Source organism: Pantoea sp. M_9, assembly GCF_008631385.1.
Classification (GTDB): Bacteria; Pseudomonadota; Gammaproteobacteria; order Enterobacterales; family Enterobacteriaceae; genus Pantoea; species Pantoea eucrina.
Genome location: NZ_VWUF01000005.1, coordinates 1 through 57,671 on the forward strand (window position 1 = coordinate 1; position 57,671 = coordinate 57,671).

The 57,671-nt window shown below is 56.5% G+C and carries 53 protein-coding genes (1 of these 53 running past the window's edge); 35 read left to right on the plus strand and 18 right to left on the minus strand.

Features of this window, described 5'->3' with window-relative positions; all coding sequences use genetic code 11:
• Window positions 1-274: 274 nt before the first annotated feature.
• Window positions 275-1,678, plus strand: coding sequence for a multidrug transporter subunit MdtD (mdtD, locus tag F3I15_RS09855; protein ID WP_150017761.1), 1,404 nt, complete (start codon window positions 275-277; stop codon window positions 1,676-1,678).
• On the opposite strand, the gene rbsR is transcribed toward mdtD, so the two are convergent.
• The 7 genes from rbsR to F3I15_RS09890 form a co-directional block, all read right to left on the minus strand.
• Window positions 1,675-2,658, minus strand: a complete 984-nt coding sequence (rbsR, locus tag F3I15_RS09860) for a ribose operon transcriptional repressor RbsR (RefSeq protein ID WP_039381369.1) — start codon at window positions 2,656-2,658, stop codon at window positions 1,675-1,677. The genes mdtD and rbsR overlap by 4 nt on opposite strands.
• A 13-nt stretch (window positions 2,659-2,671) precedes the next feature.
• Window positions 2,672-3,601: a ribokinase gene (gene rbsK, locus F3I15_RS09865; RefSeq protein ID WP_150017763.1), complete on the minus strand. Its 930-nt coding sequence runs from the start codon at window positions 3,599-3,601 to the stop codon at window positions 2,672-2,674.
• Window positions 3,602-3,664: 63 nt separating this feature from the next.
• On the minus strand, window positions 3,665-4,540 hold the full coding sequence (gene rbsB, locus F3I15_RS09870) for a ribose ABC transporter substrate-binding protein RbsB (RefSeq protein WP_039381376.1): 876 nt from the start codon (window positions 4,538-4,540) through the stop codon (window positions 3,665-3,667).
• Between the two features lie 27 nt (window positions 4,541-4,567).
• A complete protein-coding gene (gene rbsC / locus F3I15_RS09875) occupies window positions 4,568-5,539 on the minus strand; it encodes a ribose ABC transporter permease (protein ID WP_065647909.1) in 972 nt (323 codons plus the stop codon).
• Window positions 5,536-7,044, minus strand: a complete 1,509-nt coding sequence (rbsA, locus tag F3I15_RS09880; RefSeq protein WP_150017765.1) for a ribose ABC transporter ATP-binding protein RbsA — start codon at window positions 7,042-7,044, stop codon at window positions 5,536-5,538. The genes rbsC and rbsA overlap by 4 nt, the downstream gene beginning before the upstream one ends.
• Before the next feature lie 7 nt (window positions 7,045-7,051).
• Window positions 7,052-7,471, minus strand: a complete 420-nt coding sequence (gene rbsD, locus F3I15_RS09885; RefSeq protein ID WP_150017767.1) for a D-ribose pyranase — start codon at window positions 7,469-7,471, stop codon at window positions 7,052-7,054.
• A 215-nt stretch (window positions 7,472-7,686) separates the two neighbouring features.
• A complete protein-coding gene (locus tag F3I15_RS09890; protein WP_150017769.1) occupies window positions 7,687-8,085 on the minus strand; it encodes a YgiW/YdeI family stress tolerance OB fold protein in 399 nt (132 codons plus the stop codon).
• Window positions 8,086-8,263: 178 nt separating this feature from the next.
• Here F3I15_RS09890 and qseB point away from each other — a divergent pair, with 178 nt between their 5' ends.
• Both qseB and qseC read left to right on the plus strand, forming a co-directional pair.
• Window positions 8,264-8,926, plus strand: coding sequence for a quorum sensing response regulator transcription factor QseB (gene qseB / locus F3I15_RS09895; protein ID WP_150017771.1), 663 nt, complete (start codon window positions 8,264-8,266; stop codon window positions 8,924-8,926).
• Window positions 8,923-10,296: a quorum sensing histidine kinase QseC gene (gene qseC, locus F3I15_RS09900; protein WP_150017773.1), complete on the plus strand. Its 1,374-nt coding sequence runs from the start codon at window positions 8,923-8,925 to the stop codon at window positions 10,294-10,296. The genes qseB and qseC overlap by 4 nt, the downstream gene beginning before the upstream one ends.
• Here qseC and kup read toward each other — a convergent pair.
• Window positions 10,265-12,133: a low affinity potassium transporter Kup gene (gene kup, locus F3I15_RS09905; RefSeq protein ID WP_150017774.1), complete on the minus strand. Its 1,869-nt coding sequence runs from the start codon at window positions 12,131-12,133 to the stop codon at window positions 10,265-10,267. The genes qseC and kup overlap by 32 nt on opposite strands.
• 285 nt (window positions 12,134-12,418) lie before the next feature.
• Here kup and ravA point away from each other — a divergent pair, with 285 nt between their 5' ends.
• The 24 genes from ravA (at window position 12,419) to F3I15_RS10025 (ending at window position 39,274) form a co-directional block, all read left to right on the plus strand.
• Entirely contained in the window at window positions 12,419-13,915 is a 1,497-nt protein-coding gene (gene ravA, locus F3I15_RS09910; protein WP_150017776.1) for an ATPase RavA, read from the plus strand.
• Complete coding sequence (gene viaA / locus F3I15_RS09915; RefSeq protein WP_150017778.1) at window positions 13,912-15,372, plus strand: ATPase RavA stimulator ViaA; 1,461 nt, start codon at window positions 13,912-13,914, stop codon at window positions 15,370-15,372. The genes ravA and viaA overlap by 4 nt, the downstream gene beginning before the upstream one ends.
• A gap of 72 nt (window positions 15,373-15,444) precedes the next feature.
• The gene (gene ovoA, locus F3I15_RS09920) at window positions 15,445-17,583 is read left to right on the plus strand and encodes a 5-histidylcysteine sulfoxide synthase (protein WP_223810704.1); all 2,139 of its coding nucleotides are present in this window, start codon (window positions 15,445-15,447) and stop codon (window positions 17,581-17,583) included.
• A 104-nt stretch (window positions 17,584-17,687) separates the two neighbouring features.
• The gene (gene asnC / locus F3I15_RS09925; RefSeq protein ID WP_039381403.1) at window positions 17,688-18,149 is read left to right on the plus strand and encodes a transcriptional regulator AsnC; all 462 of its coding nucleotides are present in this window, start codon (window positions 17,688-17,690) and stop codon (window positions 18,147-18,149) included.
• Window positions 18,150-18,302: 153 nt separating this feature from the next.
• Window positions 18,303-18,743 (plus strand): FMN-binding protein MioC, encoded by a 441-nt coding sequence (mioC, locus tag F3I15_RS09930; protein WP_039381406.1) that lies wholly within the window; start codon window positions 18,303-18,305, stop codon window positions 18,741-18,743.
• Between the two features lie 439 nt (window positions 18,744-19,182).
• Complete coding sequence (mnmG, locus tag F3I15_RS09935; protein WP_150017782.1) at window positions 19,183-21,072, plus strand: tRNA uridine-5-carboxymethylaminomethyl(34) synthesis enzyme MnmG; 1,890 nt, start codon at window positions 19,183-19,185, stop codon at window positions 21,070-21,072.
• A 48-nt stretch (window positions 21,073-21,120) separates the two neighbouring features.
• Window positions 21,121-21,738 carry a 16S rRNA (guanine(527)-N(7))-methyltransferase RsmG gene (rsmG, locus tag F3I15_RS09940; RefSeq protein ID WP_065647899.1) on the plus strand — a complete coding sequence of 206 codons (618 nt, stop codon included), beginning with the start codon at window positions 21,121-21,123 and terminating at the stop codon, window positions 21,736-21,738.
• A 712-nt stretch (window positions 21,739-22,450) separates the two neighbouring features.
• Window positions 22,451-22,831: a F0F1 ATP synthase subunit I gene (gene atpI / locus F3I15_RS09945; protein WP_039381414.1), complete on the plus strand. Its 381-nt coding sequence runs from the start codon at window positions 22,451-22,453 to the stop codon at window positions 22,829-22,831.
• 8 nt (window positions 22,832-22,839) lie between these two features.
• Window positions 22,840-23,658 carry a F0F1 ATP synthase subunit A gene (gene atpB, locus F3I15_RS09950; RefSeq protein ID WP_039381416.1) on the plus strand — a complete coding sequence of 273 codons (819 nt, stop codon included), beginning with the start codon at window positions 22,840-22,842 and terminating at the stop codon, window positions 23,656-23,658.
• A gap of 48 nt (window positions 23,659-23,706) precedes the next feature.
• Complete coding sequence (gene atpE / locus F3I15_RS09955) at window positions 23,707-23,946, plus strand: F0F1 ATP synthase subunit C (RefSeq protein WP_003849523.1); 240 nt, start codon at window positions 23,707-23,709, stop codon at window positions 23,944-23,946.
• A gap of 108 nt (window positions 23,947-24,054) precedes the next feature.
• Window positions 24,055-24,525: a F0F1 ATP synthase subunit B gene (gene atpF, locus F3I15_RS09960; RefSeq protein WP_039381418.1), complete on the plus strand. Its 471-nt coding sequence runs from the start codon at window positions 24,055-24,057 to the stop codon at window positions 24,523-24,525.
• A 14-nt stretch (window positions 24,526-24,539) separates the two neighbouring features.
• A complete protein-coding gene (gene atpH / locus F3I15_RS09965) occupies window positions 24,540-25,073 on the plus strand; it encodes a F0F1 ATP synthase subunit delta (RefSeq protein ID WP_039381423.1) in 534 nt (177 codons plus the stop codon).
• Window positions 25,074-25,087: 14 nt separating this feature from the next.
• Window positions 25,088-26,629 carry a F0F1 ATP synthase subunit alpha gene (gene atpA / locus F3I15_RS09970; protein WP_039381427.1) on the plus strand — a complete coding sequence of 514 codons (1,542 nt, stop codon included), beginning with the start codon at window positions 25,088-25,090 and terminating at the stop codon, window positions 26,627-26,629.
• Window positions 26,630-26,681: 52 nt separating this feature from the next.
• Window positions 26,682-27,548: a F0F1 ATP synthase subunit gamma gene (gene atpG, locus F3I15_RS09975; protein ID WP_039381430.1), complete on the plus strand. Its 867-nt coding sequence runs from the start codon at window positions 26,682-26,684 to the stop codon at window positions 27,546-27,548.
• A 63-nt stretch (window positions 27,549-27,611) separates the two neighbouring features.
• Window positions 27,612-29,009 (plus strand): F0F1 ATP synthase subunit beta, encoded by a 1,398-nt coding sequence (gene atpD, locus F3I15_RS09980; RefSeq protein ID WP_039381434.1) that lies wholly within the window; start codon window positions 27,612-27,614, stop codon window positions 29,007-29,009.
• Between the two features lie 24 nt (window positions 29,010-29,033).
• Entirely contained in the window at window positions 29,034-29,453 is a 420-nt protein-coding gene (locus F3I15_RS09985; protein ID WP_039381436.1) for a F0F1 ATP synthase subunit epsilon, read from the plus strand.
• A gap of 417 nt (window positions 29,454-29,870) precedes the next feature.
• A complete protein-coding gene (gene glmU, locus F3I15_RS09990) occupies window positions 29,871-31,241 on the plus strand; it encodes a bifunctional UDP-N-acetylglucosamine diphosphorylase/glucosamine-1-phosphate N-acetyltransferase GlmU (RefSeq protein ID WP_150017784.1) in 1,371 nt (456 codons plus the stop codon).
• Window positions 31,242-31,385: 144 nt separating this feature from the next.
• On the plus strand, window positions 31,386-33,215 hold the full coding sequence (gene glmS / locus F3I15_RS09995; RefSeq protein ID WP_150017786.1) for a glutamine--fructose-6-phosphate transaminase (isomerizing): 1,830 nt from the start codon (window positions 31,386-31,388) through the stop codon (window positions 33,213-33,215).
• A 172-nt stretch (window positions 33,216-33,387) separates the two neighbouring features.
• A complete protein-coding gene (gene pstS / locus F3I15_RS10000) occupies window positions 33,388-34,431 on the plus strand; it encodes a phosphate ABC transporter substrate-binding protein PstS (protein WP_039381445.1) in 1,044 nt (347 codons plus the stop codon).
• An 85-nt stretch (window positions 34,432-34,516) separates the two neighbouring features.
• Window positions 34,517-35,479 (plus strand): phosphate ABC transporter permease PstC, encoded by a 963-nt coding sequence (pstC, locus tag F3I15_RS10005; protein ID WP_039381448.1) that lies wholly within the window; start codon window positions 34,517-34,519, stop codon window positions 35,477-35,479.
• Complete coding sequence (gene pstA / locus F3I15_RS10010) at window positions 35,476-36,363, plus strand: phosphate ABC transporter permease PstA (RefSeq protein ID WP_150017788.1); 888 nt, start codon at window positions 35,476-35,478, stop codon at window positions 36,361-36,363. The genes pstC and pstA overlap by 4 nt, the downstream gene beginning before the upstream one ends.
• 44 nt (window positions 36,364-36,407) lie before the next feature.
• Entirely contained in the window at window positions 36,408-37,181 is a 774-nt protein-coding gene (gene pstB, locus F3I15_RS10015) for a phosphate ABC transporter ATP-binding protein PstB (protein WP_039381453.1), read from the plus strand.
• Window positions 37,182-37,195: 14 nt separating this feature from the next.
• Complete coding sequence (gene phoU / locus F3I15_RS10020; RefSeq protein WP_071668257.1) at window positions 37,196-37,930, plus strand: phosphate signaling complex protein PhoU; 735 nt, start codon at window positions 37,196-37,198, stop codon at window positions 37,928-37,930.
• Between the two features lie 105 nt (window positions 37,931-38,035).
• The gene (locus tag F3I15_RS10025) at window positions 38,036-39,274 is read left to right on the plus strand and encodes an MFS transporter (RefSeq protein ID WP_150017790.1); all 1,239 of its coding nucleotides are present in this window, start codon (window positions 38,036-38,038) and stop codon (window positions 39,272-39,274) included.
• A gap of 818 nt (window positions 39,275-40,092) precedes the next feature.
• Here F3I15_RS10025 and yieH read toward each other — a convergent pair.
• On the minus strand, window positions 40,093-40,770 hold the full coding sequence (yieH, locus tag F3I15_RS10030) for a 6-phosphogluconate phosphatase (protein WP_150017792.1): 678 nt from the start codon (window positions 40,768-40,770) through the stop codon (window positions 40,093-40,095).
• A gap of 149 nt (window positions 40,771-40,919) precedes the next feature.
• On the opposite strand from yieH, the gene F3I15_RS10035 reads away from it, so the two are divergent.
• A complete protein-coding gene (locus tag F3I15_RS10035; RefSeq protein ID WP_145339779.1) occupies window positions 40,920-42,233 on the plus strand; it encodes an NCS2 family permease in 1,314 nt (437 codons plus the stop codon).
• Between the two features lie 30 nt (window positions 42,234-42,263).
• Here F3I15_RS10035 and F3I15_RS10040 read toward each other — a convergent pair whose 3' ends face one another.
• From F3I15_RS10040 to rpmH, 7 genes are all read right to left on the minus strand, one after another.
• Window positions 42,264-43,025 carry a 4'-phosphopantetheinyl transferase superfamily protein gene (locus F3I15_RS10040; protein ID WP_150017794.1) on the minus strand — a complete coding sequence of 254 codons (762 nt, stop codon included), beginning with the start codon at window positions 43,023-43,025 and terminating at the stop codon, window positions 42,264-42,266.
• Window positions 43,026-43,206: 181 nt separating this feature from the next.
• Window positions 43,207-43,797: a malonic semialdehyde reductase gene (locus F3I15_RS10045; protein ID WP_145339781.1), complete on the minus strand. Its 591-nt coding sequence runs from the start codon at window positions 43,795-43,797 to the stop codon at window positions 43,207-43,209.
• A gap of 151 nt (window positions 43,798-43,948) precedes the next feature.
• Window positions 43,949-45,313, minus strand: a complete 1,365-nt coding sequence (gene mnmE / locus F3I15_RS10050; protein WP_145339782.1) for a tRNA uridine-5-carboxymethylaminomethyl(34) synthesis GTPase MnmE — start codon at window positions 45,311-45,313, stop codon at window positions 43,949-43,951.
• Between the two features lie 103 nt (window positions 45,314-45,416).
• A complete protein-coding gene (gene yidC, locus F3I15_RS10055; protein WP_150017796.1) occupies window positions 45,417-47,063 on the minus strand; it encodes a membrane protein insertase YidC in 1,647 nt (548 codons plus the stop codon).
• A gap of 2 nt (window positions 47,064-47,065) precedes the next feature.
• Window positions 47,066-47,323 (minus strand): membrane protein insertion efficiency factor YidD, encoded by a 258-nt coding sequence (gene yidD / locus F3I15_RS10060; protein WP_071668252.1) that lies wholly within the window; start codon window positions 47,321-47,323, stop codon window positions 47,066-47,068.
• The gene (gene rnpA / locus F3I15_RS10065; protein WP_071668251.1) at window positions 47,287-47,646 is read right to left on the minus strand and encodes a ribonuclease P protein component; all 360 of its coding nucleotides are present in this window, start codon (window positions 47,644-47,646) and stop codon (window positions 47,287-47,289) included. The genes yidD and rnpA overlap by 37 nt, the downstream gene beginning before the upstream one ends.
• A 15-nt stretch (window positions 47,647-47,661) precedes the next feature.
• Window positions 47,662-47,802 (minus strand): 50S ribosomal protein L34, encoded by a 141-nt coding sequence (rpmH, locus tag F3I15_RS10070; RefSeq protein WP_003849659.1) that lies wholly within the window; start codon window positions 47,800-47,802, stop codon window positions 47,662-47,664.
• A 598-nt stretch (window positions 47,803-48,400) separates the two neighbouring features.
• On the opposite strand from rpmH, the gene dnaA reads away from it, so the two are divergent.
• The 4 genes from dnaA (at window position 48,401) to gyrB (ending at window position 54,511) form a co-directional block, all read left to right on the plus strand.
• The gene (gene dnaA / locus F3I15_RS10075) at window positions 48,401-49,804 is read left to right on the plus strand and encodes a chromosomal replication initiator protein DnaA (protein WP_150017798.1); all 1,404 of its coding nucleotides are present in this window, start codon (window positions 48,401-48,403) and stop codon (window positions 49,802-49,804) included.
• 5 nt (window positions 49,805-49,809) lie between these two features.
• Window positions 49,810-50,910 carry a DNA polymerase III subunit beta gene (gene dnaN / locus F3I15_RS10080; protein WP_039381494.1) on the plus strand — a complete coding sequence of 367 codons (1,101 nt, stop codon included), beginning with the start codon at window positions 49,810-49,812 and terminating at the stop codon, window positions 50,908-50,910.
• A gap of 86 nt (window positions 50,911-50,996) precedes the next feature.
• Complete coding sequence (gene recF / locus F3I15_RS10085) at window positions 50,997-52,085, plus strand: DNA replication/repair protein RecF (protein WP_065647880.1); 1,089 nt, start codon at window positions 50,997-50,999, stop codon at window positions 52,083-52,085.
• A gap of 17 nt (window positions 52,086-52,102) precedes the next feature.
• Window positions 52,103-54,511, plus strand: a complete 2,409-nt coding sequence (gene gyrB, locus F3I15_RS10090) for a DNA topoisomerase (ATP-hydrolyzing) subunit B (RefSeq protein WP_150017800.1) — start codon at window positions 52,103-52,105, stop codon at window positions 54,509-54,511.
• A 34-nt stretch (window positions 54,512-54,545) separates the two neighbouring features.
• Here gyrB and F3I15_RS10095 read toward each other — a convergent pair whose 3' ends face one another.
• Both F3I15_RS10095 and F3I15_RS10100 read right to left on the minus strand, forming a co-directional pair.
• Window positions 54,546-54,851: a helix-turn-helix domain-containing protein gene (locus tag F3I15_RS10095; protein ID WP_150017802.1), complete on the minus strand. Its 306-nt coding sequence runs from the start codon at window positions 54,849-54,851 to the stop codon at window positions 54,546-54,548.
• Window positions 54,848-55,201, minus strand: a complete 354-nt coding sequence (locus F3I15_RS10100) for a type II toxin-antitoxin system RelE/ParE family toxin (protein ID WP_150017804.1) — start codon at window positions 55,199-55,201, stop codon at window positions 54,848-54,850. Before F3I15_RS10100 ends, F3I15_RS10095 begins: the two co-directional genes overlap by 4 nt.
• A 206-nt stretch (window positions 55,202-55,407) precedes the next feature.
• On the opposite strand from F3I15_RS10100, the gene yidA reads away from it, so the two are divergent.
• The 3 genes from yidA to F3I15_RS10115 form a co-directional block, all read left to right on the plus strand.
• Complete coding sequence (gene yidA, locus F3I15_RS10105) at window positions 55,408-56,217, plus strand: sugar-phosphatase (RefSeq protein WP_150017806.1); 810 nt, start codon at window positions 55,408-55,410, stop codon at window positions 56,215-56,217.
• Between the two features lie 373 nt (window positions 56,218-56,590).
• Window positions 56,591-57,289, plus strand: a complete 699-nt coding sequence (locus F3I15_RS10110; protein ID WP_150017808.1) for a FadR/GntR family transcriptional regulator — start codon at window positions 56,591-56,593, stop codon at window positions 57,287-57,289.
• Window positions 57,286-57,671, plus strand: the 5' end (the start) of a protein-coding gene (locus F3I15_RS10115) for a 2-dehydro-3-deoxygalactonokinase (RefSeq protein ID WP_150017810.1). The gene runs 493 nt beyond the window's last position; only the first 386 of its 879 coding nucleotides appear in the window; its start codon is at window positions 57,286-57,288; the stop codon falls past the right edge of the window. The genes F3I15_RS10110 and F3I15_RS10115 overlap by 4 nt, the downstream gene beginning before the upstream one ends.

Consider the following 57,671-nt stretch of genomic DNA (forward strand, 5'->3'; position numbering starts at 1 on the left):
CGCTTCACGCCCTGCTGAGTTCGTCTGCGTTGCCGCTTTGCCGTCTCAGTGGTGGCGCATTATAGGGAGTTCTCGCCGGGTGACAAGTGTTTATTGCAAAAAAATAGCTGAGCGTCTCTTTTTTGAGCGAAAGCGTTAAAAACAGGCATTATATGACCAATTAATGGCCAAAATGGCCTCGTAAGAGGCACAAATCAACGTCATCGCCTGTAACTGCAATGCTATTCTTTTCTGATAATGCTGTTTGCCAGCATCACTAATAGAAGGATTTTCGATGATTCGTTCTGCGCGCAGTATGGCTGGCTTGCCGTGGATAGCCGCAATGGCGTTTTTTATGCAGGCACTCGACGCAACCATTCTAAATACAGCGCTGCCGGCCATTGCCACCAGCCTTGAACGCTCCCCCCTTGCTATGCAATCCGCCGTTATCAGCTATACCCTGACTGTCGCAATGCTGATACCCGTCAGCGGCTGGCTGGCCGATCGATTTGGCACGCGCCGTATTTTTATCATTGCCGTTTCACTGTTTACGCTGGGATCGCTGGCCTGTGCTCTGTCGGGTTCGCTGTCTATTCTGGTGGTGTCACGCATTGTGCAGGGTGTGGGCGGTGCTATGATGATGCCGGTGGCGCGTCTGGCTTTGCTGCGTGCCTATCCGCGCAGTGAACTGCTGCCGGTGCTTAACTTTGTGACAATGCCGGGTCTGGTCGGGCCTATCCTCGGACCGATGCTGGGAGGCCTGCTGGTTACCTACGCCAGCTGGCACTGGATTTTCCTGATCAATATTCCCATTGGTATTGCCGGTATTTTTTACGCGCGTAAATATATGCCGGATTTCACCACGCCCAAGCGCCGCTTCGATTTTTTTGGCTTTCTTCTCTTCGGCCTGGGGCTGGTGCTGATCTCAGTGGGCATTGAGCTTTTCGGCGAGCGCATTGTTGCGTCATGGCAGGCGTTACTGGTGCTGTCTGGCGGCTTTGCACTGCTGCTTCTTTATATAATGCATGCGCGGCGCCATCCCGCACCGCTGATTGGTCTGCCGATGTTCCGCACCCGTACCTTTTCTGTCGGTATCCTCGGCAATATTGCAGCGCGTCTCGGAACCGGCTGTATCCCCTTTCTGATGCCGCTGATGCTGCAGGTGGGCTTTGGCTATCCGGCCATTATTGCAGGCTGCATGATGGGGCCTACAGCGGTAGGCTCGCTGCTGGCTAAATCGACGGTGACGCAGGTGCTGCGCCGCTTTGGCTATCGCCGCACCCTGGTGGGCATTACCATCATTATCGGTATCCTGATCGCCAGCTTCTCGCTGCAGTCGCCGGGTGAGGGCGCGGTTATGCTGCTTATAGCACTGTTTATGCTGGGCATGGCGATGTCAACGCAGTTCACCGCGATGAACACGATTACACTGGCCGATCTGAATGATGACAACGCCAGCGGCGGCAATAGCGTACTGGCGGTAACGCAGCAGGTCTCTATCAGCTTTGGTGTCGCGGTCAGCGCGGCGGTGCTGCGCTTTTACCAGGATTTTGAAAGTACGACCGTGCAGCAGTTCCACGCTACGTTTCTGACGATGGGCGCAATCACTGTGCTTTCTGCCGCCGCGTTTTTGTTACTGCGGTCGGGCGACGGGCGTAACCTGATTGCCAATCGGGAAAAGAAAAAGAAAACCGCTTAAACAGAACCGCGTTCCACCAGCTCCGGCGTCAGCACCAGCGTTTGCTGGCTGGCGTCGGGGGCGCCCATGCGGTGAATCAATGTATCGATCGCCAGCTCGCCCAGCTCATCTTTTGGCTGATGTACCGTGGTCAGCGGCGGTGTCAGATAGCGGGCCAGTTCGATGTTGTCATATCCCATAACCGCAATATCCTGCGGTACCTGCAGGCCCGCCTGATACAACGCGTGATAGACGCCAACGGCCATCGCATCGTTGCTGGTAAACACAGCCTCCGGTACCGGCTCCAGCGCCAGCAGCTGCGTCATAGCATTGAATCCGCCCTGGAACTCAAAGTCGCCGTCAACCACATAACCATCAGGTACCGTTAAACCGTGCGCCGCCATCGCTTTATGAAAGCCTTCAAGGCGAAGCCGCGCCGGCGTTTTGTCCTGCGGTCCCGCAATACAGGCAATACGCCGGTAGCCTCGTTCAATCAGATGGCGGGTCGCCATTTCGCCGCCCAGTAAGGCATTATCCTGAATGATATCGCCTCGTCCTTCGAACGGTGCCCAGTCCATCATCACCATCGGCACCGAGGGATAACGGTTCAGGATCTCAGCCGAAGGCAGATGCGTCTCCGTGCACATCAACAGCAGGCCATCCACGCGCTTTTGCATCAGCGTTTCCAGGCTGCGATTCATGCGCTCTTCATCCCCTTCGGTATTGCACAGGATCAGGCTATAGCCGCGTTCGTAACAGCTGTTTTCCACGCCGCGCACGACCTCAGCATAGAAAGGGTTGCTGCTGGCCGTCAGCAACATACCGATAGTACGCGTCTGCCTGATCTTCAGGCTGCGCGCCAGCGCCGAAGGGGCATAGTTCAGCTCACGGATCGCCTGTTCAACCTTTTCGCGCACCTGCTCGCTGACAAAGCGATTGTTATTGATTACATGCGAAACGGTAGAGGTTGAGACGCCCGCCTGACGGGCAACATCTTTCATGGTAGCCAAGCGCTTATCCCTGTTGCTGCAGGAAAGCGTCGATCTCTCGGCGCCACGGTACAGCTGGCTGGGCACCGGGCCGCGTAACGGCAATCGCCGCTGCCGCATGCGCAAACCGTACCGCATCATGCATTGCCATGCCTTCCAGCCGCGCGGTAATAAAAGCACCGTTGAAAGTGTCACCTGCGGCAATGGTGTCAACGGCCTGTACGTTAAAACCGGGAATGCGCTCGCCGTTACCCTGTTCGCTCAGCCATACGCCGCGCCGCCCCAGCGTAATCAGCACGGTGCGGATCCCTTTGGCATGCAGCACCTGCGCTGCCTGTGCGGCCTCAGCGTCACTGGTAACGGCAATCCCGGTCAGGATCTCCGCTTCGGTTTCGTTAGGCGTAATAATGTCAATCTGTGCCAGCAGTTCATCCGTCAGCCTGGTCGCAGGCGCCGGATTGAGGATCACCTGCGTGCCGTGCTGTCGCGCAAGCTGCGCTGCCGTCAGCACGCTTTCCAGCGGGGATTCCAGCTGCATCAGCAGCGCCTCAGCGTCAGCGATCACCTGCTGATGACGCTGCACATAGTCTGGCGTCAGCGCGGCGTTCGCGCCGGCATAAATGCCGATGTTGTTTTCACCTTCACCGTTGACGAAGATCATCGCCACGCCGGTTGCCTCTGACGGGATGGCTTCAACCGGCGCGATATCAATATTGTCGCGCTGCAGCTGCTCACAGATGCGTTCGCCCGTGTCATCGCCGCCTACACAGGCGATAAAGGCGATGTCAGCACCCGCGCGTCCGGCTGCCACCGCCTGATTAGCGCCTTTACCGCCAAACGCAATCTGATACGCCTTACCGATAACGGTTTCACCGGGGCGCGGGAAGTGACTCAGGTTCAGGATATGATCGGCGTTGATGCTGCCCATTACCGCCAGTTTTGCGCATTTACTCATAGGGAGAGATCCAGGAAGTTGCGTCACCCTGAGGGTGACGCGAGGCCACGCTTTTCTTTGGTTTTATTTAGTGACGAGTTTCAGGTCAACCGGGTTGATCGCCTGCACTTTTTCACCTTTCAGCACTTTGTCTGCGGTATCCACGCCAATCATACCAATCTTGTCCGGCATCTGCGCCACGGTTGCGGTCAGTTTACCGGACTCTACCGCTTTCACACCGTCAGCCGTACCATCAAATCCGACCACCAGCACATCGGTTTTACCAGCCGTCTGCAGCGCACGCAGCGCACCCAGCGCCATCTCATCGTTTTGTGCAAAGACCGCCTGCACATCCGGATGCGCCTGCAGCAGGTTCTGCATCACGTTCAGCCCTTTAGTACGATCGAAGTCAGCCGGCTGGCTGGCAAGAATAGCAAATTTGTGTGCGTCAGCGGCCTGTTTAAAGCCTTCACCGCGCTCGCGCGCGGCTGATGTGCCGGCGATGCCCTGCAGCTCAATGATTTTTGCGCCGTCACCCACTTTTTTCGCAATAAAATCACCCGCCATTTTACCGCCAAAGCGGTTGTCAGAGGCGACGTGGCTCACTACCTTGCCCTGTGCTGCCATACGGTCCAGCGTGATCACCGGGATATTTGCCTGGTTAGCCATTTTTACGGCGTTGCCAACAGCGTCGGAATCTGTCGGGTTGATCAGCAGCAGCTTAGTGCCGCGAACGGTCAGATCCTGCACGTTAGCCAGCTCTTTTGCCGGGTTGTTCTGGGAGTCCAGCACCACCAAGTTGTAGCCAAGCTTGTCCGCTTCTTTCTGAGCGCCATCTTTAAGCGAGACAAAGAAGGGGTTATTGAGGGTAGAAACCACCAGCGCAATCGTATCCTTAGCCATTGCGCCGGCACTCAGGGTGGCGCCAAGAATGACGGCCAGTGCCGTTAATTTTTTCATTTACAGGATCCTGTGTGAGGGTCAGAGTTATTTACTGCTTTTGTTATCTACCAGCACCGCCAGTAAAATCACGACGGCTTTAACAATCATCTGGTAGTAGGAAGATACGCCCATCAGGTTCAGGCCATTATTCAGGAAGCCCAGAATCAGCGCGCCAATCAGCGTACCCATAATACGGCCTTTACCACCTGCCAGGCTGGTGCCGCCCAGTACCACCGCAGCAATCGCATCCAGCTCATAACCGGTGCCAGCCGTAGGCTGTGCTGATGAGAGGCGGGCGACTTCAATCGTGCCCGCCAGCGCCGCCAGCAGGCCGCTCAGTGCATAAACGGTAATTTTGACGCGGTTAACGCTGATGCCTGACAGCCGGGTAGCGGCCTCATTACCGCCCAGCGCATAGATATAGCGGCCCAGACGGGTGTGGTGCAGCATGTACCACGCCAGCGCAAACACCAGCGCCATCAACCATACCGGCGTCGGGATCCCCAGCGGACGACCGATACCGAACCAGCCAAACAGATCGGCATTTTCACTGAAGCCGGTATTCACCGGACTCCCGTCGGTGTAAACCATCGTGACGCCGCGCAGCAGCAGCATCATTACCAGCGTGGCGATAAACGCCTGCACCTTGCCGCGCGCAACTATCACGCCGGTGATCCCGCCAATAAACGCGCCCAGCGCCAGGGAAGCGGCAACGGCAACCAGCGCATTGACCTCCATGCCGACAATAGACGCGGCAACCGCACCGGTAAGCGCCAGCAGCGATCCCACCGACAGGTCGATGCCTGACGTCAGGATCACCAGCGTCATCCCCACCGCCATAATGGCGTTGACCGAGGTCTGCTGCAGAATGTTGAACATGTTGGCCAGCGTAAAGAAGTTCGGGCTCTGGCTGGCGACCACGGCGATCAGCACAATCAGCGCAATCAGTGACTTCTGCTCCAGCAGCCAGCTTTTGCTGAACCAGCGGCGGCTGGCAGGTAGGGTGTGGGTACTCATACGACTAAATCCTCGCTGTGTTGCTTACCGACCGCCGCCGCCATCAGGGATTCCTGGGTAGCCTGCTCGCGGGAAAATTCGCCACTGATATGGCCTTCATGCATCACCAGAATGCGATCGCTCATGCCCAGTACTTCCGGCATTTCCGATGACACCAGGATGATGCTCAGCCCTTCCGCTTTGAACTGATTAATTAACTGATAAATCTCTTTTTTGGCACCCACATCGACACCGCGCGTAGGTTCGTCCAGGATCAGCACGTCCGGACGGGTCATCAGGCCGCGGGCAATCGCCACCTTTTGCTGATTACCGCCAGAGAGCAGGCCGATCGGCTGCATCATTGAGGGCGTTTTTACATTGAACAGGCGGATAAAATCGCCTACCGCCAGCTGCTCTTCCGCATGCTTCAGATTACCGCCGGCGTGGCTGAAATAGCGCAGCGCCGTCAGCGACATGTTCTCTTTTACCGACATTCCGAGCACCAGTCCGTCGCGCTTACGATCTTCAGAGATATACACGATACCGCTGGCGAGCCCCTCCTGCGGCGAACGTACGGTCACAGTACGGCCATTGAGCGTGACGCTGCCGCTGCGACGCGGCAGGGCGCCATACAGCACTTTCATCAGTTCAGTTCGCCCGGCCCCCATCAGCCCTGAAATTCCCAGAATTTCGCCTTTGCGCAGGGTAAAGCTGACATCCTCCACGCCTGAGCCACAGAGCTTTTCAACCTGCAGGCGGATTTCACCGGGCGATTGATCGAGACGGGGATACTGATCTTCCAGCTTGCGTCCCACCATCATCTCAATCAGCTGCTCTTCGCTCAGATCGCTGACGGCGCGTTCGGCAATAAACTGCCCGTCACGGAAGACGGTTACGTCATCGCAGATCTCAAAAATTTCTTTCATACGGTGCGAGATATAGACGATGCCGCACCCCTGCGCTTTCAGTTCATTGATAACGTGAAACAGCGACAGCGTTTCGGTATCCGTTAGCGCATCCGTCGGCTCATCCATGATGATGACGCGCGATTCAAAACTGAGTACTTTGGCAATCTCTACCATCTGCTGGTCGCCAATTGAGAGATCGCCCACCAGTTTGTGGCTGCTGAAACGCAGGTTGAGGCGCTTAAGCAGCGCCTCTGCCTCGCGATGCATCTTTTTCCAGTCAATACGACCAAACCGGTTTACAAACTCCCGGCCGAGGAAAATATTCTCCGCCACGCTCAGCTGCGGGATCAGATTAAGTTCCTGATGAATAATGCCGATGCCTGCCTCCTGCGACGCTTTAGGGCCGGAGAAGGCAACAGGTTCGCCCAGCCACTGCAGCGACCCGGCGTCCATGGTGTAGATGCCGGTCAGCACCTTCATCATGGTGGATTTACCAGCCCCGTTTTCGCCCACCAGCGCCATAACACGCCCCGGATAGACCGCCAGCGAGGCACCATTCAGCGCCTTTACGCCAGGAAACGACTTTTCGATTCCTTTAAGTTGCAGTAATGGTTGCATAGCGGCCTCAGAAGGTGACGCCAGCGCTCAGGATGACATTCGCATACGGAGAACACTCTCCGCTGCGAATGACCGCCTGGCTGCGCTGCGTCTGTTGTTTGAACTGTTCATGACTGATGTAACGGACGGTGATGCTATTCCCCTGGTGCTGTTGCAACGCTTCGAGCACGGCGAGCAGCTGGCTGTGAAGCTGCGGATTGTGTTCTTTTATCTCCTCCGCAATCAGGGCGCTTTCTACCTGCATCTCCTGTGTAACTACCTCCACAACCTGTAAAAATCGGGGCGTACCGGGCGTTAACGCCAGGTCAATACGCAGAGGGCCGTGCGGAACAGGCAGACCCGCGTCCGCAATAGTCAGCGTATCGGTATGCCCGAGGCGGGCAATCACATGAGAGAGTTCAGCGTGTAACAGGCGACCTTTTTTCATTTCATCCACTCCACAGCGAAACGTTTCGCTATGGAGCAGTGTATAAAAGCAGCATAGTAACGCAATGACACCATCACGGAAGTGTGATCGTCATCGAAACGTTTCGCTGTCAGCCGGGAAAATTTGGGTAAGGGAGTGCTGAGTGGCGGAGAGCATAATGATATGGCCCCCACCAGAATGAATGAAGCCACTCAGGCAGTGGCTTCACAGCAGAGTTATGGCAGCTTGCGAACCTGTTTTACGTCAAGCTCAGTGGCGTTAAAATCTTTATCCAGCTCGCCCGTCAGTTCGACGCGATCTTTTGGCGTAATGGTCACGCCGTTCCAGCGCTTGTGGTCAATTTCCACTTTCATCGTGCCGCTGCTGTCGCGGAACAGATAATCTTCATCGCCAGTCTGCTTTTCCAGCGTCCCGCGCACGGTGATCCAGCTGTCATCTTTCATCTCTTCAGCCTGTTTTACCGTCACGACGCTGGCTTCACCCGCTTTAAAACCGCCCGCTTTGTTACTTTGTGCGGCTGGCGCAGCGGGATCCATAAAGCCGCCCTGCGGCGCAGCAAGTACCGGTGCGGTGGCCAGGGCAATCAGGGTCAGTAACGCGATACGTGTTTTCATTAGTTACCTCATTTCTGTGAACAGGTGGAATATCAGCAGTAGACCAGAGAGTTCTTAACAGGATCTTAAGAAGCGCTGTTTTTTGCCGTTGCATGAAAAATAGCTGAAAATTGCGCTGCTGCGCTGTACAAGGCCCGGCTGGCTTCGTATAACTCGCCTGTAGCCGGGGGAGAGCACAATGCGCATTTTGTTGATCGAAGATGACACGCTGATTGGTGACGGGCTAAAGGCTGGCCTGACGAAACTGGGATTCAGCGTCGACTGGTTTATATCCGGCGAAGCGGGCTATCAGGCGCTGGGCGCGGCGCCCTGGGATGCGGTGGTGCTGGATCTGTCGCTGCCGGAACGCGACGGGCTGGAGATCCTGCGCCAGTGGCGCGCTGCAGGCGCGGATATTCCGGTGCTGATCCTGACCGCGCGCGACGCGCTCGACCAGCGCGTACAGGGTTTACAGCTGGGCGCCGATGACTATCTCTGCAAACCGTTCGCCCTTACCGAAGTGGCTGCGCGCCTGCAGGCGCTGATCCGCCGCCGGCATGGTCAGCTGCAGCCGGAGCTGCGGCACGGCAATGTTGTGATGCAGCCAGCCAGCCACAGCGTCCTGCTGAATGGCGAACCGCTTGAATTAAAAAGCCGGGAACTGGCGCTGCTGGAGCTGTTTCTGCGTCATCCGGCGCAGGTGCTGACGCGCAGCCAGCTTGAAGAGAAGCTCTACAGCTGGGACGACGATGTCTCCAGCAACGCGGTTGAGGTACATATTCATCATCTGCGCAAAAAGCTGGGCAGTCAGTTTATCCGCACCGTGCACGGTATTGGCTATACGCTGGGAGCGGCAGAATGAGCCTGTTTGTACGCCTGGCAACAGGTTTTGTGCTCCTGATCCTGCTGTGCGGAGCCAGCGCCGGCTGGAGCGCGTGGCAGCAGACGCGCGACACGGTTAATGAACTGTTTGATACCCAGCAGATGCTGTTTGCCAAACGGCTGCTGGCGCTCGATCCCACCAGCCTGCATCAGGCTGTATTACCCCGAACCAAAGCCCTTTTACGCCATCACCGCGGCGATCAGGATGATGACGCCCTGGCATTTGCGGTGTTCCGCACCGACGGTACGCCGCTGCTCAGCGACGGCGAGAACGGGCGCGGGTTATCGTTTGATACGCGACGCGACGGCTTTCGCGACGGGCAGCTGCGTGACGACGATGAGCGCTGGCGTCTGCTCTGGCTGACGTCACCTGATAAACAGTATCGCGTGGTAGTGGGGCAGGAGCAGGAGTACCGGGATGATATGACGCGCGATCTGGCGTCCGCCACCCTGCTGCCGTGGCTTGTCGCGATGCCGTTTATGCTGCTGCTGCTGCTCTTGCTGGTGTGGTATGAACTGCGGCCGCTGAAGCAGCTGGCGCACCGGCTGCAGCAGCGTGCGCCGGATGACGCGACCACGCTGCCGGTTACGCATCTGCCGCGTGAGGTACAGCCGCTGGTAGCGGCGCTCAACGATCTCTTCGGACGCACGGCGCAGCTGGTACAGCGCGAGCGTCGCTTCACCTCCGATGCCGCCCATGAACTGCGCAGCCCGCTGGCTGCCCTGCGCGTGCAAAGTGAGGTGATCCAGCTGGCCGAAGATGATGAGCAGGTGCGACGGCGGGCGCTGCAGCAGCTCGATAGCGGTATCATCCGTGCGACCCGGCTGGTGGATCAGTTGCTGACGCTGTCGCGCGTTGAAGCGGACGATCTGCGCAGTGAGTTTCAGCCGGTCGCGCTGCTCCCGCTGCTGCAGGCGCTGGTCGCTGAACATCTGCCGCAGGCCGCAGCGCAGCAGACAGAAATCACACTGACCAGCGATGCCGCGCCGGTGATGAACGGTCATCCGCTGCTGCTGAGCCTGATGATACGTAATCTGCTGGATAATGCGCTGCGCTATGCGCCGGCACAGAGCCGGATAGCGCTGCGGCTGGAGACGGACAGCATAGTGGTTGAAGATAATGGTGCGGGCGTATCGGACGAGCAGCTGGCGCGGCTCGGCGAACGCTTCTGGCGCCCGCCCGGCCAGGTCCAGAGCGGCAGCGGCCTGGGGCTGTCGATTGTGAAAAATATTGCGCAGCTGCACGACCTGCAGCTGCACTTCAGTCACGCCGTGCCGCAGGGGCTGCGCATCACGCTAATCCGGCAACGCAGCGGCGCTAAATCTCGACCTGCGTACCCAGCTCGATAACACGGTTAGGCGGGATTTCAAACTGATCCGGCGCGCGCAGCGCATTACGCTGCAGCGTCAGGAACAGTTTGCCGCGCAGGCGCAGATACCAGGGCCGCTTACCGATGATCAGCGATTCATGCGACATAAAGAATGAGGTCTCCATCATCCGGCAGTTAAGCCCCTCCAGACCGCAGCGGTGAAAAATCTCCTCCACATTTGGCGTCTCGCGCCAGCCGTAGCTCGCCACCACACGCCAGAACGTAGGCGACAGCTGTTCAATGGTGACCCGGCGTACGTTATGCACATAAGGTGAATCTTCCGTACGCAGCGTCAGCAGCACCACGCGCTCATGCAGCACCTTGTTGTGCTTGAGGTTATGCAGCATCGCGAAGGGGATCACGTTCAGCGCACGCGACATATATACCGCCGTACCCGGTACACGTACCGGCGGTGATTTCTCCAGTGAAGCGATCATCGCATCGAGCGAATTGCCGTGCTCATGCATGCGGCGCAGCAGACGAAAGCGCTCACTTTTCCAGGTCGTCATGATGATGAACATCATCAGCGCCAGCGTCAGCGGCAGCCAGCCGCCGGAGAAGACTTTAATCAGATTAGCGGAGAACAGCGACACATCAATGCAGAGCATCGCGGCCAGCATCAGCATGACCAGATAGCGGTTCCAGTGCCAGTTCTGAATCGCCACCGTGGCACAGAGGATCGCCGTCAGCACCATGGTGCCGGTCACAGCAATGCCGTAGGCCGCCGCCAGATTACTGGAGTGCTCAAAACCAACAATCACAATCACCACCGCGGCGTAGAGCAGCCAGTTAATGACCGGAATGTAGATCTGTCCTGACTCCTCTTCAGAGGTGTGAACAATGCGCATCGGCGGCAGATAACCGAGCCGCACCGCCTGACGCGTCAGGGAAAAGACGCCGGAGATCACCGCCTGTGAGGCGATAACCGTTGCCAGCGTGGCGAGCAGCAGCATCGGGATCAGCATCCAGTCCGGTGCCAGCAGGAAAAACGGGTTCTTTATCGCTTCCGGATGCGCCAGCAGCAGCGCACCCTGGCCAAAATAGTTCAGCACCAGCGAAGGCAGCACCACCACAAACCACGCCAGACGGATCGGAAATTTGCCGAAGTGTCCCATGTCCGCATAGAGCGCTTCGACGCCGGTGATCGCCAGTACCACCGCACCCAGCGCAAAAAAGGAGACCGACTTGTACTGAACGAAGAAGTGCAGCGCCCAGTAAGGATTCATCGCGTGCAGTACATCAGGGTTATTCAGGATGCTGCGCGCGCCCAGCACGGCCAGCACCAGAAACCATACCAGCATAACCGGCGCAAACAGCTTGCCTACGATACCGGTGCCCTGTTTCTGGATCATAAACAGCAGCGTCAGCACGGCAATCGCCAGCGGGACGATCCAGGTGTCGAGACCGGGCGCGGCGATCTCCAGTCCCTCAATCGCTGAGAGCACCGATACGGCCGGGGTGATCACCACCTCACCATAAAAGAAGCTGCCGCCAATCAGCCCCATGATCACCAGAACGGCTGTGGCACGCGCGCCGGTGTGGCGACCCGCGAGCGACATCAGCGTCAGAATTCCGCCTTCACCCGCATTGTCCGCGCGCATGACGTAGCTGATATATTTCAGCGAAACCACCAGAATCAGCAGCCAGAAGATCAGCGATAAAAAGCCGAATACCGCTTCGCGTTCAACGCCAAAGCCGAACTGGCCGGAAAGGCATTCACGTAAGGTATACAGCGGGCTGGTGCCAATGTCGCCATAGACCACGCCGATTGCAGCCAGCGTGACGGCGCTAAGAGACTGTTTCTTATCCGAGCTCATAGGGTGTCTTGTGTTGGAGCCGTTGCGACTCAGGCCATCAAAAAGCGCACAGTATGCACATAATTGGCAGAAACCAACAGACAGCGCTGATGATAATACGCAGCGTAATCTGCTTTTTCGCCGAAAATCCTGCAGAAAACGGGCTGAAAACCGCACGTTGTGCTGACACAACCTTCTGAAAAAAAAAAGCTGACGGCTATCAACGCATTCAAGCATGATAAACAGTAGAGTATTGCGCTCGCCAGACCGTAACGGCACCAGGTTCAGAAGGACAATGATGTGATTATGGCTCAACCCCATCTGTTGGCAGAAAGAATTTCCCGACTGAGTAATGCGCTGGAAAAAGGGCTGTATGAACGGCACCATGCCATTCGCCTCTGCCTGCTGGCAGCGTTAAGCGGCGAAAGCGTTTTTCTGCTCGGCCCACCCGGCATTGCCAAAAGCCTGATCGCCCGTCGCCTTAAATATGCTTTCCAGCACGCCCGCGCGTTTGAATATCTGATGACCCGTTTCTCCACGCCGGAAGAGGTATTTGGCCCGCTGTCGATTCAGGCACTGAAAGATGAGGGCCGCTATCAGCGTCTGACCAGAGGCTATCTGCCGGATGCGGAGATTGTCTTTCTGGATGAGATCTGGAAAGCGGGTCCGGCCATTCTGAACACGCTGCTGACCGCCATTAACGAACGCCGCTTCCGGAACGGCGACTGCGAAGAGGCGATCCCGATGCGTCTGCTGGTGACCGCTTCAAACGAGCTGCCGGAAGCTGACAGCGGCCTTGAAGCGCTCTATGACCGCATGCTGATCCGCCTGTGGCTCGATAACGTACATGAGAAGCAAAATTTTCGCAGCATGCTGACCCACCAGCAGGATGAGAACGTCAATCCGGTTGCGGAGTCGCTCTGCATCAGCGATGAAGAGTATCTGCAATGGCAAAAGGGCATCAGTCAGGTAAAGCTGCCTGACGATGTGTTTGAGCTTATCTATCAGCTGCGTCAGCAGCTGGAAAACCTGCCGGATGCGCCCTACATCTCTGATCGCCGCTGGAAAAAAGCGATTCATCTGCTGCAGGCCAGCGCCTTTTATAGCGGGCGCACGGCGATTGCGCCTATCGATCTGGTTCTGCTGAAAGATTGCCTCTGGCACGACATCGCTTCGATGACGCTGCTGGACCGGGAAATGGATGCGCTGATGACGCAGCACGCCTGGCAGCAGCAGGCGATGCTGCACCGGCTGCAGCAGATCAATGCGCAGCGTCTGCAGCTGCAGCAGCAGCAGAGCGTGGCGCAGGCGCTGACGCTGGAGAAACACAGCGGCATGTTCAGCCGTAAGCCACATTATGAGCTGCCGGAGTCGGTTGCCGGCGAACAGCTGACCCTGATGCTGCAGCAGCCGCTGACGCTGCACGATATGCAGGTCAGCCATATAGTGGTAAGCCGTGAGGCCCTGGTACAGTGGCTGCTGAAAGGCGGAGATATACGCGGCAAGCTGAACGGCATCGGCTTTGCACAGTCACTCGATCTGGTGGTCGATACCCATCACTGCCTGACGTTACGCGATGTCAGCCTGCAGTCTGCGCGCCTGACGCTGCCCGGAGCGGCGAGCCTGCAGGCGCTACCGCCGGAAATCGTTGATGAATATGATGCGCTTGAGGCCCGCCTGCGGGCGCAGCGGGCGCTGTTCAGCCAGCATCAGCGCTGTCTGTTTATCAGCGATGACTGGCTGGCACGCATTGAGACCAGCCTGCAGGATGTGGCAGAGCAGCTGAAACAGGCGCGGAAATGATCTCGCTGGAGACACTCAGCACGCTGCTCTCAATTGGTGAAACGGAGCTGATTGATGAGCTGCTTCTGGCGCTGCTGGCCACACCGCAGCTGACGCTGTTTTTCGAAAAATTTCCCCGCATGAAGCAGGCGATGCTGCGCGATCTGCCGCGCTGGCGCGCTGAAATCGCCGGGCAGATGAGAGCGACGCCGGTGCCCGCCGTGCTGGCGCAAGAGTTTCAGCTGTTTGAGCAGTTACAGCTGCTCAGCAGCCGTGATTTCAGCGCTCAGCTGCCGCACCTCCTTGAGCAGCTGCAGAAGCTGCCCTCTCCTTTTCTCACCGAAGCCGGGACGCTGCTGCAGCGTAATGAAGGCCCGGAACTGAGCAACGCGCAGCACCGGCTGTTCCTGCAGCGCTGGCGACTGAGCCTGACGCTGCAGACGCTGACGCTGAATGAAACGTTACTGGAGGCGCAGCGTGAACGGCTGCTGGCGGAACTGCAGCAGCGTATGGCACTGAGCGGCCAGCTGGCGCCGGTGCTGAGCGATGAAGATGAGGCTGCCGCCGGCCGGCTGTGGGATCTCAGTAAAGCCTCGCTGCAGCCAGGCGACTACACACTGATTGTGCAATATGGTGAGTTTCTGGCGCAGCAGCCGGAGCTGATGCAGCTGGCCCAGCAGTTAGGCCGCAGCCGCGAAGCCAAATCGGTGCCGTCACGCGATGCGCCGCTGGAAGCGTTTCATCAGCTGGTGCATGAGCCAGATAACGTGCCGGAAGAGGTCAGCGGCATTCATCAGAGCGATGATGTGCTGCGCCTGCTGCCACCGGAACTGGCCGCGCTCAGTATCAGCGAACTGGAGCTGGAGTTTTACCGGCGCCTGGTAGAAAAACGCCTGCTGACCTATCGCCTGCAGGGTGATGCCTGGCATGAAAAAACCGCGCTGCGGCCGGTGAGCCATCAGCAGCATGAAACAGAACCGCGCGGTCCGTTTATTGTCTGTGTGGATACGTCCGGCTCCATGGGCGGTTTTAATGAACGCTGCGCCAAGGCCTTTTGCCTCGCGCTGCTGAAAATTGCCCTGGCAGATCGGCGTCGCTGCTACATTATGCTGTTTGCCCATGAAGTGGTCGGCTATGAGCTGACCGCCGATAACGGCATTGAACAGGCGATTCGTTTCCTCAGCCAGCGTTTTCGCGGCGGTACCGATCTGACGGCCTGCCTGAGTGCCGTGGTGCAGCGCATGGAAGGCAGCCAGTGGCAGGAGGCGGATGCGGTGATCGTATCGGACTTTATCGCCCAGCGCCTGCCGGAAGAGCTGATTAAAACCATAAAGCAGCGACAGCGGATGCAGCAGCAGCGGTTTCACGCTGTGGCGATGTCCGCGCACGGCAAACCCGGCATTCTGCGTATCTTCGATCATATCTGGCGCTTCGATACCGGGCTGAAAAGCCGCCTGCTGCGCCGCTGGACGCGCTGATTCATCTGACAGACACGCCTGTTTGCTATAGTGAATGACCCGCTGTGTTTATTCAGCTTTATGGAGTTCACTGTGACAATTGCCGATCTGCCCTGCCAGCTGCCTGCTCCGACCCGCACCCTGCGCCTTTCCGGTGGCACCGCTGAAGAGAAACGTGCCGAACTGCTCGCCTATTTCACCCAGACCTGGACGCTGTATGAAAGCCTGTTCGACTGCCTGAGCGATGAGCGTGCCTGGTTTAATAAAGCGATTTCGCTGCGCCATCCGCTGATTTTCTATTTTGGCCATACCGCATCTTTCTATATCAACAAGCTGATGGCGGGACGCTATCTCGATCGGCGTGTTGACGCGCGCATTGAGGCGATGATGGCGATTGGTGTGGATGAGATGAGCTGGGACGATCTTAATGACGCCCACTACGACTGGCCCGGTGTGGCAGAAGTGCGCGACTACCGCGGCAAAGTGAAAGCGCTGGTGACTGATTTTATCCGTACGATGCCGCTTGAGCTGCCGATCGGCTGGGAGAGTCCGGCCTGGGTGATCCTGATGGGCATTGAGCATGAGCGCATCCATCTGGAAACCTCCAGCGTGCTGATCCGCCAGCTGCCGCTGGAGTGGGTGCAGCCGCAGCCCGCCTGGCCTGCCTGCCCGCTGGCGCGTCACGATCGCGCCGCGGTGCCGGAAAACAGTCTGATTGCGCTGGCGGGTGGATCGGTGCTGCAGGGAAAAACGGATGAGACTTATGGCTGGGACAATGAGTATGGCCATCAGAAAACCGAGCTCGGACCCTTTCAGGCCAGCAAAATGCTGGTCAGCAACGCGGAGTTTTATCAGTTTGTCGCGGCCGGTGGCTATCAGACGGCGCGCTGGTGGGATGAAGAGGGAGAGGGCTGGCGCACGTTTGCCGGAGCGCAGATGCCTACCTTCTGGGTCGGTGATATCGCCCAACCTGACGCGCTGCGCCTGCGCCTGATGACGCAGGAAGTCCCGATGCCGTGGGACTGGCCGGCTGAAGTTAATCAGCTGGAAGCGGCCGCCTTCTGCCGCTGGCTGGCAGACAAAAGCGGTAAGACAATTCAGCTGCCGTGTGAGGCGGAATATATGCTGCTGCGCGAACAGGTCAGCGGCGATCAGCCAGACTGGGAGCAGGCGCCCGGTAATATCAACCTCGCGTACTGGGCCTCCTCCTGTCCGGTGGATCATTTTTCCCAGGGCGCGTTCTTTGATCTGGTGGGGAACGTCTGGCAGTGGACCACCACGCCCATCAATGGCTTTGAAGGATTTCGCGTCCATCCGCTGTATGACGATTTTTCCACGCCGACCTTTGACGGCAAGCATGCCATCATCAAAGGCGGCAGCTGGATCTCAACCGGTAATGAGGCGTTAAAATCGTCGCGCTACGCGTTTCGCCGCCACTTTTTCCAGCATGCCGGCTTCCGTTACGTGGTGTCGGCGCATCAGGAGAGTATGCAGCTTAACCCGTATGAAACCGACGGCATGGTGTCGCAGTATCTCGATTTCCAGTACGGGCCTGGCTACTACGGCGTGGAAAATTATGCCGAAAAACTGATTGAGCTGGTGCTGCCGCACTGCCATCAGCGCGGGCATGCGCTGGATATCGGCTGTGCCACCGGTCGCGCCAGCTTTGCTCTGGCGCGTCACTTTGCTGCCGTTACCGGCATGGACTACTCCGCACGCTTTATCGACGTGGCGCTGCAGCTCACCTCCGGTGAGGATTTCCGCTATGTAGTACCGGAGGAGGGCGAGCTGGTGGCGTATCGCCAGGTGCGCCTGAAGGAGATCGGCACTGACCGGCAGCAGGCGGAGCGGATCCAATTCGTTCAGGGTGACGCCTGTAACCTGAAGCCGCAGCCGGATCGGTACGATCTGGTGCTGGCCGCCAATCTGATCGATCGTCTGCGTCAGCCAAAGCGTTTCCTGCAGGATATCGCACCGATGATCCGTCAGGGCGGCGTGCTGGCGATCTCTTCACCTTACACCTGGCTTGAGGAGTTCACGCCGAAAGAGAACTGGCTGGGCGGTATCCGCGAAAACGGCGAAGCGCTGACCACCTGCCAGGCACTGCAGCGGCTTCTGCGCGACGAGTTTGATGAAATCGCGCCGCCGCAGGATGTTCCCTTCGTGATCCGCGAAACCGCACGCAAGTTTCAGCACACCCAGGCGCAGCTTACGCTCTGGCGTAAGCGCTAAAAGCGTGCAGACTGCGGCATGCCCGCAGTCTGCATCTTGCCTGCCCCGCTAAATTCCTGCACATTCACCTCTGTTCAGCGAAGACGAATTTAAGAGGAAGGATGATGGCAGAACATCTGCAACTGGATAATCTCGACCGCGGCATACTCAATGCGCTGCTGGAGAACGCCCGCACGGCTTACGCAGAGCTGGCAAAGCAGTTCAATGTCAGCCCCGGCACGATTCATGTTCGCGTTGAGAAAATGCGTCAGGCCGGCATTATTCTCGGTACGCGCGTGGAAATCGATCCACGCCAGCTGGGATTCGATGTTTGCTGCTTTATTGGCATCATTCTGAAGAGCGCACGCGACTATCCGGCAGCGCTCAGCAAGCTTGAGGCGCTGGATGAGGTGGTTGAAGCCTGGTATACCACCGGTCACTACAGCATCTTTATTAAGGTCATGTGCCGATCTATCGATGCGCTGCAGCAGGTGCTGATCAACAAGATCCAGACTATTGATGAGATCCAGTCCACTGAGACGCTGATCTCGCTGCAAAACCCGATCATGCGTACCATCAAGCCCTGAACCGCACCAGCCTGTGCATAACGTTATGCAGCAGGGATCCGGTGCGGTATCCGGTTTGTCGGCGGATGCTTTCTGTTATTAACCCTGTTTTCCACAGGTGGATCACGGCTTGATCACAGCGTACAATGCCTGCCTTTAGTGCGGGAGACGATCATGGCTGATATTACCTTAATCACCGGCAGTACCCTTGGCAGTGCCGAATATGTCGCAGAACATTTAGAAGAGAAGCTGCAGGATGCGGGCTTCAAAACCAGCGTACTGCACGGCCCGGCGCTTGATGAGGTGCCTGATTCGGGTATCTGGCTGGTGGTAACGTCCACACACGGCGCCGGTGAATTGCCGGACAATCTGCTGCCCTTTTATGAGGCGCTGCAGACTGAAAAGCCCGATCTTTCCGCCGTGCGCTTTGGCGCAGCAGGCATCGGCAACCGCGAATACGATCTTTTCTGTGGCGCAATCAAAACCCTGGAGGCTCAGCTGATCGCGCTGGGCGCAACGCGCATCGGGGAACGGCTGGAAATCGACATGCTTGAGCATGAAATACCGGAAGATGCCGCTGAAGCCTGGGTCGCTGGCTGGATTGAGCAGATCTGACGGATCGTAACCGGCAGGGGATCGGGAAATAGTCACGATCCCCAGACGATTACACTGTATTTCTTCCGGATCCTTCCAATCTCCTGTGGATAAACCAGCCTGAATCATGCGTATAACCGGTAGTTATCCCAGGAATAACCGCTGATGATTTTTTCATCTGTGGATAACCAGCAAAGTTGATCCCAGCTTATCTGGATCAGGATCACCGATCTTTCACAACAAACGATCCTTCCCAGGCTAATGTAAAATAACGGGTTTGCCACGTTATCCACAGAAACTGGCGATCCTAATAAGAGATCTAACAAGAAGATCATATAAAAGAGTAAAGATCCTTTCTATAAACACGCAGGATCCGCCGCTTTCGCCTGAACCATAATTTCAGTAGAATCCACCGCCCAGGGCAACGATCCCTGTCTGAACTTTAACGAGGACCCACTTCATGTTTTATCCAGATCCTTTTGACGTCATCGTAATCGGTGGTGGTCATGCGGGTACCGAAGCCGCTATGGCGGCCGCCCGAATGGGTCAGCAGACGCTGTTACTCACGCATAACATCGACACGCTGGGACAGATGTCCTGCAATCCGGCAATCGGTGGTATCGGGAAAGGACACCTGGTAAAGGAAGTGGACGCCCTCGGCGGCCTGATGGCCACGGCAATCGATCAGGCAGGTATCCAGTTTAGGATACTAAACGCCAGCAAAGGTCCGGCAGTGCGCGCTACGCGTGCTCAGGCAGACCGTGTACTGTACCGCCAGGCGGTACGCACCGCGCTGGAGAACCAGCCCAACCTGATGATCTTCCAGCAGGCGGTTGACGATCTGATCGTCGAAAACGATCGGGTGGTAGGTGCCGTCACGCAGATGGGGCTGAAATTCCGGGCTAAAAGCGTGGTGCTGACCGTTGGCACCTTCCTCGATGGCAAAATTCATATCGGTCTTGATAATTACAGCGGTGGACGCGCCGGCGATCCGCCTTCTGTCCCGCTGGCAAAACGGCTGCGGGCGCTGCCGCTGCGCGTCAACCGTCTCAAGACCGGTACGCCACCGCGTATTGATGCGCGTTCGATCGATTTCTCTGTACTGACGCCACAGCACGGTGATACGCCGATGCCGGTGTTCTCGTTTATGGGCAGCGTGGCACAGCATCCGCAGCAGGTTCCCTGCTGGATCACCTATACCAACGAACAGACGCATGATGTGATCCGTAATAATCTCGATCGCAGCCCGATGTATGCGGGCGTCATTGAGGGGATTGGTCCGCGTTACTGCCCGTCTATCGAAGATAAAGTGATGCGCTTTGCCGATCGCAACGCCCACCAGATCTTTCTGGAGCCGGAAGGGCTGACCAGCAATGAAATCTACCCGAACGGAATTTCAACCAGTCTGCCTTTTGATGTACAGATGCAGATTGTCCGTTCAATGAAAGGGCTGGAGAACGCCACCATTGTGCGCCCGGGCTATGCTATCGAGTACGATTTCTTCGATCCGCGCGATCTGAAACCCACGCTGGAGAGCAAGTTTATCCACGGTCTCTTCTTTGCCGGCCAGATCAACGGCACCACCGGTTATGAAGAAGCTGCAGCCCAGGGTCTGCTGGCTGGCCTTAACGCTGCACGGCAGTCTGCGGACAAAGAGGGCTGGGCACCGCGCCGCGATCAGGCTTATCTCGGCGTGCTAGTCGACGACCTTTGCACGCTGGGTACCAAAGAGCCATACCGCATGTTTACCTCCCGCGCCGAGTATCGTCTGATGCTGCGCGAAGATAATGCCGATCTGCGTCTGACTGAAACGGGCCGCGAGCTGGGACTGGTGGATGATGCGCGCTGGGCGCGCTATAACCAGAAGCTGGAAGCGATTGAGCAGGAGCGCCAGCGTCTGCGCAGCCTGTGGGTGCATCCGAAGTCAGAAAATGTGACTGACGTAAACAGCATCATCAGCGCACCGCTGACGAAAGAAGCCAGCGCAGAGGATCTGCTGCGTCGTCCGGAGATGACCTATGCCCGACTGATGACGCTGGCGGACTATGGTCCGGCACTGCCTGACGAACAGGCAGCCGAGCAGGTTGAAATTCAGGTTAAATATGAGGGTTACATTGCGCGTCAGCAGGAGGAGATAGACCGCCAGCTGCGCAATGAGAACACGCTGCTGCCTGTGGATCTCGATTACCGTCAGGTCAATGGCCTGTCAAATGAAGTGATCGCCAAGCTCAACGACCATAAGCCGACCTCTATTGGTCAGGCATCGCGTATTTCCGGCATCACGCCAGCTGCGATCTCAATTCTGCTGATCTATCTCAAAAAACAGGGTCTGCTGCGTAAAAGCGCCTGACTGACCACCGGGGCAGCTTCGGCTGCCCCTGTTAACGGAAACCTCGCTGTGATTAACAAACTCTCCCGGCTGCTTGACGCAGCAAATATTTCGCTCTCCGATCAACAAAAACAGCAGCTGGTTGGCTATGTGGAGCTGCTGCATAAGTGGAATAAAGCGTATAACCTGACCTCAGTGCGCGATCCGCAGCAAATGCTGGTACGCCATATCCTCGACAGCGTGGTGGTAGAGCCGCATCTGCAGGGGGAACGCTTTATTGATGTGGGAACCGGGCCAGGACTGCCGGGTATTCCTCTGGCCATTGTCCGTCCGCAGGCGCATTTTACGCTGCTGGACAGCCTGGGTAAGCGGGTTCGCTTTCTGCGCCAGGTACAGCATGAGTTAGGACTCACTAACATTACTCCGGTACAGAGCCGGGTTGAAGAGTTCCCGGCAGATCCACCGTTTGATGGCGTCATCAGCCGGGCATTTGCCTCACTGGAAGATATGCTCACCTGGTGCCGCGCATTGCCCGGAACGCATGGACGCTTTTATGCCCTGAAAGGCGTGCGTCCGGATGAGGAGATCGCTTCGCTGCCAGCAGGCTTTAGTGTAGAAAAAATTGAAGCCTTACGCGTTCCGGAACTGGAAGGCGAGCGTCATCTTGTGGTGATTTCGCAGCAATAAGCCTGCAAAAAGCAGGGTTTTATTCAGCTTCTGGCAGCCGCACCACCGTCAGGGCTGAATAAAAAAACAGCGGTTGAACGCATGGTGACACACGCGTTTATTCGGCAGGGGAGGGGAAAGGCGTTAACATCCTTCGCCGTAATTATCCGAAAAGCGTTGTTACATTTAACGATTAATTCACATTTTATTGCCACTAATGTCACATGATAACGGCTGTTTTCTGCTTTCGATTATCACGCAGGGAAATATGACACGGCAATAAATCGGCGGGCGTAATATTATTATTTCAATTTTAATTCTGTCCGCAGTGTCAACCGGATGTTTTTATCGGAAAAGAGTGAGCTGAAGCAGATTTAAATTTATAAGGCTATGATTTTAAAAGTTTAAAACACCCTGATTATTAATGCGGATTATGCATTCTGATAAATTTTTCAGCGTCTGGTTGTTTATTATGTGATCTGCAGCACGCTTTATATCTCGCTTGAGCCAGAAAACGGCAACGTCGCTGACGGCTCTCCGGGTTATGAATCTTTGGAAAAATAGCCCTTCAGAAAGAAATTTAAATAATTGTTCACCTTTTCGCTACTTAGCGATTGAAATCGCAGGTGCGGCCCGTATAATTTGCACGGCTTTTGCTGCTTGACTCAAAACGGCAAAGGCAGTCTTATACGACACGCGACATACCCCGTTCGGGGCAGGAGAGTTAAGCGTCATGTCAGTGTCTCTTTACAGTGTGAAATTAGCCCGAGCCGTTCTGGTTGTCCAGCTGGTGACGTTTGTCGTAATCGGTGCGCTGTTTGCTCTGAAAGACGTCACCTGGGGCGCCTCTGCTATCGCGGGTGGTGTGGCAGCCTGGCTGCCAAACATACTGTTCACGTTTTTAGCCTGGCGTCTGCAGGATCAAACACCGGCTAAAGGGCGTGTCGCCTGGAGTTTCGCCCTGGGTGAAGTTCTTAAGGTGTTCGCCACCGTTATTTTTCTCGCTGTGGCGTTGGGTGGGTTCGGAGCGGTCTTCTGGCCACTCGCAATCACCTGGTTATCGGTGCTGGTGGTGCAAATCGTCGCACCGGCTGTAATTAACAACAAAGGGTAAGAGGCATCATGGCCGCAGGAGAAATCTCAACGCCGCAGGAATACATAGGACATCATCTGACGCATCTTCAGATGGACCTGCGTACTTTCGAGCTGGTGAATGCACACGACGCGCCAGCAACATTCTGGACGTTAAACCTGGACTCCATGTTTTTCTCTGTTGCACTGGGAGTATTGTTCCTTGTGCTGTTCCGCAGCGTGGCGAAAAGCGTCACCAGCGGCGTGCCAGGGAAAATGCAGGCGGCTATCGAGCTGGTTGTCGGCTTTGTTGATAGCAACGTTCGCGACATGTACCACGGTAAAAGTAAAGTTATCGCCCCGCTGGCTCTGACAATTTTTGTCTGGGTCTTCCTGATGAACTTCATGGATCTGCTGCCTATTGATTTGCTGCCGTTTATCGGTGAGCACTATCTGGGCCTGCCGGCGCTGCGCGTCGTGCCGTCAGCAGACGTGAACATCACGCTATCTATGGCGCTGGGCGTATTTATTTTGATTCTGTTCTACAGCATCAAAATGAAAGGGGTAGGCGGCTTTGCTAAAGAGCTGACTCTGCAGCCTTTTAATCACCCGATCTTCATCCCCATCAACCTGATTCTTGAAGGTGTCAGCCTGCTGTCAAAACCGGTTTCACTCGGTCTGCGACTGTTCGGCAACATGTATGCGGGTGAGCTGATCTTTATCCTGATTGCCGGTCTGCTGCCGTGGTGGTCGCAGTGGGTGCTGAATGTGCCATGGGCCATTTTCCACATCCTGATTATTTCGCTGCAGGCTTTCATTTTCATGGTCCTCACGATTGTCTATCTGTCGATGGCATCTGAAGAACATTGATTTTTTTCTCAACAACTTAAGCATAACTGAAACAAACTGGAGACTGTCATGGAAAACCTGAATATGGATCTGCTGTACATGGCTGCCGCTGTGATGATGGGTCTGGCGGCAATCGGTGCTGCGATCGGTATCGGCATCCTCGGAGGTAAATTCCTGGAAGGCGCAGCGCGTCAGCCGGATCTGATCCCTCTGCTGCGTACGCAGTTCTTTGTTGTAATGGGTCTGGTGGATGCAATCCCGATGATCGCTGTTGGTCTGGGTCTCTACGTGATGTTTGCTGTCGCCTAAAGCCTGTAGCCATTGTTCACTCATGGCACCTGGTGTGATGAGGAACAGATTCTGCCGTTTATCAATGATAGCGGCAGAGCACGTTAACTTAATAAGAGGCATTGTGCTGTGAACATTAACGCAACAATCCTCGGCCAGGCCATCGCGTTCATCCTGTTTGTCGCGTTCTGCATGAAGTACGTATGGCCACCGATCATGGCTGCCATCGAAAAGCGCCAGAAAGAAATTGCTGAAGGCCTTGCTTCTGCTGAACGCGCGAAGAAAGATTTGGATCTCGCGCAGGCCAATGCGACCGACCAGCTGAAAAAAGCGAAGGAAGAAGCTCAGGTCATTATCGAGCAGGCGAACAAACGCCGTGCCCAGATTCTGGACGAAGCCAAAACTGAAGCTGAAACTGAACGTAACCGCATCGTCACTCAGGCGCAGGCAGAAATTGAAGCCGAGCGCTCACGTGCACGTGAAGAGCTGCGTAAACAGGTCGCGTTGCTGGCATTAGCTGGCGCCGAGAAAATCATCGAACGTTCCGTGGATGAAGCTGCTAACAGCGACATCGTTGATAAACTGGTCGCTGAACTGTAAGGAGGGAGGGGCTGATGTCTGATCTGATTACTGTAGCTCGCCCCTACGCCAAAGCAGCTTTTGACTTTGCTGTTGAGCATCAAAGTATCGAACGCTGGCAGACCATGCTGGCGTTTGCCGCAGAAGTGGCTCGCAACGAACAGATGGCAGAAGTACTTTCCGGTGCCTTAGCACCTGAAGCGCTATCTGCCTCTTTCAATGCAGTCTGTGGTGATCAACTTGATGAACACGCTCAGAACCTGATCAAGGTAATGGCGGAGAACGGACGTTTGACAGCGCTTCCAGACGTACTGGAGCAATTTATTCAACTGCGTGACGCTTATGAAGCGACAGCCGAAGTTGATGTAATCTCCGCCAGTGCGCTGAGTGACAGCCAGCTGACCAAAATCAGCACCGCGATGGAAAAACGTCTGTCACGCAAAGTTAAGCTGAATTGCAAAATTGATAAGTCTGTATTGGCAGGTGTGGTTATCCGTGCGGGTGACCTGGTGATTGATGGCAGCGTGCGCGGCCGTCTTGACCGTCTGGCAGACGTCTTGCAGTCTTAAGGGGACTGGAGCATATGCAACTGAATTCCACCGAAATCAGCGAACTGATCAAGCAGCGCATTGCTCAGTTCAATGTCGTGAGTGAAGCTCACAACGAAGGTACTATTGTTTCTGTAAGTGACGGTATCATCCGCGTACACGGCCTGGCCGATGTTATGCAGGGTGAAATGATTGCCCTGCCGGGCAACCGTTACGCTATCGCACTGAACCTCGAGCGCGACTCGGTTGGTGCGGTCGTTATGGGCCCGTACGCTGACCTTGCCGAAGGCATGAAGGTTAAGTGCACCGGTCGTATTCTGGAAGTACCGGTTGGCCGTGGCCTGCTGGGTCGCGTGGTGAACACCCTGGGTGCACCTATCGACGGTAAAGGCGCAATCGACAACGACGGCTTCTCGCCGGTTGAAATGATTGCACCAGGCGTTATCGATCGTCAGTCTGTTGACCAGCCTGTTCAGACTGGTTACAAATCTGTCGATGCGATGATTCCAATCGGCCGTGGCCAGCGTGAGCTGATCATCGGTGACCGTCAGACCGGTAAGACTGCAATGGCTATCGACGCCATCATCAACCAGCGTGATTCAGGCATCAAGTGTGTCTACGTTGCGATTGGTCAGAAAGCGTCAACCATCTCTAACGTGGTTCGCAAGCTGGAAGAGCACGGCGCGCTGGCTAACACCATCGTGGTTGTGGCTTCTGCATCGGAGTCTGCTGCGCTGCAGTACCTGTCTCCATACGCTGGCTGTGCCATGGGCGAATACTTCCGCGACCGCGGTGAAGATGCGCTGATCGTTTACGATGACCTCTCTAAGCAGGCTATCGCTTACCGTCAGATCTCCCTGCTGCTGCGCCGCCCACCAGGCCGTGAAGCATTCCCGGGCGACGTGTTCTATCTCCACTCTCGTCTGCTGGAGCGTGCATCACGCGTAAGCGCTGACTACGTTGAGCGTTTCACCAACGGTGCTGTGAAAGGCCAGACCGGTTCTCTGACCGCGCTGCCAATCATTGAAACCCAGGCTGGTGACGTTTCTGCGTTCGTTCCGACCAACGTTATCTCGATCACTGATGGTCAGATCTTCCTGGAGTCGAACCTGTTCAACTCCGGTATCCGTCCAGCCGTTAACCCGGGTATCTCCGTATCCCGTGTTGGTGGTGCTGCACAGACCAAGATCATCAAGAAACTGTCCGGTGGTATTCGTACCGCGCTGGCACAGTATCGTGAACTGGCAGCGTTCTCTCAGTTCGCTTCCGATCTGGATGATGCAACGCGTAAACAGCTGAGCCACGGTCAGAAAGTGACCGAGCTGCTGAAACAGAAACAGTATGCGCCAATGTCCGTTGCGCAGCAGGGTCTGGTGCTGTTTGCTGCTGAGCGCGGCTTCCTGAACGACGTTGAACTGGCGAAAATCGGCAGCTTCGAAGCCGCTCTGCTGGCGTACGCCGATCGCGAACACGCTGAGCTGATGGCTGAAATCAACCAGGCGGGTAACTACAACAACGATATCGAAGCGAAGCTGAAAGGCCTGCTCGAAACGTTTAAAGCAACCCAGTCCTGGTAATGTCTGGCGGCTTGTCTGAAAAGACAGGCCGCAAGGCTTTGAGGAGAAGCTAATGGCCGGCGCAAAAGAAATACGTACCAAGATCGGAAGCGTAAAAAACACGCAGAAGATCACCAAAGCGATGGAAATGGTCGCCGCCTCCAAAATGCGTAAAACGCAGGAACGCATGGCGGCCAGCCGTCCGTATGCAGATACCATGCGCAAAGTGATTGGTCACCTTGCACTGGGTAATCTGGAATACAAGCACCCTTACCTGGATGAGCGCGACGTTAAGCGCGTCGGCTACCTGGTCGTTTCGACTGACCGCGGGCTTTGTGGTGGTTTGAACATTAACCTGTTCAAAAAATTGCTGGCTGAAATGAAAGGCTGGGCAGACAAAGGCGTTCAGAGCGATCTGGCGATTGTCGGTTCAAAAGGCGTTTCATTCTTCGGCTCCGTCGGTGGCAACGTCGTGGCTCAGGTTACCGGCATGGGCGATAAGCCTGCGCTGTCCGATCTGATCGGTCCGGTAAAAGTCATGCTGCAGGCCTACGATGAAGGCCGTATCGACAAGCTGTATATCGTCAGCAACAAGTTTAACAACACCATGTCTCAGACTCCGACCATTACCCAACTGCTGCCGTTACCGCCAGCGGAAGGTGAAGAAGAGATGAAGGCGAAGACCTGGGATTACCTGTACGAACCCGATCCGAAGGCGCTGCTCGATACGCTGCTGCGTCGTTATGTCGAATCGCAGGTTTATCAGGGTGTGGTGGAAAACCTGGCCAGTGAGCAGGCCGCGCGTATGGTAGCGATGAAAGCCGCAACCGATAACGGCGGAAACCTGATCAAAGAGCTGCAGTTGGTCTACAACAAAGCTCGTCAGGCCAGCATCACCCAGGAACTTACCGAGATCGTCTCGGGAGCCTCCGCGGTTTAACCAGGCATATATCCTGTCGCCCGATCGCGGCCGGATATTCTCGTATTAGGTAGAGGATTCAAGATGGCAGCTGGAAAGATTGTCCAGATTATCGGCGCCGTAGTTGACGTCGAATTCCCTCAGGACGCGGTACCACAGGTATACAGCGCTCTCGAGGTTAAGAATGGTGATACTCGTCTGGTGCTGGAAGTTCAGCAGCAGCTGGGTGGTGGCGTAGTACGTACTATCGCCATGGGTTCTTCTGACGGCCTGAAGCGCGGTCTGGAAGTAATCGATCTGAAAAAACCTATTCAGGTTCCGGTTGGTAAAGCGACCCTTGGCCGTATCATGAACGTGCTGGGCGAGCCTATCGACATGAAAGGCGACCTGACAGAAGAAGATGGCAGCGCAGTAGAGGTCTCCTCTATTCACCGCGCCGCGCCTTCTTATGAAGAACAGTCAAACTCGCAGGAACTGCTGGAAACCGGTATCAAGGTTATCGACCTGATGTGTCCGTTCGCTAAGGGCGGTAAAGTCGGTCTGTTCGGTGGTGCGGGCGTAGGTAAAACCGTAAACATGATGGAGCTGATCCGTAACATCGCGGCTGAGCACTCAGGTTATTCGGTCTTTGCTGGTGTGGGTGAGCGTACTCGTGAGGGTAACGACTTCTACCACGAAATGACTGACTCCAACGTTATCGATAAAGTAGCGCTGGTGTATGGCCAGATGAACGAGCCGCCGGGTAACCGTCTGCGCGTAGCACTGACCGGTCTGACCATGGCGGAAAAATTCCGTGATGAAGGCCGTGACGTTCTGCTGTTCATCGACAACATCTACCGTTACACCCTGGCAGGTACTGAAGTATCTGCACTGCTGGGTCGTATGCCATCTGCGGTAGGTTATCAGCCAACGCTGGCTGAAGAGATGGGTGTGCTGCAGGAGCGTATTACCTCTACTAAGACCGGTTCAATCACCTCCGTACAGGCCGTTTATGTTCCTGCGGATGACCTGACTGACCCGTCTCCGGCAACCACCTTTGCTCACTTAGACTCAACCGTTACGCTGAGCCGTCAGATCGCCTCTCTGGGTATCTACCCGGCCGTTGACCCGCTGGATTCTACCAGCCGTCAGCTGGATCCACTGATCGTGGGTCAGGAGCACTATGACGTCGCACGTGGCGTACAGTCACTGCTGCAGCGTTACCAGGAGCTGAAAGACATCATCGCCATCCTCGGTATGGACGAGCTGTCTGAAGAAGATAAACTGCTGGTGGCACGTGCGCGTAAGATCCAGCGCTTCCTGTCTCAGCCATTCTTTGTTGCTGAAGTCTTCACCGGTTCTCCGGGCAAATACGTGACGCTGAAAGATACCATTCGTGGTTTCAAAGGCATCATGGAAGGCGAATTCGACCACCTGCCAGAGCAGGCGTTCTACATGGTCGGCGCTATCGAAGAAGCTGTAGAAAAAGCGAAGAAACTGTAATAACGGTTTCCCGGGAGGAATGGTATGGCTATGACTTATCATCTGGACGTGGTCAGCGCGGAGCAGCAGATGTTCTCCGGTCTGGTACAGCGTATCCAGGTGTCAGGTAGCGAAGGTGAGCTGGGTATCCACCCGGGCCACGCCCCGCTGCTGACCGCCATCAAGCCTGGCATGATTCGCATCGTGAAGCAGCACGGCGACGAGGAGTATATCTACCTCTCCGGCGGCGTGCTGGAAGTACAGCCGGGCAGCACGACCGTTCTGGCCGACACCGCGATTCGTGGTGAAGACCTTGACGAAGCGCGCGCGCTGGAAGCGAAACGTAAAGCAGAAGAGCACATGAACAGCAGCCACGGCGACGTGGACTATGCTCAGGCCTCTGCAGAGCTGGCGAAAGCTATCGCGAAACTGCGTGTTATCGAGCTGACCAAAAAAGCGATGTAATCAGGCTTTATGCGTCATGAAATGCCAGCCCTCCGGGGCTGGCATTTTTTTTGCCTGCTGCCGGTGCGCATAAGTGCGCACCCTGTGAATGGCCATGTATGAAACCATTTATGGCAATCAGATGCCGGTGCGCATAAATGCGCACCCTACGGATGGCCATGTATGAAGCCATTTATGGCGATCAGATGCCGGTGCGCATAAATACACACGCTGTCCAAAACCGCACAAGCACCCCACAGGGGTGCCATTTATGGCGCCCGAAAATGGCACAACGCCCTTATCTTATGCCTTCCCCGGCGACCCGTGCTGGCCACTTTCCGCCGCTCATCCTCTTCCGCTAATTTCGCCATGAGAAAAATGTAGTAATCTCAGGGGTAAACCTTACACTTTCGAAAGTTAAATTGAGTCTGGAAAATTATGTCTGTAAGCGCGATGAGTGTGGTGATCCTGGCCGCTGGCAAAGGCACCCGTATGTATTCCGATCTGCCTAAAGTTCTGCACACCCTGGCAGGTAAACCCATGGTGCAGCATGTTATAGATGCCGCCACCGGGCTTGGGGCCCGACAGGTTCACTTGGTTTATGGTCACGGGGGTGAACTGCTGCAGCAGAAGCTGGCGCATAACGCCCTGAACTGGGTGCTGCAGGCGGAACAGCTCGGTACCGGGCACGCCATGCAGCAGGCGGCGCCCTTCTTTGCCGATGACGAAGATATTCTGATGCTGTATGGCGATGTGCCGCTTATCTCGCAGGCAACGCTGCAGCAGCTGCGCGCGGCGAAGCCCGAAGGCGGTATCGGGCTGCTGACCGTGGTGCTGGATAACCCCACCGGCTACGGCCGCATCGTGCGCGAAAACATGACTGTAACCGGCATTGTTGAGCAGAAAGATGCGTCTGCTGAGCAGCTGGCTATTCAGGAGATCAACACCGGTATTCTGATAGCCAACGGCGGCGATCTCCGGCGCTGGCTGGCACAGCTCGATAACAACAACGCCCAGGGTGAGTTCTATATCACCGATATCATCGCGATGGCGCATCAGGAAGGCCGCGTGATCAATACCGTTCATCCGGCGCGTATCAGTGAAACGGAAGGCGTAAATAATCGTCTGCAGCTGGCTACGCTGGAGCGCACTTTTCAGCAGGAGCAGGCGGAAAAACTGCTGCTGGCGGGCGTGATGCTGCGCGATCCGGCGCGTTTTGACCTGCGCGGTACGCTGGCACACGGGCGCGACGTGGAAATTGATATCGGCGTCATCATTGAAGGCGATGTCACGCTGGGCAACCGGGTAAAAATTGGCGCCGGCTGCGTGATCAAAAACAGCGTTCTGGGCGATGACTGTGAGATCAGCCCTTATTCTGTCATTGAAGATGCGACGCTGGCCGCCGCCTGCACGGTCGGCCCGTTTGCCCGGCTGCGTCCCGGCAGCGAACTGGCTGAACAGGCGCACGTCGGCAATTTTGTGGAAATGAAAAAGGCCACGCTTGGCAAAGGTTCCAAAGCGGGTCATCTCTCCTACCTGGGTGATGCGGAAATCGGCGCGGGCGTTAACATCGGCGCCGGCACCATTACCTGCAACTACGATGGCGCTAACAAATTTAAAACCATCATTGGCGATAACGTATTTGTGGGATCGGATACGCAGCTGGTAGCACCGGTCACCGTTGCGGCTGGCGCCACTATCGCCGCCGGTACCACGGTAATGAAAGATGTCACCGCCGCCGATCTGGTCTACAACCGCAAAGAACAGCAGCAGAAAGCGGGCTGGCAGCGCCCGGTGAAGAAAAAATAAATTTTAAGGACCGGCAAAGATCGGCCCGTTTAGCAGTGCCATAACGATATCCCCACTCTCTACAAGGCTCGGGGAACCGGCGCAGCCGGAAATCAGGTCAGATGACAACGCAATGGCCGAAAGCCATGAAGTCAGGAAACGAATATGTGTGGAATTGTTGGAGCAGTAGCGCAGCGTGACATTGCAGAGATCCTGCTGGAAGGTCTGCGTCGTCTGGAGTATCGCGGTTATGACTCAGCCGGTCTGGCTGTCGTCGATCGTCAGGGGCACGTGACGCGTCTGCGTCGCGTTGGCAAAGTGGCTAATCTGGCGGAGGCCGCAGATCAGCAGCCGCTGATTGGCGGTACCGGTATTGCCCACACCCGCTGGGCTACGCACGGTGAACCTTCAGAGGCAAATGCGCATCCGCACGTCTCAGAGCAGATCATCGTGGTGCATAACGGCATTATCGAAAATCATGAGCCGCTGCGCGCGCAAATGATTGAACGTGGCTACCATTTTGCCTCCGAGACGGACACCGAAGTGGTAGCGCATCTGGTGCACTGGGAGCAGAAGCAGGGCGGCACGCTGCGTGAGGTGATCCTGCGCGTGATCCCTCAGCTGCGCGGTGCTTACGGCATGGTCATCATGGACAGCCGCGATCCGTCGGTGCTGGTGGCCGCGCGCTCCGGCAGCCCGCTGGTGATTGGCCGTGGCGTGGGCGAGAACTTTATCGCATCCGATCAGCTGGCGCTGCTGCCGGTTACCCGCCGCTTTATCTACCTGGAAGAGGGGGATATTGCCGAGGTTACCCGCCGTGAAGTCACTATCATCGATCGCGAAGGCCATCAGGTGCAGCGCGCGGAGATCGAATCAAACGCGCAGTATGACGCGGGCGATAAAGGTATCTATCGCCACTATATGCAGAAAGAGATCTACGAGCAGCCCAACGCTATCAAAAATACGCTGGCGGGCCGCTTCCACGACGGGATTGTCGATCTGCGCGAACTGGGTGAGCATGCAGAGTCGCTGCTGAGCAAAGTAGAGCATATCCAGATCATCGCCTGCGGCACCTCCTACAACTCCGGTATGGTATCGCGCTACTGGTTTGAATCACTGGCAAACATCCCGTGTGACGTTGAGATCGCCTCTGAATTCCGCTACCGCAAATCCGCAGTACGCAAAAACAGCCTGCTGATCACCCTGTCGCAGTCGGGTGAAACCGCCGATACGCTGGCGGCGCTGCGCCTCTCCAAAGAGCTGGGTTATCTTGGCTCACTGGCTATCTGTAACGTCGCCGGCTCTTCGCTGGTGCGCGAATCCGATCTGGCGCTGATGACCAAAGCGGGCACGGAAATTGGCGTGGCTTCCACCAAAGCCTTTACCACGCAGCTGACGGTACTGCTGATGCTGGTGGCAAAACTGGGTCGTCTGCACGGCATGAAGCCGGAAACGGAGCATGAGATTGTGCATGCGCTGCAGGCGCTGCCTAGCCGTATTGAGCAGATGCTGGCGCAGGATAAGATCATCGAGAGCCTGGCAGAAGATTTCTCTGACAAGCATCATGCGCTGTTTCTTGGCCGCGGGGATCAATACCCGATCGCCATGGAAGGCGCGCTCAAGCTCAAAGAGATCTCCTATATTCATGCCGAAGCCTACGCGGCCGGTGAGCTGAAGCATGGCCCGCTGGCGCTGATCGATGCCGATATGCCGGTGATCGTGGTCGCACCTAACAATGAGCTGCTGGAAAAGCTGAAATCCAACATCGAAGAAGTGCGCGCACGCGGCGGCCTGCTCTATGTCTTCGCCGATGGCGATGCGGGCTTCAGCGACAGTGAAGGGATGAAAATTATCTCACTGCCGCATGTCGAGGACGTGATTGCCCCTATCTTCTACACCGTGCCGCTGCAGATGCTCTCTTATCATGTGGCGCTGATCAAAGGCACCGACGTGGACCAGCCACGTAACCTGGCAAAATCGGTTACCGTTGAGTAATCGCTAAGCCGGGCGGGCCTGCAACGGGCCCGCCCGGTTTTTATCTTCGTCATAAAACTGTCATATTTCGTACATTTCACTGTCATCAAACTGTCCTATTTTCCCTCCAGCAGCAATCACTGACTCCAACTAAAACGGCGTTAAGCCTGATTTATACTCCCCCGGAGGGAACATGACACTGATGCGTAGCACCGTAGCCCGAATCCTCGCCGCCACTTTCGCCGTCAGCGCAGTTTCTGCGTTTGCCGCCACCGATCTGACCGGCGCTGGCGGGACCTTCCCGGCCCCGGTTTATGCCAAGTGGGCAGCAGAGTATCAGCAGGCCACCGGTAGCAAAATCAACTATCAGGGGATCGGCTCTTCGGGTGGCGTAAAGCAGATCATCGCAAAAACCGTGGATTTCGGTGCTTCTGATGCGCCGATGAAAGAGGAAGATCTGCAGAAAAATGGCCTGTTCCAGTTCCCGACCGTTATCGGTGGCGTGGTGCTGGCCGTGAACATTCCGGGTGTGAAGTCGGGCGAGCTGACGCTCGATGGCAAAACCGTGGGTGACATCTATCTCGGCACCATTAAAAAATGGAACGATCCGGCGATCGCTAAGCTGAACCCGAACCTGAAACTGCCTGACACCAATATCAACGTCGTGCGCCGCGCCGACGGCTCCGGTACCTCCTTTGTGTTTACCAGCTATCTGACCAAAGTGAACACGGACTGGGCAAGCAAAATAGGCAAAGGCAACACCGTTAACTGGCCAACCGGTCTTGGCGGTAAAGGCAACGATGGCGTGGCCGCTTTCGTGCAGCGTCTGCCGGGTTCAATTGGCTATGTCGAATACGCCTACGCGAAACAGAACAACCTGACCTACACCAAACTGCTGGATGCGGATGGCAAACCGGTGGCGCCGAGTGAAAGCAGCTTTGCCAACGCCGCCAAAGGCGCTGACTGGAGCAGCTCGTTTGCTCAGGACCTGACGTTCCAGAAAGGTGACGACGCGTGGCCGATCGCCTCCACCACTTTTATCCTGATTTACAAAGATCAGGCTAATGCGGAGAAGGGCGCGGAAGTGCTGAAGTTCTTTGACTGGGCCTATAAAGGCGGCAGCAAAACTGCAACGGCGCTGGATTACGCGGCGCTGCCGGAGAGCGTGGTGACGCAGATCCGTGCGGCATGGAAAGCGAATATCAAAGACAGCAGCGGCAAAGCGCTCTGGCAGTAAGCCATTGTCAGGCTCGGCTACTGGCTGAGTATCCCGGGGGCGGCCGCCTGGTCGCCCTGCATATCCTCTGAGAACCGAGAATTTTATGGCTGCTACCAAGCCGGCATTCAAAGCACCGGGTAAGCAAGGCGACATGATTTTTGGCGCGCTGGTTAAACTCTCTGCGCTGATTGTCCTGCTGCTGCTGGGTGGCATTATTGTCTCCCTGATCGTCTCCTCCTGGCCCAGCATTCAGAAGTTTGGCTTCGCCTTTCTCTGGACCAAAACCTGGGATGCACCAAACGAAGAGTTTGGCGCTCTGGTGCCGATTTACGGCACGCTGGTGACCTCACTGATCGCATTAATCATCGCGGTACCGGTAAGCTTCGGAATCGCACTGTTTCTGACCGAGCTGGCACCCGGCTGGCTGCGTCGTCCGCTGGGCACCGCCATTGAACTGCTGGCGGCCATCCCGAGCATTGTTTATGGCATGTGGGGCCTGTTTATCTTCGCGCCGCTGTTTGCCGAATATTTTCAGACGCCGGTTGGCAACGTCCTCGCTAACATTCCCATCGTCGGCACGCTGTTCTCTGGCCCGGCGTTTGGTATCGGTATCCTGGCCGCAGGCGTCATCCTGGCGATTATGATCATTCCTTATATCGCCTCGGTAATGCGCGACGTCTTTGAACAGACGCCGGTGATGATGAAAGAGTCCGCGTATGGCATCGGCTGCACGACCTGGGAGGTGATCTGGCGTATCGTGCTGCCGTTTACCAAAAACGGCGTCATCGGCGGCGTGATGCTGGGACTGGGGCGGGCGCTGGGAGAGACCATGGCGGTGACCTTTATTATCGGTAACACCTACCAGCTCGACAGCGCTTCGCTGTTTATGCCCGGCAACAGTATCACCTCAGCGCTGGCTAACGAGTTTGCTGAAGCGGAATCGGGCGTGCATGTCGCTGCGCTGATGGAGCTGGGCCTGATCCTGTTTGTGATCACCTTTATCGTCCTGGCGATCTCGAAGCTGATGATCCTGCGGCTGGCAAAAAGTGAAGGGGCCCGTTCATGACCGCAATTGAAATGCAGAGCCGTACTGAGCTGGAAGCGTCGCGCCGCAAAATGCAGGCGTGGCGCAGTACAAAAAATAAAATCGCCCTGACGCTGTCGCTGCTGACCATGGCGTTTGGCCTCTTCTGGCTGATCTGGATCCTGTTCACCACGGTGACTAAAGGTGTCGATGGGCTGAGCTGGTCGCTGTTTACCGAATCAACACCGCCGCCCAACACCGCCGGCGGCGGGCTGGCAAATGCGCTGGCGGGCAGCGGCCTGCTGATTTTCTGGTCCACCTTTTTCGGGACGCCGCTGGGCATTATGGCCGGGATCTGGCTGGCGGAGTATGGCCGTAAAAACTGGCTGGCAGAGGTGATCCGCTTTATTAACGACATTCTGCTCTCCGCGCCCTCTATCGTGGTCGGACTATTTGTCTACACCATTGTGGTATCACAGATGCAGCACTTCTCCGGCTGGGCAGGCGTTGCGGCGCTGGCGCTGCTGCAGATCCCGATTGTGATCCGTACCACCGAGAATATGCTGCGGCTGGTGCCGGACAGCATGCGCGAAGCGGCATACGCGCTGGGCACACCAAAGTGGAAGATGATCTCAGCCATCACGCTGAAAGCGTCTGTCTCCGGCATCATTACCGGCGTACTGCTGGCGATTGCGCGTATCGCAGGTGAAACCGCTCCGCTGCTGTTTACCGCGCTCTCTAACCAGTTCTGGAGCACTGACATGATGCAGCCGGTGGCCAACCTGCCGGTCACCATTTTCAAGTTCGCTATGAGCCCGTTTGCCGAATGGCAGAGCCTGGCGTGGGCTGGCGTGCTGATCATTACGCTGTGCGTGCTGCTGCTGAACATTGTTGCCCGCATGATTTTCGCCAAAGGCAAACACTAATTTTCCGGCGCGGCTCTGGCGGCGCTGCATAAGAGAGATGAGCAATGAGTATGGCAACCCCTTCTGCCGGTAAAATCCAGGTGCGTAATCTGAACTTTCATTATGGTAAGTTCCACGCGCTGAAAGATATCAACCTGGATATTGCCCGCAATCAGGTCACCGCGTTTATCGGTCCGTCGGGCTGCGGGAAATCCACGCTGCTGCGCACGTTTAATAAAATGTATTCACTCTACCCGGAGCAGCGCGCAGAAGGTGAGATCCTGCTGGATGGCGATAATATTCTCGCGTCGCACCAGGATATCGCCCTGCTGCGCGCGCGCGTCGGCATGGTCTTTCAGAAGCCAACGCCGTTTCCGATGTCAATTTACGACAATATCGCCTTCGGCGTGCGCCTGTTTGAGAAGCTGTCGCGCGCGGATATGGATGAGCGCGTGCAGTGGGCGCTGACTAAAGCCGCGCTGTGGAACGAAACCAAAGACAAGCTTCATCAGAGCGGTTACAGTCTTTCCGGCGGGCAGCAGCAGCGTCTCTGCATCGCGCGCGGTATCGCTATCCGGCCGGAAGTGCTGCTGCTGGATGAGCCCTGCTCGGCGCTGGACCCGATCTCCACCGGCCGCATTGAGGAGCTGATCACCGAGCTCAAGCAGGATTACACCGTGGTGATTGTGACGCACAACATGCAGCAGGCCGCCCGCTGCTCCGATCATACGGCGTTTATGTATCTTGGCGAGCTGATTGAGTTCAGCGACACCGATACGCTGTTTACCAAACCCGCGCAGAAGCAGACTGAAGATTACATCACCGGTCGTTACGGCTGATTCAGGAGAGACTCATGGATAATTTAAATCTTAATAAACATATCTCCGGTCAGTTTAATGCCGAGCTGGAGCATATTCGCACGCAGGTGATGATCATGGGCGGCATGGTGGAGCAGCAGCTCACCGACGCCATTACCGCCATGCATAATCAGGATGCGGAGCTGGCACGCCGGGTGATTGAAGGCGACCAGAAGGTCAATATGATGGAGGTAGAGATTGATGAGGCGTGCGTGCGTATTATCGCCAAGCGTCAGCCTACCGCCAGCGACCTGCGACTGGTCATGGCCATTATCAAAGCGATCTCTGAACTAGAGCGTATTGGTGACGTGGCGGAAAAAATCAGCCGCACCGCGCTGGAGAAGTTTGGTCAGCAGCATCTGCCGCTGCTGGTCAGCCTGGAGTCGCTGGGTCATCACACGGTGCAGATGCTGCATGACGTGCTGGATGCGTTTGCGCGCATGGATCTCAGCGCTGCCATCACCATCTACCGTGAAGATAAAAAAGTGGATAAAGAGTATGAAGGCATCGTGCGCCAGCTGATGACCTACATGATGGAAGATCCGCGCACGATCCCCAGCGTGCTGACCGCCCTGTTCTGCGCGCGCGCGATCGAGCGTATCGGCGATCGCTGTCAGAATATCTGCGAAATTATCTTCTATTTTGTTAAGGGGCAGGATTTCCGTCACGTTGGCGGCGACCGGCTGGATGAACTGCTCTCCGGCGACGACGGCAGCAATCGCCCTACCTGACCCTCTCCTCCGGCTGCCTGTGCGGCAGCCATTACCATTTCTGATTAGTCACTCCGCCGCCCGCTCTTTATACTTGGCGCACTTTTTTTCGCCAGGTGCTCTTTTATGTCCCTTTCCCGCTCTGCTAAACCTGCCGTAACGCCGGCTAAAGCGATGCTGGCCGCAATCAGCGGCTACGCCATGGATGGATTTGATCTGCTGATCCTCGGTTTTATGCTGCCGGCCATCAGCGTGTCACTGATGCTTGACCCGTCAGAGGCGGGCTCGCTGGTGACCTGGACGCTGATTGGTGCAGTGATCGGCGGTATTCTGTTTGGTCATCTCAGCGATCGCTATGGCCGGATCCGTATCCTGACGGTAACGATACTGATGTTTTCACTGTTTACCGGCCTGTGCGCGGTAGCGCAGGGCTACTGGGATCTGCTGGCGTACCGGACTCTGGCCGGGGTGGGGCTGGGCGGCGAGTTTGGTATCGGTATGGCGCTGATTGCCGAAGCCTGGCCGCAGGAGAAGCGCAACCGGGCGTCGGCCTGGGTCGGCATCGGCTGGCAGCTCGGCGTGCTGCTGGCCGCCTTTATTACGCCGCCGCTGCTCAGCGTGATTGGCTGGCGCGGCATGTTTCTGGTGGGTATGCTGCCGGCACTGCTCTCATTCGTGCTGCGGCGCAGTATGGGTGAGCCGGAGAGCTTTACAAGAGAGGTGAAAAACGTACCGGCCCTCTCGTTTACCGCCCGCATAAAGCTGCTGTTTGCTGACCACGCCACTCGTAAAGCGAGCCTGGGTATTTTTATCCTCTGTTCGGTACAGAACTTTGGCTATTACGGTCTGATGATCTGGATGCCGAGCTATCTCTCCTCCAGCTTTGGTTTCAGCCTGACAAAATCGGGGCTGTGGACCGCGGTGACGGTAGTGGGCATGACCCTGGGTATCTGGCTGTTTGGCGTACTGGCCGATCGCTTCGCCCGCTGGAAAATTTTTCTGTTGTACCAGTTCGGTGCCGTGGTGATGGTGGTGGTCTACGCGCAGCTGCGCGATCCGACGGTAATGCTGTTTACCGGCGCCATCATGGGGATGTTTGTTAACGGCATGATTGGCGGCTATGGCGCGCTGATCTCCGATACGTTCCCGCCGCAGGCGCGTGCTACCGCGCAAAATGTGCTGTTTAACCTCGGGCGCGGCGTCGGCGGTTTTGGTCCGCTGGTAATTGGCGCGCTGGCTACGCAGATTTCCTTCACCGCCGCTATTACGCTGCTGGCGCTGATTTATCTGCTGGATATTTTCGCCACGCTGTTTCTGCTGCCTAAAAAGCAAAGCAATGAAGATTCGCTGGGCGCGATAGGCTGATAGCCTGCGCGCATGCCAGGGGCAGCCTCAGACGCAATCGTCACGCCCGGGGCGCATAAATGCGCCCCCTACAGAATATTGCAGGGCATCCGTAGGGGCGGCATTAATGCCGCCCTGGTGTCAGCCGATGCCGCCGTATATCAGGGGCGCATAAATGCGCCCCCTACAGAACATTGCAGGGGCATCCGTAGGGGCGGCATTCATGCCGCCCTGGTATCAGGCGATGCCGCCGCCGTATATCTGGGGCGCATAAATGCGCCCCCTACAGAATATTGCAGGGGCATCGCAGGGGCGGCATTCATGCCGCCCTGATATCAGGCGATGCCGTCCGCCGTATGCCCGGGGCGCATAAATGCGCCCCCTACAGAACTTCTCCCGGGGCATCCGTAGGGGCGGCATTAATGCCGCCCTGTTATCAGGCGATGCCGTCCGCCGTATGCCCGGGGCGCATAAATGCGCCCCCTACAGAACTTCTCCAGGGGCATCGTAGGGGCGGCATTCATGCCGCCCTGATGTCAGGCGATGCCGCCGCCTTACGCCCGGGGCGCATAAATGCGCCATCTACAGAACTTCTCCAGGGGCATCGTAGGGGCGGCATTCATGCCGCCCTGGCGTCAGGCGATGCCGCCGCCGTATGCCTGGGGCGCATAAATGCGCCCCCTACAGAATATTGTAGGGGCGGCATTAATGCCGCCCTGATGTCAGGCGATGTCGTTTGCCGCACACCAGGGGCGCATAAATGCGCCCCCTACAGAAGGTTGCAGGGGCATCCGTAGGGGCGGCATTAATGCCGCCCTGGTGTCAGGCGATGCCGCCCCCTACAGAACCTCGCCGGTTGATAGCAGCGTCCAGCCGCGCGCCTGCCACAGCGCAGGCAGCTGCGCCATGTCATCAAAACGCGTCACCAGCGGATGATCGATTGCGGGATTATGCGCATCGGCGCAGTAGTAAAACACCGGAATACCTGCCGCAATGCCGGCGCGAACGCCCGCTTCGGAATCATCCACCAGAATGCAGCGTTCAATCGGCACCTGCATCTGCTCTGCGGCGTGGAACATCAGCTGCGGATCGGGTTTCCATGCCTGAATGTCATAACCGCTGTACAGGCGATCGGTAAACCACGGCAGCATGCCGGTAAGACCCAGCGAATGCTGCATTTTCTTTACCGGTCCGTTAGAGACCACGCACACCGGAACGCGGATCCGCGCCACCAGCTCCGGCGCACCGCCGATCGGCTGCAGCTCCTGCTCAAACAGGCGCGCGACTTCAATGCGATAGGCGTGCTCCACCTCTGCTACCGGCAGCGCCTGATGATACTCTTCGCTGATGTCGCGAATAATGTCGTAAAGCTTTACGCCTTTATACCGCTCAAACATCTGCTGCAGCGACAGCGTGATGCCGTAGCGGGCAAACGTATTCACATAGCCCTGCGTGCAGAGCATTTCGCTGTCAACCAGCGTGCCGTCACAATCAAAGAATACACACTCCACTGTCATCGCCCACTATCCTTCTGATAACGCTTCAGCTTTTACTCTAGCCTGGATTGCCACAGGCAGCAGCAGGCAACCGGTTGCGAAAATTCCGTGTTTTACCGGAATAAAGCCTATAGGATACGCGGCGATAAATTTTTCAGCGGAACAGCAAAATGAAGACTCAGGGCCTGCTGCAGCGCATATTTAAACTGCAGGAACACGGAACCACGATACGCACCGAAGTGATTGCCGGGTTCACCACTTTTCTGACGATGGTTTACATCGTCTTTGTTAACCCGCAAATCCTCGGCGCTGCCGGTATGGATACCCAGGCGGTGTTTGTCACTACCTGTCTGATTGCCGCCTTTGGCAGCATTCTGATGGGGCTGATAGCGAATCTGCCGGTTGCGCTGGCACCTGCGATGGGCCTGAACGCCTTTTTTGCGTTTGTGGTGGTGGGGGCAATGGGTTACTCCTGGCAGATAGGGATGGGCGCCATTTTCTGGGGCGCGCTGGGGCTGCTGATCCTGACGCTGCTGCGCGTGCGCTACTGGATGATAGCTAATATACCGCTCTGCCTGCGCACCGGCATCACCGCCGGTATCGGCCTGTTTATCGCAATGATGGGGCTGAAAAATGCCGGCATTATTGTGCCAAACGCGGAGACGCTGGTGGCCGTCGGCGATCTGACGTCGCACAGTGTTCTGCTGGGCGCGCTCGGCTTCTTCATTATTGCCATTCTGGCATCGCGTAATATTCACGCGGCGGTGCTGGTCTCAATTGTGGTCACGACCAGCATCGGGCTTGCGCTGGGAGATGTCAGGTTTACCGGTTTCTTTTCGCCACCGCCGTCAATCTCTGCGGTGGCGGGCGCGGTGGATATCAAAGGCGCGTTCAATATCGGCATGGCAGGCGTGATCTTCTCCTTTATGCTGGTCAATCTGTTTGACTCCTCCGGTACGCTGATTGGCGTAACGGATAAAGCGGGTCTGACCGATGAAAAGGGCACCTTTCCCCGTATGAAGCAGGCGCTGTATGTGGACAGCATCAGCTCCGTCACGGGTGCGCTGGCGGGTACGTCATCGGTGACGGCCTATATTGAGAGTTCGTCAGGCGTTGCCATTGGTGGCCGCACCGGGCTGATGGCGGTCATCACCGGGCTGCTGTTCCTGCTGGCAATATTTCTGTCGCCGCTGGCGGCGATGGTGCCGGGCTATGCGGCGGCGGGCGCGCTGATCTATGTCGGAGTACTGATGACGGCATCGCTGTCGCGCGTACGCTGGGACGATCTCACCGAAGCGGTGCCGGCCTTTGTCACCGCGGCGATGATGCCGTTTAGTTTCTCAATTACAGAAGGGATCGCGCTGGGCTTTATCGCCTACTGCGTGATGAAGCTGGGCACCGGACGCTGGCGTGAAATCAGCCCCTGCGTGGTGGTGGTTGCGCTGCTGTTTGCACTGAAAATCGCGTTTATCGACGCGCACTGACGCTTCAGGTGGCCTGTGCGGCCACCCGATTCAAAGCTGCCGCATCTCCTGCTGCCCGGCTATGCGTTCGCCGGGCAGACTGGTCAGGCGCAGCGTATGTGGATCCAGGTTTGGCTTATTCATTTCAATATCCCGCAGCGCAACCCACTGCTGCTGCGCGTCAATCTCCCACAGTCGCAGATGCCCGGTTCCGGGTGAAAGTGCGCATGACCAGACCAGCGTCGGCTCGGCGTCACAGACCGCCTGAATATCGGGAAATAGCGTGGAGCGCAACCGGCCTGATGCCGGATGCAGACGCAGCGAAGAGAGGCCCCGATGCGCTTCACCGGTCAGCTTGAGCACGCTCTGACGTAGCGTCCAGATTTGCGTGGCCGCCTCCATAAAATCCTGCTGTGCATTGATCCACGCCTTTTCACCAGAGGAGAGTTCCTGCATCAGCGCTTCCTGCGTCTGCCGGCTGTGCGCGCGGACAATCTCCATATCCAGTCCGGCACGTCCCCCTTCTTCCGCCAGCAGTACGCCAATGATATGGCCTGTGTAGGAGATGCTGAAGTCAGGCAGGTTCGGATCGGCAAAGCAGGGGCGTCCGCTGCTGCTGACGCTCAGCGGTGGCAGCCGATCGATTCCGTAGATCCGCAGCATCAGCTGCGCCAGCAGTTCGCGGGCAGCAAGAAAACGCGCGCGCCGCCGGTCGGGCAGACGGGCAGCGTTATCCAGTACATCCTGAGTGATGCGTGAAACCGTTACCGGCAGGGGTGTGGTGCCTGTCCAGCGCACAAAATGACCAGCCATCTGTCGCTCCGTGAAAATGGGCGAATAATCATCAGCGGCATTGTAAGAATTTTCTTAGGTGTTTGCATCCGGCTTTCCCGGCAGAGCGATAAATTCAGATAAGACTGAAAATCAGCACGGGATAAGGCGGAAAAGAGACTCTGCCGGCTCGACCGGCAGAGCGCAGACAGGTTGCCAGCTTTCAGGCAAAGGTGGTGGCTTCATCAAAACCGAGTCGCGTCAGGCGCGGATGCAGTTTACCTGCGTCGCCGTAGCCAAGATTGATCAGCATGTTCACCTGCCATTTGCTTTCGCTGAAGAAAGCGGCATTGACTTTGGCGGGATCAAAGCCGGACATCGGACCGGCATCCAGACCGAGCGAACGCGCAGCGAGGATAAGGTAGCCTGCCTGCAGGCTGCTGTTACGAAACGCGGTCTCTTTCGTCAGCTCAGGGCTGCTGGTAAACCAGTTGCGCGCGTCACCAAACGGAAACAGTTTTGGCAGCTGCTCAAAAAACTCCGGATCCCACGCGACAATCACCGTTACCGGCGCCGACATGGTTTTATCCACGTTGCCTGAGGAGAGGGCAGGTTTCAGCCGGGCTTTGCCCTCCGCGGAGGTCACAAATACAAAGCGGCCTGGTGAACAGTTAGCGGAGGTCGGGCCCAGAGCCGTCAGGGTATAAAGCTCCTGCAGCAGCGCCTGTGAAACCGGCTTATCCTGCCAGTGGCTGTGGGTGCGGGCGTCAGTAAACAGCGCATCAAGCGCCGCGCTGTCGAGCGGTGTACTCATGTTTCTCTCCTGTTCAGGCTGCGGTGCAGGCCCGATTTTAAGCATGAATAATAGAGGCTGCGCTTAACGCAGCCTCTATCGTTATACTGTAAAGGAGAAAGGGAGCCAAATAACAAAGATGTATGATTGACTGGCAAAGAGCGGTACGCGCTTATTTCCCGATACAGAAGCTGGAGAAGATACGGCCCAGCAGATCGTCAGAGGTAAATTCGCCGGTAATTTCGCTCAGCGCCTGCTGTGCCAGCCGCAGCTCTTCCGCAAGCAGCTCACCCGCCCACGCGCCCAGCAGCTGCGCTTTCCCCTGCTGCAGATGCGTGGCGGCGCTCTCCAGCGCCTGCAGGTGGCGGCGGCGCGCAAGAAATCCGCCTTCTATGTTGCCGGCAAAGCCCATGCTCTGCTTCAGATGATCGCGCAGCGTTTCCACGCCGTCGCCGGTCCGGGCTGACAGGCGGATCAGAGCATGACCGTTCATCTCACTCAGTCCCAGCGTCTCACCGGTCATATCCGCTTTGTTACGCACCACGGTAATGGGCAGCGCCGCCGGTAAGCGCGCCACAAAGTCGGGCCAGATAGCCGCCGCTTCAGTGGCGTCCGTTGTGGTGCCATCGACCATAAACAGCACCCGATCGGCCTGTTCAATCTCCTGCCAGGCGCGCTCGATGCCAATGCGCTCGACTTCATCACTGGCTTCGCGCAGTCCGGCGGTATCGATGATATGCAGCGGCATTCCATCAATATGGATATGTTCGCGCAGGACATCGCGCGTGGTGCCGGCAATGTCGGTAACGATAGCCGCTTCGCGTCCCGCCAGCGCATTCAGCAGGCTCGACTTACCTGCATTCGGGCGTCCGGCAATCACTACCTTCATGCCCTCACGCAGCAGGCTGCCCTGACGCGCTTCGGCGCGTACGCCATTCAGGTCGCCGATCACCGCATTAAGCTGCGCTTCAATCTTACCGTCGGAAAGAAAGTCGATCTCCTCATCCGGGAAATCGATAGCGGCCTCGACATAGATGCGCAGGTGGGTCAGCGCCTCCACCAGCGCATTTACGCGCTGTGAAAACACGCCCTGCAGCGAGTTCACTGCCGAGCGCGCCGCCTGTTCCGAGCTGGCATCAATCAGATCGGCAATCGCCTCAGCCTGCGCCAGATCGAGCTTGTCATTCAGAAATGCGCGCTCAGAAAACTCACCTGGCTGCGCAATACGCAGGCCGGGCAGGGCGACAATACGTTTCAGCAGCAGGTCCAGGATAACTGGTCCGCCGTGCCCCTGCAGCTCCAGCACATCTTCGCCGGTAAAGGAGTTCGGACCCGGAAACCACAGCGCAATGCCCTGATCCAGCACGCTGCCATCTGCATCGGTAAAGGGCAGATAATCGGCATAGCGCGGCTTTGGCAGTTTACCCAGCAGCGCCTGCGCAACATCTGCTGCCCGGGTGCCTGAGATACGCAGTATACCGACGCCGCCGCGGCCCGGTGGGGTTGCCTGCGCAACGATAGTATCGCTGTGGCTCATGATCGTCCTCTTGCCCGCGCTGTGCCGGGCTGAAAAANAAAAAAAAACAGGGCGACATAAATGCCGCCCCTTGATTATACCTGTTGCTCAGCCGGGCTGAAGGTTACGCTTTCTTCTTATCGCGGCTGTGCAGGCCCCGTTTTTCCAGGCCGCGGTAAATCAGCTGCTGCTGGAGAATGGTGACCAGGTTGCTGACGATGTAGTACAGCACCAGACCTGCCGGGAACCACAGGAAGAAGACGGTAAAGATCACCGGCATGTAGGTCATGATCTTCTGCTGCATCGGATCGGTCACGGTGGTCGGTGACATCTTCTGAATGAAGAACATGGTGATACCCATCAGCACCGGCAGAATGTAGTACGGGTCCTGTGCAGAGAGGTCATGGATCCACAGTACAAACGGTGCGTGACGCAGTTCTACCGAGCCGGAGAGCATGTAGTAGAGTGCCAGGAAGATTGGCATCTGAATCACCAGCGGCAGACAGCCACCCAGCGGATTCACTTTCTCCGCTTTGTAGAGCGCCATCATTTCCTGGCTCTGCTTCTGCTTGTCATCGCCCAGACGCTCACGCATCGCCTGAATCTTCGGCTGCAGCATGCGCATCTTAGCCATCGAGGTGTACTGCGCTTTGGTCAGCGGGTACATGATGCCGCGCACGATGAAGGTGATGACGATAATGGAGAAGCCCCAGTTACCGATAAAGCTGTGCAGGAACTTCAGCAGCTTAAACAGCGGCTGAGAGATAAACCACAGCCAGCCGTAATCCACGGTCAGGTCAAGGTGCGGCGCAATCGCAGCCATCTTATCCTGAATTTCCGGGCCGACCCACAGCGTTGCGCCCAGCGTCTGCTGTGCACCTGCACCAACGGTAACCGGCGCTGACTTATAGCCAATCGCCGCTACGCCGTTGCCGAGGTTGCTGGTATACAGGGTGTTATTACCCTGGGTACGCGGCACCCACGCCGTGGCGAAATATTGCTGCAGCATCGCAACCCAGCCGTTGCTGGTGGTGGTGCTCAGATTCTCGTTATCAGCGATGGTGTCGAACTTATATTTTTCATATTTCGCCTCGCTGGTGGAGTAGGCGGCACCGCGGAAGGTGTGGAGCGCAAAGTTGTTGCTGCCCGTGTCGCGATGCTTGGGCAGGTCGATGGTCTGCTTCAGCTGGCCAAACATCGCCACTTCCAGCGGCTGCTGTGAGGTGTTATTGATGTTGTAGTCAACGTTAACCGCGAACTCGCCACGCTTGAAGATGAAGGTTTTGGTATAAACCACACCGTTTTCGCCAGTCCAGCTCAGCGGCACACGCAGCTCAGTCTGGCCATCGGCCATATTGAAGCTATCCTGTGCGGCAGTATAAAGCGGACGCGCGCCATTGTTCGGGTTGTCCGGGCCGTTACGACCGGTCAGGCCGCTCTGCGCCTGATAAACAAATGCCGGCGTGGTTTCCAGCAGCTGGAATGGCGCGTCGGAGCCGAGTTTATCCGGATAGGTCAGCAGCTGAGCCTGTTCAATATCACCACCGCGCGTGTTGATATTGAGTGACAGGACGTCAGTTTTAACGGTGATCGTTTTGCCCTGACCGCTGGCCGGCACGCCGGAAGTGGCGGCATCACCCGCTGCGCTGCTTGTGTTCTGCGTGGTCTGGGTCTGCTGTGGCTGCGGAGCGTGGTCCGTCTGCCAGGCTTGCCAGATCATAAAAGACACGAACAGAAAAGCGATGAGAAAGAGATTGCGTTGCGAATCCATCGTTAATGTTCTCTGGTATCAAAGGTTTTTGGCGGCACAGGATCGTCGCCACCCGGGTTTAGCGGGTGGCATTTTAATACGCGTTTAATCGTCAACCAACTGCCTTTTATCACGCCGAAACGGCGCAGGGCCTCAATCCCGTACTGCGAACAGGTGGGATGGAACCGACAATGAGGTCCCAGCAGAGGGCTGATAGCGCGTTGATAAACGCGTATCAGTGCGATCAGGAGCCGCGAGCCAGGCGACAGTGACGACGCCATAGTTTCTCCAACGCTTCCATCAGTGCCCGGTTATCGAGGTCAGCAATCCCCTTTTTCGCAACAATAACAAAATCCATCGCAGGCAGTTCATGCTGACGCAGACGAAAACTTTCCCGGGTCAATCGCTTGATCCGGTTGCGTTCATGCGCGCGCTTTACATGCTTTTTAGCGACGGTAAGACCGATGCGGGGATGCCCCAGCGAATTGCGGCGGCCGAGGATGGTGATTTGCGGCGTGCCAGCCCGAAGAGGTTGCTGGAAGACGAAAGTGAAATGAGCGGGAGTTAACAAACGTAACTCCCTGGGAAATGCGAGCTGAACCACGAGGGTTAGCTTTTATTACTTAGAAACGGTCAGACGAGAACGGCCTTTAGCACGACGACGTGCCAGAACCTGACGACCATTTTTGGTTGCCATACGAGCACGGAAGCCGTGTGAACGGTTGCGCTTCAGTACGGACGGTTGAAAAGTGCGTTTCATGGCGATTTCTACCTAAACTTGAAAAATTTCACTGGGTGACGCGTTTTCGGGGCAGTAAAGCGACCGACGCCTCAATGTGTCTTTAATAAAGAGGCGGGATTGTAATAATTGTACAGTCCGGAGTCAATTTACTTCGCTGGTCGCGGGACCTGAATACCCGGAAACACCGCGATTCCGGGCATTAATGCACCACGTGCCAATGCCGGGTGGGGAATTATACGGCCTGTAAAGGAAAGCGCAAGGATCGTCCAGGATCTTCTTGCGATCGCACACGCTATCCACAGGAAAAAAACGCGACGGCGGCTGAAAAATTCGCGTCTGCTGCGCGATCTTCGCTTGCTTTTTTGCCAGAACGGATAAACTGTTCAAAGGTTTTACACCCTGTGGATAAATTGGATCAAAACTGTGTAGAAAGGGAAGATCTCTGGTGCGCTTTGCGCTATGATCCGCCCTTCCGCTGACGATCCTCACTGCGATCGCCGGGGATGACTACCGCAGACAGCGGTCGCAGGCGCTTTCTGACCGCCTGTGTCAAAAAAGACAGTTTCTATTATTAGCGCCTGAAATTCTTATCGATTTTGTACGAGTGGAGTCCGCCGTGTCACTTACGCTTTGGCAACAGTGTCTTGCCCGTTTGCAGGATGAATTACCTGCCACCGAATTCAGCATGTGGATACGTCCACTGCAGGCTGAATTAAACGACAATACGCTGGCCTTGTATGCACCAAATCGGTTTGTACTCGACTGGGTTCGGGATAAATACCTCAACAGTATTAATGCGCTGCTGAACGAATTCTGCGGTGCAAATGTGCCGTTGCTGCGATTTGAAGTGGGTACGCGTCCTGTGGCGCAGGTTGCTGCTGCACAGCCGGTTCTGGCCAGCACCGTCAGCGCGCCGGCACCGGTGGAAACCCGTCCCGCACCGGCGCAGCTGCTGCGTCCAAGCTGGGATTCCGTACCGGCACCTGCGGATGTGACCTATCGTTCGAACGTGAACAACCGTCATAACTTCGACAACTTTGTTGAGGGTAAATCAAACCAGCTGGCGCGCGCGGCGGCACGCCAGGTGGCAGATAATCCCGGCGGCGCCTATAACCCGCTGTTCCTTTATGGCGGCACGGGTCTGGGTAAAACGCACCTGCTGCATGCGGTCGGCAATGGCATTATTGCCCGCAAACCCAACGCTAAAGTGGTCTACATGCACTCAGAGCGGTTTGTGCAGGACATGGTAAAAGCGCTGCAGAACAATGCAATTGAAGAGTTCAAACGCTACTACCGTTCCGTGGACGCGCTGCTGATCGATGATATTCAGTTCTTTGCCAATAAAGAGCGCTCGCAGGAGGAGTTTTTTCACACCTTCAACGCGCTGCTGGAAGGCAATCAGCAGATCATTCTCACCTCTGACCGTTATCCCAAAGAGATTAACGGCGTGGAAGATCGTCTCAAGTCACGCTTTGGCTGGGGTCTGACCGTAGCCATTGAGCCGCCTGAACTGGAAACGCGCGTGGCCATTCTGATGAAAAAAGCAGATGAGAACGACATCCGCCTGCCGGGTGAAGTCGCTTTCTTCATTGCCAAACGTCTGCGTTCCAACGTGCGTGAGCTTGAAGGGGCGCTGAACCGCGTGATCGCGAATGCCAACTTTACCGGACGCGCCATTACCATCGATTTCGTGCGTGAAGCGCTGCGCGATTTGCTGGCGCTGCAGGAGAAGCTGGTTACCATCGACAACATTCAGAAAACCGTAGCGGAATATTACAAAATCAAAGTGGCGGATTTGCTGTCGAAACGCCGGTCGCGCTCTGTGGCGCGACCGCGTCAAATGGCGATGGCGATGGCAAAGGAGCTGACCAACCACAGTCTGCCAGAAATTGGCGATGCGTTTGGTGGCCGGGACCATACCACCGTGCTGCACGCCTGCCGGAAAATTGAGCAGCTGCGTGAAGAGAGCCACGACATCAAAGAAGATTTCTCTAACCTTATCCGAACATTATCTTCCTGACGCATATGAAATTTATTGTTGAACGTGAGCAGTTGCTGAAACCCCTGCAACAGGTAAGTGGTCCGCTTGGCGGACGTCCGACGCTGCCGATCCTCGGAAATTTGCTGCTACAGGTAAATGAAGGGTCGTTATTGCTGACCGGAACCGATCTGGAAATGGAAATGGTCGCGCGCGTGGCGCTGAATCAGGCCCACGAGCCTGGTGCCACCACGGTGCCGGCGCGTAAATTCCTTGATATCTGCCGCGGCCTGCCGGAAGGCGCTGAAATCAGCGTTACGCTGGAAGGCGATCGCATGCTGGTGCGTTCCGGGCGCAGTCGTTTTTCACTGTCAACGCTGCCTGCCAGCGATTTTCCCAACCTGGATGACTGGCAAAGCGAGGTCGAATTTACGCTGCCGCAGGCCACGCTGAAGCGGCTGATTGAAGCCACGCAGTTCTCAATGGCGCATCAGGATGTACGTTACTACCTCAACGGTATGCTGTTTGAGACCGAAGGTGAAGAGCTGCGTACCGTTGCAACCGACGGTCACCGTCTGGCGGTCTGCGCCATGCCGATTGGTCAGGCGCTGCCAAACCATTCTGTAATCGTACCGCGTAAAGGCGTCATTGAGCTGGTGCGCCTGCTGGACGGCGGCGAGAACCCGCTGCGCGTGCAGATTGGCAGCAGCAACATCCGGGCGCACGTAGGCGATTTCATCTTCACCTCTAAGCTGGTGGATGGTCGTTTTCCTGACTACCGGCGCGTTCTGCCCAAAAATCCGGACAAGGCGCTGGAGGCGGGCTGCGATCTGCTCAAGCAAGCGTTTGCCCGTGCGGCTATTTTGTCCAATGAAAAATTCCGCGGCGTACGCATCTACATTACTGAAAATCAGCTGAAAATCACGGCAAATAACCCGGAGCAGGAAGAGGCGGAAGAGATGCTCGATGTCTCTTATAGCGGCACCGAGCTGGAGATTGGTTTTAACGTCAGCTACGTACTGGATGTGCTGAATGCGCTGAAGTGCGAGAACGTCCGTCTGCTGCTTACCGACTCTGTTTCCAGCGTACAGATTGAAGATGTAGCGAGTCCTGCCGCGGCCTACGTCGTCATGCCGATGAGATTGTAGGGGCGGCATTTATGCCGACCTGACGGATTTTTGCACCACTTCGGGAGCCATTAATGGCTCCCCTACGTTGATCCCCGGAACACGTCATGGCTTTAACCCGCCTTCTGATTAAAGATTTTCGTAATATTGAGCAGGCTGACCTGGACCTCGCACCCGGCTTTAACTTTCTTGTCGGTGCCAACGGCAGCGGTAAAACCAGCGTGCTTGAGGCGATTTATACGCTGGGTCACGGACGGGCGTTTCGCAGCCTGCAGGCGGGGCGGGTGATCCGTCACGAGCAGGAGGCGTTTGTCCTGCACGGGCGTATTGATGGCAGCGGTGAACGCGCGCTGGCGGTGGGGCTGACCAAAAACCGCGCCGGCGACAGCAAGGTGCGGATTGACGGCAGCGACGGGCATAAAGTGGCCGAGCTGGCGCAGCTGCTGCCGATGCAGCTGATTACGCCTGAGGGGTTTACATTGCTCAACGGCGGCCCCAAATACCGCAGAGCCTATATCGACTGGGGCTGTTTTCATGCTTATCCTGGTTTTTTTATCGCCTGGAGCAATCTGCGTCGCCTGCTGAAGCAGCGTAACGCGGCGCTGCGTCAGGCCTCACGCTACAGCCAGATTCGTCCGTGGGATCAGGAGCTGGTGCCGCTGGCCGCGCAGATCAGCGCCTGGCGCGCGGAGTACAGCGCGGCCATCGCCAGTGAGATCACCGCGACCTGCAGCCAGTTTTTGCCTGAATTTGCCCTGTCGTTCTCTTTCCAGCGCGGCTGGGATAAAGAGAGCGACTATGGCGATCTGCTGGAGCGCAATTTTGAGCGCGATCGCGCGCTTACCTACACCGCCAGCGGCCCGCACAAAGCGGATTTCCGCATTCGTGCTGAAGGGACGCCGGTAGAAGATTTACTCTCACGCGGACAGCTGAAGCTGCTGATGTGCGCCCTGCGTTTAGCGCAGGGTGAGTACCTGACGCGCAGCAGCGGACGTCGCTGTTTATACCTGATTGATGACTTCGCCTCCGAGCTGGATGACACGCGCCGGCGACTGCTGGCTGAGCGGCTGAAAGCCACGCAGGCTCAGGTGTTTGTCAGTGCTATTGGCACAGAGCATGTAATCGATATGAGCGACGAAAAGGGCAAGATGTTCCGCGTGGAACAGGGTAAAATAGCGGTTCAACCTGAAGATTAAATGAGCGAGAAACGTTGATGTCGAATTCTTATGACTCCTCAAGTATCAAAGTCCTGAAAGGGCTTGATGCGGTACGCAAACGCCCGGGTATGTATATCGGCGATACGGATGACGGCACCGGTCTGCATCACATGGTATTCGAGGTCGTGGATAACGCCATCGACGAAGCGCTCGCCGGACACTGCAGTGACATTGTGGTCACTATCCACGCGGATAACTCCGTGTCGGTGCAGGATGACGGGCGCGGTATTCCGACCGGTATTCACCCGGAAGAGGGTGTCTCAGCGGCGGAAGTGATCATGACCGTTCTGCACGCCGGCGGTAAGTTTGATGACAACTCTTACAAAGTGTCGGGCGGCCTGCACGGCGTTGGCGTTTCCGTGGTCAATGCCCTGTCGCAGAAGCTGGAGCTGACCATTCGTCGCGACGGCAAAGTGCATCAGCAGACCTACGTGCACGGCGTGCCGCAGGCGCCGCTGGCGGTTACCGGCGACACAGAGACAACCGGTACGCGCGTGCGCTTCTGGCCAAGCCACGAGACCTTTACCAACGTCACCGATTTTGAGTATGACATTCTTGCCAAGCGCCTGCGTGAGCTGTCGTTCCTGAACTCCGGCGTCTCTATTCGCCTGCAGGATAAGCGTGATGACAAGAGCGATCACTACCACTATGAAGGCGGCATCCGGGCGTTTGTGGAATATCTGAACCGCAACAAAAACCCGATTCACCCTAACGTGTTCTATTTCTCTACTGAGAAAGATGGCATCGGTGTGGAAGTGGCGCTGCAGTGGAACGATGGTTTCCAGGAAAACATCTACTGCTTTACCAATAACATTCCGCAGCGCGACGGCGGGACGCATCTCGCCGGTTTCCGTGCGGCGATGACGCGTACGCTCAATGCCTATATGGATAAAGAGGGCTACAGCAAAAAAGCCAAAGTCAGCGCCACCGGTGACGATGCGCGTGAAGGCCTGATTGCCGTGGTTTCCGTGAAAGTGCCGGATCCGAAGTTCTCCTCGCAGACCAAAGATAAGCTGGTCTCCTCCGAGGTGAAATCAGCGGTAGAGCAGCAGATGAACGAACTGCTGAGCGAATATCTGCTGGAAAACCCGGCGGATGCAAAAATTGTGGTAGGCAAAATCATCGATGCGGCGCGCGCGCGCGAAGCAGCACGCCGTGCGCGTGAGATGACCCGCCGTAAAGGCGCGCTGGATCTGGCCGGCCTGCCGGGCAAGCTGGCAGACTGTCAGGAGCGCGATCCGGCGCTCTCTGAAATCTACCTGGTGGAGGGTGACTCTGCAGGCGGATCGGCGAAGCAGGGACGTAACCGTAAAAACCAGGCGATTCTGCCGCTGAAGGGTAAAATCCTCAACGTAGAGAAAGCGCGTTTCGATAAAATGCTCTCTTCGCAGGAGGTCGCCACGCTGATCACCGCGCTGGGCTGCGGCATCGGTCGCGATGAGTACAATCCGGACAAACTGCGCTATCACAGCATCATTATCATGACCGATGCGGACGTTGATGGTTCGCACATCCGCACGCTGCTGCTGACTTTCTTCTACCGTCAGATGCCGGAAATCATTGAGCGCGGCCACGTCTATATTGCGCAGCCTCCGCTGTTCAAAGTGAAAAAAGGCAAGCAGGAGCAGTACATTAAAGACACCGACGCGATGGATCAGTACCAGATTGCCATCGCGCTGGATGGCGCTACGCTGCATACCAACGCCAGCGCACCTGCCCTGGGCGGCGAGCCGCTGGAGAGCCTGGTGGCGGAGTACAACAGTACGCAGAAGATGATCAAACGCATGGAGCGTCGCTTCCCGGCGGCACTGCTGAACGCGCTGGTTTACCATCCAACGCTGGCGGGGCTGGAAGATACCGCTGCCGTCAGCAGCTGGCTGGAGACGCTGGTGGCGTATCTCAATGAGCGTGAAGCGCACGGCAGCACCTATGTGGCACAGGTGCGCGAAAACCGTGAGCTGCAGCTGGCTGAGCCGGTGCTGCGTGTGCGCACCCACGGCGTGGACACCGACTATCCGCTGGATAGCGAATTTATTGGTGGTCCGGAGTATCGCAAAATCTGTGCACTGGGCGAGCAGCTGCGCGGCCTGATTGAAGAAGACGCCTATATCGAGCGCGGCGAACGTCGTCAGCCGGTTGCCAGCTTCGAGCAGGCGATTGAGTGGCTGGTGAAAGAGTCGCGTCGTGGTCTCTCTATTCAGCGCTATAAAGGGCTGGGCGAGATGAACCCGGAGCAGCTGTGGGAAACCACGATGGATCCGGATAGCCGCCGTATGCTGCGCGTTACCATCAAGGATGCGATTGCCGCCGATCAGCTCTTTACCACGCTGATGGGCGATGCGGTGGAGCCGCGTCGCGCCTTTATCGAAGAGAACGCGCTGAAAGCCGCGAATATCGATATCTGATACGCTCTGACCCCTCCCGCCCGGGAGGGGTTTTTTATATCCGCAGCGTCCTTTCTCCTGAACCATCCGGCATCTCAATCACCAGACTCAGCCTGCCGCCCATCGCTTCGATATAACGTTTAATCGTGATTAACCGCTGATCGGCTCCGCCCTGCTCAATTTGTGCGATCCGCGGCTGCTTCACACCCATGGCTTCAGCCACTTTCCGTTGCGACAACTGCAATTCTTCCCTTAATAGCTGCAGGCCGGTTTCCAGTATTAATTCATCAGCTTGCTGCTGAATTTCCACTCTCTCAGCGGCAGAAAATGTCGTATCGAGAAATTTCTTCAGGTCGCTCATGTGTTCCTGTCCTCAGTGTGTTCGAGGTGGTTGGTGAAAATCTGGTCTGCAAGGGCAATCATGCGCTGATAAAACTGCTTATCTCCACGCTTATTGCCAGCACAGAGTACAATCGCTTTTCTTTCAGGATCAAAAGCATAGAAAACTCTTATTGGCCGGCCTGCATACTGAATTCTGAGTTCCTTCATATTGTGATAACTGGAACCGTTAACGGTATCGGCATAAGGCCTGGGCAGCAGGGGCCCGTAGTGCTCAAGGTTCAGAAGCGCTGCGGCAAGACGCTTTTTCAGGTTTATTTCCTGTGATAGCAACCAGTCTTTAAAGTGACTGGAAAATATAATTTCCCACATACTGCAATCGTCCTATAAGTGATTGCTTATATAAATTTATAAGCAATCACTTATATGGTCAACTATTCAGCCCCCTGCATATAGCCAGCATAGCGATCCGGAATCTGCCGCCCACCGCATCTGCGATCCGCTGCATCGATAAGCTGGTCAATGCGAGCTGAATCGCGCTAGCATGAAAGTCAGACCCTGAATTAACCGAGGACGTTATGGCGATAAAACTGATTGCGATCGATATGGACGGCACGCTGCTCAATCCGCAGCACGAAATCACTCCGGCGGTAAAAACAGCGATTGGGCGCGCGCGCGACAAGGGCGTGTCGATTGTGCTGGCGACCGGCCGCCCGTTTGTCGGCGTTGAGCGCTATCTGATGGAGCTGGATCTGCGCCAGCCGGGTCAGTACTGCATCAGCAATAACGGCGCGCTGGCGCACAAGGCCGACAGCGGTGACGTGGTGGCTGAGAAAACGCTGAGCTTTGATGATTACCTCTATATTGAGCAGCTGGCGCGCGAACTCGGCGTGCATTTTCAGGCGTTCGACAAATCGTCCCTCTATACCCCCAATAAAGACATCAGCGAATACACCATCCATGAAGCCAGCCTGACCGGTATTCCGGTGCGCTATCGTGCGGTTGAAGAGATGGATCCGGCGACGCGCTTCCCGAAAATTATGATGATCGATAAGCCGGCGCTGCTGGATAAAGCGATCGCCGGGCTGCCAGTACGCATGCAGGAGAGCTACACCGTCCTGAAAAGCGCGCCTTATTTTCTGGAGATCCTCAACCCGCTGGTGAACAAAGGCTATGGCGTGAAGATGCTGGCGGAAAAACTCGGCCTGCAGCAGTCAGAAGTGATGGCGATTGGCGATCAGGAGAACGATCTGGCGATGATTGAGTATGCCGGCACCGGCGTGGCGATGGGCAACGCCATTGACTCAGTGAAAAAGATCGCTCAGTTCGTGACTAAAACCAATATGGAAGATGGCGTTGCGCACGCTATAGAAGAGCTGGTGCTGTAACCTCAGCCCGTTTATATGATTCCCGGCATGCTACGGGATCCCCGCAGATAATCCCCCTCACCGCGATATCTCTGTGCCGATTGTGGAAGGTCGTATGGCCTGCCGCACCGGCACAACCTCCTTCTTAGAACCGCCGCGCTTTTCAGGCTTCCTCATTGCCGTGGTTAAAAGCTGACGCTGTGCGCGTCATAACGAGCCGGCAGAGCCTGCTAATCGGTAAAATCCGCATTGATTGTCTGTTTTGTGATCTGAATTGTAGTACGAGATGCACATGTAGTACTACAATCGTCCGCAATGGATCAGGCAGCCGTTAGGTTTCAAACCAGGAACACAGTAATCTGACGGGCTGATGCCCTTCATATACCGGACTCCCATGACACAACAACAGCTAAGCAAAACAGAGCGCATTATCCATACGCTGGGTGAAGAGATTGTCGCCGGTAAATATGTGCCGGGTGCGGCGCTGCCCGCAGAAGCAGGGCTGTGCGAACAGTTCGGGACCTCCCGCAACATCATCCGCGAGGTTTATCGTGCGCTGATCGCAAAGCGCCTGATGGAGATGAAGCGTTACCGCGGTGCGTTCGTGACCCCGCGCAATCAGTGGAATTATCTCGATAGCGATGTACTGCAGTGGGCGCTGGCGCACGATCAGGATCCGCGCCTGATTGCCGCCATGAACGAAGTACGCGTGCTGGTTGAGCCGCAGATTGCGCGCTGGTCAGCCGAGCGGGCGACCTCAACCGATCTGGCCGCTATCGAACAGGCCTATAACGATATGGTGGCAAACCATCTCGATCGCGAAGCGTTTAACGACGCGGATATTCGCTATCACGAAGCGGTGATGGGCTCAGTACATAATCCGGTGCTGCAGCAGCTTAACGTGGCGATAAGCCAGCTCCAGAAAGCGGTATTTGCGCAGACGTACATGGCGGACGCCGGCAATATGCCGCGCACATTAGCTGAACATAAAGCGCTGTACGACGCTATTCGTCATCAGGATGGTGACGCTGCGGAACGTGCAGCAAAAGCGATGATTGCCAGCTCCACGGCCCGACTGAGAGAGATTTTGTGACCAGCTATATCGCTATTGACTGGGGCTCAACGAATTTACGCGCCTGGCATTATCAGCAGGGCGTCTGCGTTGATCAACGCCGTTCCCCCGCCGGCATTACGCGCCTCGGCAGACAGACACCAGCGCAGGTCTTTGCCAGCATCACCGCTGGCTGGCCCGTGGATGAGGTACCGGTGATCATGGCCGGCATGGTCGGCAGCAATGCCGGCTGGCTGTCGGTTCCCTATCTGCCCTGTCCGGCCAGCCTGAATGCGCTGCACGCTCACCTGACGCATGTGGAGCAAAAAGCGTGGATTGTGCCGGGACTGAGCGTTGAACGTGATGATAACTACAACGTGATGCGCGGTGAAGAGACGCAGCTGCTGGGTGCGCTAACGCTGCA

Coding starts and splice junctions, on each gene's coding strand:
- qseC (WP_150017773.1), top strand. CDS start 8,923: ATGAGCCTGTTTGTACGCCTGGCAACAGGTTTTGTGCTCCTGATCCTG.
- mdtD (WP_150017761.1), top strand. CDS start 275: ATGATTCGTTCTGCGCGCAGTATGGCTGGCTTGCCGTGGATAGCCGCA.
- pstS (WP_039381445.1), top strand. CDS start 33,388: ATGACACTGATGCGTAGCACCGTAGCCCGAATCCTCGCCGCCACTTTC.
- glmS (WP_150017786.1), top strand. CDS start 31,386: ATGTGTGGAATTGTTGGAGCAGTAGCGCAGCGTGACATTGCAGAGATC.
- mnmE (WP_145339782.1), bottom strand. CDS start 45,313: ATGAGCCACAGCGATACTATCGTTGCGCAGGCAACCCCACCGGGCCGC.
- atpB (WP_039381416.1), top strand. CDS start 22,840: ATGGCCGCAGGAGAAATCTCAACGCCGCAGGAATACATAGGACATCAT.
- atpE (WP_003849523.1), top strand. CDS start 23,707: ATGGAAAACCTGAATATGGATCTGCTGTACATGGCTGCCGCTGTGATG.
- F3I15_RS10035 (WP_145339779.1), top strand. CDS start 40,920: ATGAAGACTCAGGGCCTGCTGCAGCGCATATTTAAACTGCAGGAACAC.
- ravA (WP_150017776.1), top strand. CDS start 12,419: ATGGCTCAACCCCATCTGTTGGCAGAAAGAATTTCCCGACTGAGTAAT.
- yidD (WP_071668252.1), bottom strand. CDS start 47,323: ATGGCGTCGTCACTGTCGCCTGGCTCGCGGCTCCTGATCGCACTGATA.
- pstA (WP_150017788.1), top strand. CDS start 35,476: ATGACCGCAATTGAAATGCAGAGCCGTACTGAGCTGGAAGCGTCGCGC.
- kup (WP_150017774.1), bottom strand. CDS start 12,133: ATGAGCTCGGATAAGAAACAGTCTCTTAGCGCCGTCACGCTGGCTGCA.
- recF (WP_065647880.1), top strand. CDS start 50,997: ATGGCTTTAACCCGCCTTCTGATTAAAGATTTTCGTAATATTGAGCAG.
- F3I15_RS10110 (WP_150017808.1), top strand. CDS start 56,591: ATGACACAACAACAGCTAAGCAAAACAGAGCGCATTATCCATACGCTG.
- atpG (WP_039381430.1), top strand. CDS start 26,682: ATGGCCGGCGCAAAAGAAATACGTACCAAGATCGGAAGCGTAAAAAAC.
- F3I15_RS10100 (WP_150017804.1), bottom strand. CDS start 55,201: ATGTGGGAAATTATATTTTCCAGTCACTTTAAAGACTGGTTGCTATCA.
- yidC (WP_150017796.1), bottom strand. CDS start 47,063: ATGGATTCGCAACGCAATCTCTTTCTCATCGCTTTTCTGTTCGTGTCT.
- F3I15_RS10025 (WP_150017790.1), top strand. CDS start 38,036: ATGTCCCTTTCCCGCTCTGCTAAACCTGCCGTAACGCCGGCTAAAGCG.
- viaA (WP_150017778.1), top strand. CDS start 13,912: ATGATCTCGCTGGAGACACTCAGCACGCTGCTCTCAATTGGTGAAACG.
- F3I15_RS10040 (WP_150017794.1), bottom strand. CDS start 43,025: ATGGCTGGTCATTTTGTGCGCTGGACAGGCACCACACCCCTGCCGGTA.
- pstB (WP_039381453.1), top strand. CDS start 36,408: ATGAGTATGGCAACCCCTTCTGCCGGTAAAATCCAGGTGCGTAATCTG.
- rbsB (WP_039381376.1), bottom strand. CDS start 4,540: ATGAAAAAATTAACGGCACTGGCCGTCATTCTTGGCGCCACCCTGAGT.
- rpmH (WP_003849659.1), bottom strand. CDS start 47,802: ATGAAACGCACTTTTCAACCGTCCGTACTGAAGCGCAACCGTTCACAC.
- atpH (WP_039381423.1), top strand. CDS start 24,540: ATGTCTGATCTGATTACTGTAGCTCGCCCCTACGCCAAAGCAGCTTTT.
- rbsK (WP_150017763.1), bottom strand. CDS start 3,601: ATGAGTAAATGCGCAAAACTGGCGGTAATGGGCAGCATCAACGCCGAT.
- atpD (WP_039381434.1), top strand. CDS start 27,612: ATGGCAGCTGGAAAGATTGTCCAGATTATCGGCGCCGTAGTTGACGTC.
- mioC (WP_039381406.1), top strand. CDS start 18,303: ATGGCTGATATTACCTTAATCACCGGCAGTACCCTTGGCAGTGCCGAA.
- pstC (WP_039381448.1), top strand. CDS start 34,517: ATGGCTGCTACCAAGCCGGCATTCAAAGCACCGGGTAAGCAAGGCGAC.
- rbsR (WP_039381369.1), bottom strand. CDS start 2,658: ATGAAAGATGTTGCCCGTCAGGCGGGCGTCTCAACCTCTACCGTTTCG.
- F3I15_RS10045 (WP_145339781.1), bottom strand. CDS start 43,797: ATGAGTACACCGCTCGACAGCGCGGCGCTTGATGCGCTGTTTACTGAC.
- gyrB (WP_150017800.1), top strand. CDS start 52,103: ATGTCGAATTCTTATGACTCCTCAAGTATCAAAGTCCTGAAAGGGCTT.
- atpA (WP_039381427.1), top strand. CDS start 25,088: ATGCAACTGAATTCCACCGAAATCAGCGAACTGATCAAGCAGCGCATT.
- rbsD (WP_150017767.1), bottom strand. CDS start 7,471: ATGAAAAAAGGTCGCCTGTTACACGCTGAACTCTCTCATGTGATTGCC.
- mnmG (WP_150017782.1), top strand. CDS start 19,183: ATGTTTTATCCAGATCCTTTTGACGTCATCGTAATCGGTGGTGGTCAT.
- atpI (WP_039381414.1), top strand. CDS start 22,451: ATGTCAGTGTCTCTTTACAGTGTGAAATTAGCCCGAGCCGTTCTGGTT.
- phoU (WP_071668257.1), top strand. CDS start 37,196: ATGGATAATTTAAATCTTAATAAACATATCTCCGGTCAGTTTAATGCC.
- F3I15_RS09985 (WP_039381436.1), top strand. CDS start 29,034: ATGGCTATGACTTATCATCTGGACGTGGTCAGCGCGGAGCAGCAGATG.
- dnaN (WP_039381494.1), top strand. CDS start 49,810: ATGAAATTTATTGTTGAACGTGAGCAGTTGCTGAAACCCCTGCAACAG.
- qseB (WP_150017771.1), top strand. CDS start 8,264: ATGCGCATTTTGTTGATCGAAGATGACACGCTGATTGGTGACGGGCTA.
- glmU (WP_150017784.1), top strand. CDS start 29,871: ATGTCTGTAAGCGCGATGAGTGTGGTGATCCTGGCCGCTGGCAAAGGC.
- rbsC (WP_065647909.1), bottom strand. CDS start 5,539: ATGAGTACCCACACCCTACCTGCCAGCCGCCGCTGGTTCAGCAAAAGC.
- F3I15_RS09890 (WP_150017769.1), bottom strand. CDS start 8,085: ATGAAAACACGTATCGCGTTACTGACCCTGATTGCCCTGGCCACCGCA.
- asnC (WP_039381403.1), top strand. CDS start 17,688: ATGGCAGAACATCTGCAACTGGATAATCTCGACCGCGGCATACTCAAT.
- yieH (WP_150017792.1), bottom strand. CDS start 40,770: ATGACAGTGGAGTGTGTATTCTTTGATTGTGACGGCACGCTGGTTGAC.
- F3I15_RS10095 (WP_150017802.1), bottom strand. CDS start 54,851: ATGAGCGACCTGAAGAAATTTCTCGATACGACATTTTCTGCCGCTGAG.
- rbsA (WP_150017765.1), bottom strand. CDS start 7,044: ATGCAACCATTACTGCAACTTAAAGGAATCGAAAAGTCGTTTCCTGGC.
- yidA (WP_150017806.1), top strand. CDS start 55,408: ATGGCGATAAAACTGATTGCGATCGATATGGACGGCACGCTGCTCAAT.